The organism is Methanocella arvoryzae MRE50 (assembly GCF_000063445.1).
Taxonomy (GTDB): domain Archaea; phylum Halobacteriota; class Methanocellia; order Methanocellales; family Methanocellaceae; genus Methanocella_A; species Methanocella_A arvoryzae.
The window spans coordinates 170,992-228,662 of sequence record NC_009464.1 but is presented as its reverse complement, the minus strand read 5'-3'; the positions used below and the strand labels follow the sequence as shown (position 1 = coordinate 228,662).

Genomic DNA, 57,671 nt, shown 5'->3' with positions numbered 1-57,671 from the left:
TCCAGCCTGTGCGTCCTGAAGGCAGGCGCTCATAGCGTTCACATCATCAACGGCAACATCGAGCATGCCCTGCTGCTGGAACTGCTGACCGAGAAGGGTGTCGGGACGAGGCTGACTCTAAAATGACTGACGGCTCTGCAACTGACGTGATCTACCGGAGGCTGCTGGTCCCGACCGACGGGTCCGAGTATTCTTTCAATGCAGGCACACATGCGGTCTACCTCGCCAGTAGTCTTGGAGCGGAGCTTATCATACTGAACGTGATCGACGTGGATATGGCGTTCCATGCGGGCATCCACTATGCAGAGAGCGTTAAAACGCTGGAACAGGCCGGTCAGGAGGCGATCTCCAGCATCGAGGCGATGGCCAGGGAGCGCGGAGTAGCCACCAGAAGCCTGCTGGTCCGGGGCGACCCTAAAGATGCGATCCTGAAGCTGGCATGCGAGGAAAAGGTTGACTGTATAGTCATGGGCTCGATAGGCATGTCGGCGATCGAAAGAGTGCTGATCGGCAGCGTGTCGGAAAGCGTGACTCGCCACGCCAGTTGCCCGGTGCTGCTGGTCAGGAGCTGATTTTGCATGGCCGTGCAGCCTGATCAGCAATGGCATACAATGGATGCCGACAGGGTAGTCGAAGCTATCGGCTCGTCTCCTGCCGGCCTGTCCGAGAAAGAGGCTGCCGCCAGGCTGATCCAGTACGGCCCCAACGAATTGAAACAGAAAAAGAAAACTTCGCTCTTCGTGATTTTTCTCAGGCAGTTTAAGAATGTTCTGATCTACGTCCTTATCGTAGCAATGGCCATCTCTTTTCTCCTGGGCGAAGTTCTGGACGCGGAGATCATTGGCGCCATCATCGTTTTGAACGCTCTGCTGGGCACCTACCAGGAAGTACAGGCAGAGCGGTCGATCGATGCTCTCAAAAAATTTCTGGTCCACGAAGCTTTTGTCGTCCGGGACGGGGAGAAGAAGAAAGTGCATGCCTCGTCGCTGGTTCCGGGCGACGTGATCGAAGTCGATGCCGGCGATTATATCCCGGCCGATGCAAGGCTGATCACGATTTCAGGCCTGACCGTGGACGAGTCTGCCCTCACCGGGGAGTCGGAGCCTGCCTTAAAGCACGTGGCTCCGGTGCCTGAAGATACTCCGGTGGGTGACCGGGACTGCATGATCTATGCGGGCACGATTGTAACCGCCGGAAGATGCAGGGCAGTCGTGGTCAGCACGGGGATGAATACTGAGATAGGCAGGATTGCCAGCCTGGTGGAAACTGGCGTCGATCGGCAGACACCAGTGCAGATCAGCATTGATCGTCTCGGCAAGCTGTTCGGCATCGCGGCGCTGATCGTTTGCGTCGTCATCTTCATCGCCGGCATTCTCGAAGGCCAGAAGATGTTCGATATGTTCCTGGTGGCAGTCAGCCTTGCCGTTGCAGCCATACCAGAAGGGCTGCCTGCGACTGTCACGATCATTTTCGCGCTTGGTGTCAGGCGTATGGCTTCCAGAAAAGCGATTGTCCGGACGCTTGCCTCCGTGGAGACTCTTGGCAGTACCAGCGTCATCTGTACGGACAAGACCGGGACGCTGACTCAGAACGCCATCACGGTTCGCCGTATTGCTACTGCTTCAGGCATAGTGGAAGTCACTGGCGAAGGGTACACTGATAAAGGCCAGTTCATGGCTGCAGGGACGGAGCTTGAGCCCGCCAGATCTGGAGAGCTATGGACGCTACTGACTGTCGGCATCCTCTGTAATAACGCAACCTACGAGCGCACTGGCGAGGATTACCGGATGCTTGGCGACTCTACTGAGGTAGCACTACTCATAGCCGGAGCTAAAGCCGGGCTGGTCAAAAAGGCTCTCGAGGAGGACTGCCCCCGGGAACTGGAAGTACCTTTCAGCTCCGACACGATGTTCATGCTGACCGCTAACCGGTGTAAATCCGGATATGTCGCATATATCAAAGGAGCCCCCGAACGCATACTCGACCGGTGCACGCATCTGCTGACTAATGGGGGCGTAGTCCCCCTGACTCCGGAAGCCCGTAAAAGGTTCATCGACGAAAATCAGTATATGGCTTCTCATGGCATGAGAGTTTTAGGACTGGGCTATAAACAGCTTGCCGACCTGCAATCTGAAACTCTCGCCGATGCCGAGACTGGCCTGACCTTCGTCGGCCTGACGGGCATGATCGACCCGCCTCGCCCCGAAGTCCGGCGCTCCATCGAGCTATGCCAGCATTCTGGCATAAAAGTCGTCATGATCACGGGAGATCAGTTGCTTACCGCTGTGAGCATAGCAAGAGAACTAGGCATTTATTCTGAGGGCGACGAAGCTATTACCGGTACCGAGCTTGCCGCCATGTCTGACCAGGAGCTCAGCGAACGGATCATGAAGATTACTGTATACGCCCGGACATCTCCTGAACAGAAGCAGCGGATTGTGAAGGCACTCCAGCAGCATGATCTGGTGGTGTCGATGACGGGGGACGGCGTCAACGACGCTCCCGCGCTGAAAAATGCCGACATAGGAGTTTCAATGGGGATCACCGGCACTGAGGTTGCCAGACAGGCTTCGGATGTCGTACTGGCGGACGATAACTTCACTACGATCGTTAACGCAGTGGAGGAAGGCCGGACGATCTTCAACAACGTGCGGAAGACCGTCATTTTCCTCTTCTCCAGCAACCTTGGCGAAGTGCTGACCATCCTGCTCGGAATATTGCTGGCGCTGCCGCTGCCTTTGCTGGCCATACAGATCCTGTGGGTAAACCTGATCTCAGACAGCCTTCCCGCTATGGCGCTGGGCATGGATAAGCCCGATCGCAGAGTCATGGATCGGCCTCCCCGCCCGAGATCAGAAGGCATCTTAACTAAAGGGCTTGCTATCGACATTGCCCTCATCGGCATTGTACTCGGGATAACCACTCTGGCCATCTTTTACCTCTACCTCGGGTCCGGCGTCGACTACGCCCGCACGATGGCCTTTGCCACCCTGATCGTGCTGGAAATGTGGGTGGTACTTATCTGTAAGATAGGGAGCGATTCGCTATTCAGCAGAAAAACTCTCGATAACCCGTACCTGCTCGGAGCCATCGTCATCGCTCTTGCTTTACTGCTAATCGTGCTCTACGTGCCCTTCCTGCAGGTAGTCTTCAGCACGGTCACTCTAAACCTCAGAGATGTAGGCATTATATTCGGCGTCGTGATGGGAATAGCGGTGGTAGTTGAAGTTATCAAGGCTTTGATGAGGCGGATTAAGGTATAATACTGGCAGAAATGCTCCTGTACAGATTTGACTGTGGCCACTGAAAACGTATAAATATATTTATCTATATTTATATGATGCTGGTTTTACGCCGGTTGACAGTCTTTCAGGGTTCGCCATGATATCCGATACCAATTTCAGGATTTACCGGGAGGCCGCTTCCGTGCTGGAAGCTAACGGCATCCCGTACGTCGTCGGCGGCGGAATCGCCGTCATGAGTTTCGGCAGGCTCAGGGATACCAAGGATATCGACTTTTACATTATGGAAGATCATCAGGACCTGGCTTTGCATCACCTTGCAGAGGCAGGCTACGAGGTCGACCACATGAGTGACGTAGGCTGGCTGGCCAAAGCGTTTAAGGAAGGCCTGACCATAGACTTTATTCTCGAAAATGTGGGGGGCCTGAGGACTGATCAGGAGACGCTCGATCGGGGAGTCCGCCGTATGATTGGCAAATATGAATTCATGATCATGTCGCCGGAAGACCTGATCATACGAAAAATCATGGCGATGCGCAGCGAGCGAAATGACTGGTTCGACTGTATCTCGGTACTCTCGAGTTCCTACCAATCATTCGACTGGGACTACTACATCCGGCTCGCAAACCGGGTGAACCCCGAGCGCGCTTTATCTTTCCTGCTGTACGTCAGGAGCGATCGGGAACACGTCGTGCCTGTGCCTGATCACGTGATCAGCCGGATGATGAAAAATCTTCCGTGTCATAAATGACATATTTTTTATTGTGTACCGGAAGAGCTACATTGCGAACAGGCACTCCGCCAGGCGTCTGTCCTTTTTCGATCCCGTTGTGGGCGTGGCCGTGCAGGACGAGGTTCGCTTTAAAAGTGTCTATAGGGTCGGATAATATGGAGCAGCCCAAAAATGGTATTACTTCCGAATGCTCTCCAATGCATGTATCACGGACAGGGGAGTAGTGATACGCTACCACTTTGAAGTCGGCCTTCATAGACTTCAGGTCGCGGTTAACCCGGTTGGTTTCCCGGTAGGTCTCATTGATAAACATCTTGAGGATGCGTTCTCCGAACGGGGCAATACGACAGTTCAGGAAGCCCCCGCAGAAGCCTTTGGTGCCTGCGAAGCCCACCTTCCCGTCTTCGGTCACGTAAGGGCCTCTTTCCAGCATATGGATGCCTGCGTCTTCCAGTATGTCCATGATCTCCTCCTGGTTGTTCGCCTCGTGATCGTGGTTGCCCAGCACAGCCACTGCCGGCTTATCCAGGCCTGACACGGCATCTGCGATTCCCCTTGCCTCTTCTATCAGCCCGCGGGTAGTCAGGTCGCCGCACATGACTACTAATTCCGCATCCTTGTTGATCGACTTAAACAGCGCCCTGTAGAAAATATGCGAGCCCGTCCCAAAATGTAGATCTCCCATTGCCCCGATCTTTATGGTTATTCCTCCGTAATGCCCGCTGGCCGAGCCATGCTGAGCCGATCTTGCGCCACTTCGATAAGCACACTGTCCATTATGCTCTGAATTCCCCCGGTACTCGCATATCTATCTATATTGATGATATAATATATAATGATGGTACGGCTCTGTGCATAATCTATGATGTTATTTGAATAGTTTTTGTTAGCACTGTCTATTGCACTGAAAAATAATATATAGCCATACCGACAGCTTTGCATGGTTATTATGAAACATTTTTCTAACAGACACATATCGGTTCTGCTCTTCGCAGCCTTCGTATTCATGGCCGGCCGGGGCTCTCTGGCACCTGAGACTGCCAGGGATGGCGGCGCTGACAGGGCGGCGCAGCCCGGCGACCGGGTATGCGTGGACTACATCGGCAAATTCCCTGACGGCACGGTCTTCGACACTTCAGTAGAGCAGGTGGCAAAGGATAGCGGAACTTACAACCCTGAGCGGGGCTACCAGCCGTTATGCTTTACCATTGGCGCCCACCAGGTAGTACCCGGGTTCGAGAATGCAGCGATTGGCATGAAAGTCGGGGAAACCAAAGACGTTTCACTGCCTCCGGAACAGGCATACGGCGAAAGAAAAGATGAACTGGTTGTACCTGTACCTATTGCCACATTTGGCGGGACGCCTCAGATCAACGAGGTCTATGGGTTTTCTGACGGCAGGACAGGCCAGATGCTCCCCGGCAGGGTCGACAGGATCGACGAAGCGGCGGGTCACGTATACGTAGACTTCAACTCGGAGATGGCGGGCAAAACCCTGCTGTTCAACATCACCCTGCGTAACATAGGCTGATGTTTTCTGCCCCAAAAACCGGTCTCCGCTTCGACAGCATTATTAGTCATATATATTTATATTATATATGGTGACTTATGAGGCTTCGCGATGAGGTGACAAAAGCAGGCGAAGAGCTGGCGGAAAAAATCGGGGCGACCGCCATCATCATTATTTCTCCTCAAGCCCGGCAAATCCGGGAAAGCCTGAAGACCAGGCTTCCCGTGATCATCGCCCGGGTGGATGGTGTGGCCGCCAGACCGGGCGATGCCAGCGTAGACCTCTTTACCCGGATGACCCCCGACGTCGATCGCGAGTCTGTTTTCCTGAAAGTCTCCCGTATCGAGCTGATGAGTGAAGCCATAGAGGCTGCCTACATCCAGGGCCTGATTCAGGACCGGATTGTCCTGGGTATCGTAAGTATCGGGGATACCCATTCGGTTATAGTAGTAGATATCACGGACATTCCCTTTATCAAGAAAATTGCGGATCTGACAGCTACTCTGGACTACACGATTATTAAAGCCACGCTGAACCTAGCGATCGAGATCGCCCGGGAAGGCAGAGAAGGCAAATTGATAGGCACCGCTTTCGTCGTCGGCGACACCGATAACGTGCTAAAGAGGTCACACCAGCTAATTCTGAACCCTTACGAGGGACATCCCAAAGACGCCCGGGATATCCGGGACGAGAATAACTGGGAGACAGTAAAAGAGTTTGCCCAGCTTGACGGGATGTTTATCGTGGATGAAAAGGGCTACATCCGGGCGGCGGCAAGGTACATTGACGCCAGCGTCCGGGGCGTGGAAATGCTCCCCGGCAAAGGTGGCAGGCATCTCGCCGCTGCCGCCATCACCCGGTACACGAAGAGTGTGGCCATTACTGTATCGGGGTCCGGAGGCATGATCACCGTTTACCAGGGCGGACACGAAGTCTTGAAGCTCAATCCCCGTATCAGTATAACCTAAATACAATCCTATATTACCTGTAGTAATGGAGAGACCGATAAATATTAATGCTTGCTTGGATAATAAAAGTCTATCCATTGATATGGGGAAATTTATGAGCGTGGAGAAACACCTTTTCACATCCGAGTCGGTCACTGAAGGGCACCCGGATAAGATCGCTGATCAGATATCCGATGCAGTTCTAGATGCTATCCTTACCAAAGACCCCCTCGGCAGAGTCGCTTGCGAAACGCTCGTCACCACTGGTATGGCCATTGTCGCAGGCGAAATCACTACCAGCACTTATGTCGACATACCCCGGCTGGTCCGGGACACCATCCGTGACATCGGATACACACGAGCCAAGTATGGCTTCGACGCCGATAACTGTGCAGTCATCACTTCCATCGACGAGCAGTCGCCCGACATTTCCATTGGCGTGGACAACCTCGGCGCCGGCGACCAGGGCATGATGTTCGGCTTTGCCTGCAACGAGACTCCCGAACTGATGCCTATGCCAATTTCGCTTGCTCACAAGCTGTCCATGCGGCTTGCAGAGGTCCGCAAGTCCGGCGAGCTTACCTGCAAAAGGCCCGATGGCAAGGCAGAAAATTACCTCAGGCCGGACGGTAAGACTCAGGTCACCATAGAGTACGTCAACGGCAAGCCGTCCAAAGTACACACCGTCGTCGTATCGACCCAGCACAGCCCTGACGTCACGAATGAACAGCTCAGGAAAGAGATTATAGAGCATGTGATCAAGCCCGTGATGCCCGAAGGGTTCTTCGATCCGAAGAAGACCAAAGTGCACATCAACCCGACGGGCAGGTTCGTCCTCGGAGGCCCGCATGCCGATACCGGCCTGACCGGCAGGAAGATCATCGTGGACACTTACGGTGGCATGGGCAGGCACGGAGGCGGGGCTTTCTCTGGTAAGGACCCGTCCAAGGTGGACCGCTCCGCATGCTATGCGGCCAGATACGTGGCTAAGAACCTTGTCGCCGCAGGGCTCGCCACGAGATGCGAGATCGAGGTAGCATATGCAATCGGCGTAGCAGAGCCAGTGTCGATCATGATCGACACCTACGGTACCAATACGATCTCCGAGAAGAAGATCCATGAACTTGTAAGAGAGCACTTTGACCTGACTCCGGCCGGAATCATCAAGAGCCTCAAGCTGCGCAGGCCTATATACAAGAAGACTGCGGCATACGGCCACTTCGGCCGGAACGACCCGGACTTCACCTGGGAGCGCACCGATAAGGCCGAGCTACTGAGAAAAGAGGCAGGCCTGTAAACTGAGATCAGGGGATACCGGTACCTGTCATCAAGGCTACGGTTATCCTCCTCTTACTTTTTAAAATTACTGCTTTAAGCGATCTCTAATTACCGAATAGCGATTATATACTTGTTATAAAAGGCTTAAATAGTAACTTCTATAAAATATTCCTGTTATAAGCGGGTGAACCTGTGGCAGGAATGATGTTTGACTCGAGGCAGGCTCTATCACAAACCGGTGATAGCAGACTTGATTGTAACCCTGCTCCGGTTATGGATTATCCAGTCGAAAGCTCCGAAATTGCCGGCACATGGGTTAACAAGGATAACGTAGCCTGTGGCCAGCTTCTCATCAGGACACTCAGGTTTGACGACAAAGAGCGTGAAGTATCGATGGACTGCATTCTCGGCCTGACACATGAGCACTTTTCCGGCTTTTACTATATCTGGCCTGACCACCGGTTTTACCTTGTCCTGCAGAATGCTGAAAATTGTTTGCAGGAGCACTGCATGTTCGTGTCGCTGCGAAAAGATGATCGTGAAGGTCCATATCTGATCGCAGATATGACTGGCTCCGTCCGGTATACCCGGCTATGACTGCTTGCCGCTCTCTTTTCCCTTAATGTAGCCGATCGTCGACTGCAGGTCTCGTCTTATTCTGTACTTTTTCTCGAAGTGTGTCAGCACGTTCCTGACATCCCTCTCTAGCATCTCTTCTGCCGTCTTCGAGCCAACCTTCACATACTGAGGCCAATCGATGATCGTCAGGCCTTCGTCGCTGACCATGATGTTGAACTCAGACAGATCAGAGTGGATAATGCCAAGTTCGTAGGCTTTCTTCACCTGCTCTATTACGCTGTCGAGGTACCATTCGGGATCTACCAGCGTAGCCTTTGCCATCTCGATGCCTTTGACCACGCTCATGACAATAGCGTGGCGATTCTGGTCTATGGGCTCGGGAATGCTTACCGCAGGATAGAGGATTTTCATAGCCTCGAACTCCCGCTTTGCTGCAAGCATCGCGGCGTATAGCCAGGAGAAGTTCACGATCTCTATATCCACGAGGTGCTGCCTGGACCTTTTCACCTGCTTAAAGCTGGTCCTGCCTTCCCTGTGAAACTTGACTGCTACCGGCTTGTGGCTCATGGCGGCCAGAACGACTGACTCCTTGCCCACCCCGATCACTTCTCCCAGAGCGCCAAAGGTCTCCTTTTTGACAAAAGCGTCGATAGCCAGTATATCGTAGCCGTCGAACTTGAGCTGGTAGCCAGCATAAGACTGGATATACCTCTCGACGATTTTCATGTCGACCAGCCGGTTCAGCCGGTATTCGACCTCCTTACGACCAAGGCCAGCGTAAGCCTCGATGTCTTCTACCGGTACCCACTCGTGCCTTTTCATGCCCTCCTCAACTCCCCGGAGGACTTTTTTCTCGTTGGGCACCAGGGCCAGATAAACCGCAGCGTGATCTATCATTGGTTTCGCACCAGGAAATTATGCGCAGGCGTTACTTCTCTTCGCCCGAAACTTCCTTCTTCGCCATTTTCAGGCGCTCTTTCGCTGTGTAGCCTGTGGCTTCTTCCAGAAAGTCCCTGAACTTCTTGTTGGTATCGAGGATGACGTCCTGATCTTTAACGCTCAGGTCCGACCTGGTCTCGACGAAGAGTTTCTTGTTCTCAACCCAGGCCTTCAGCTCTTTTATAGCACCGTACTGGATGACGAGCTTGTCGCCGTCGTTCTGCGGCTCCACCTGGAAGACCTCCTCCAGCACGTTTTTAATCCGCTCTGTCTCAGGCTTGAAGCCTCGCTTGAACTTGTATTCGCTGATACTATCACCGAGGATATGTTTGCAACTGGTGGGGTAAAAGGCTTTCGATACCTTCACCTACAATATATAAATGGACGTCGCCACGGTCTATGGATTAAAAAGTTTTATATTTTTTCATGACAAATTATGGATGATGCCAGAAAGGGCGGAGGAACCGTTTGTTCAGGTCATCGCTGACCACATAGAGAGTAAAAACCCGATCATCCTCGGAGGTTTCCCGGGCATGGGCCTGGTAGGGAACATCGTAGGCCAGTATTTAATAGAGCAGCTTGACATGAAACCCTGCGGCCGGGTGGACTCGAAACTGTTCCCTCCCATCGCGATCCTTTACGGGGGCCTGGTGAAAGGGCCTGTCCGAATCTACGAGAGCGTTGAAAAGAACCTCATCGTCATCTTTTCCGACATACCGATCGATCCGATAATAAGCCGGGAAATCGGCGGTGGAATCGTCCGATGGGCAAAAGAACTTCAGCCGAGGGAGATAATTTCTCTTGCAGGGCTGGCAACTACGGGGGAGGAGCACAAGGTTTTCGGCGCCGCAACCACCCAGGAAGGCCTTGACAGGATCAAAGGCACCCTCGAAATCTTTGAGATGGGCACAATCACCGGGGTGCCCGGGGTAATCATGAATGAGTGCATGAACCACGGCATCGACGGCATATGCATACTTGGCGAAACCCGGGGGCCGAGCCCTGATCCGAGGGCGAGCATCGAAGTGGTCAAAGCCATGAACCGGCTCTACGGGTTCAACGTCGATATCAAGCTTATGGAAGAGCAGGCTGAAGAGATTGAGAAGGTGCTCCACAAGCTATCTGAACAGATCGGCGAAGCAGAAGCCAGGCAGTCCCCCAAAGACCTGCCAATGTACGGGTGAGAAGATGAAGATCGCAGCAATTACTGGTCTTACACAGGAATCTCTTCAGGATCTCAGGCGCAGGCGCATCAGAACCTTCGAGATCCGCAGCGCTCATAATCTCCAGGCATTCTCTGAGATCGGCCCCGGAGATAAAGTATTCCTGACAGATGTGGCGCTGCCCGATCTCGTACCGGGGCTCTGCGGCTGTATCGCTATGGTCAAGGGAGTCGACATTCGCATGCACAGGATGACATATACCACCCAGTCTAACATAGAGGAGCGTGAGACACTGTCAGGCCGTATTCAGCTGATATTGCACTCTACTGGCAAGGTCAGGGATGTCTATCCCGTCGAAGTATATAAGCCCATATATGTAGATGCTATTGAAGTAGCAATGTGCGAAGCCAGATGATCACGTATGTTTAATACAATATTCGTTTACGGGACACTTAGGGACCCTGACGTGCTCAGCAGATTGCTGAGAAGGGTTCCCCCGATGAAGCCTGCCAGAGTCGAAGGCTATCGCAAGTACTTTGACCATGACGCAGGCTATCCTATGGCCATAAAAGAGAAAGGCTCTGTTATAGAGGGCGCTCTGATGACGGGGATCGGCAGCCGGGACCTTAGCACGCTCGACGACTACGAGGGCGTCAGGAAAGGGCTGTACAAGCGTATTACCGTACAGGTGCTGCCAGCGGGCTCAAAAACGCCTGTAGAAGCGTTTATGTACGTTAAAGGCAGCAGCGGAGATCTTTAAAAAAACTAAGGGCTGACGGATGGCTCCTTCAGCCCGATGATTATCTCAATTCTTCCCGTGCCTGAATAAGCATGCGGCCGCCAGCAGGCTGATCACCGACAGGATGAGGAGTACTTCGCCACCCGCAGGGGCTGCTGTGGGTGTAGCCGGCAGGCTTGTAGGGGCTATAGGCGTCGGTGTTACTGTTACTGTCGGCTCCGGGCTGGTTGAGATCAGGTCGACCGCGAAGCTTGTACCCTCTACCGGGCTGGTCACGTTCTTCGATACTAAGCCTGCAGGCGTCTCTGCAGAGATTGTAAGATTAACGCCCGAAGGCACTGTAGCCATGAACTGGCCGGACATGTCCGTCTTCACACGGGTAACCGGGGATATGTTGACAAATACACCCTGAACAGGGCTGCCGTCATGCTTGACAGATCCAACCAGGACGATGGTTTCGGGCACCGTGACTGGGGTTGCAGATACGGAAGGTTCTACTCCAGTGAGGTCAAAATTATAAGTGGTGTTGCTGCCTTCCCCACCTGTTTCCACACTTCTCGTCATGGAAGCGCCTTTATAGCTGACTTTAATAGATACGACCAGGCCTGGATAAGCTGATACTTTATAATAGCCTCCATCACGAGTGGTAAATGAGCTACCTTCCATGGTTCCGCCCGGTACCGTCACTAAAACGCCGTCCTGAGGTTTGCCATTATATGTGACTATGCCTGACACGTATGCCCAGTCACTCGGTATCGGGGCCTGCGCCATCTGAAATGCCTGGGCACAGGGAATTGTCAGAATAAAAATAAAGAGTGTAATAATTATCAACTTGTATTTAGAGCACATTATAATCCAACCGATTAATGTGAGAATGGAACTTACTACAGTTAAATTTTTCGATAGAATGAGGTCAACATTTAGACTATGGTGTTATTACAAAAAAGAAGCCGGAAGGCTTAACCTCCCGGCTAGTGGTCGATATACCTATTTTTATTTACGCCTGAACAGCCCGATGGCAGCGAGGATGCCGATTGCAGCCAGGGCAATGGTTAATTCGCTGCCTGCCGGCGCTGCTGTTGGGGTAGCCGGCACAGCCGTTGCTGTGGGGGCTGGAGTTGCCGTAATCGTTTCAGTCGCAGTGGGTACGGGTGTAGCTGTGGCTTCTGGTGTGGGCGTGGGCTCGGCTGTTGGGGTTGCAGCACCTGTTGCTGAGACATTCAAGTTGACCACCATGGTGCCTGAGGCCGGAGTGACAACCGATTTAGAGTCGGACCCCGCAGCAGTCACCACTGACACGGTCACGTTTAGGTTTCCGGGGACTCCCGCCTGATATTGTCCACTGTTATCGGTTGTAACAACCGTCACCGGTGATACATTAACATCCACGCCGGATAAGGGATTCCCGTCATATTTTACCTGGCCTACAATCGTGACAGTATTCGGGCCGAGTGCCTGGGATATCGGACTGGCAGTCGAAAGCGGTGCGAGGTCGAAGTTCTGAGTTACGGTGCTGCCGGCTTCTCCTGCCATGACCGTTTTGGTCTGGCTGTCGGTGCCATAAGATGCTCTAACTGTAACTGCAATATTCGGAACCACGCTTAACGTGTAGTATCCGCCGTCCTTCGTCGTGTCCGAGCTTCCGCCGACCAGTTCTACTTTTACGCCATCCATGTAGTTGCCCTGGTAGGTTACCCTGCCGGTGATCGTAGAAGTTGACTGGGCAGCAGCAATGGCCGGTACGAGTATGGCAGTCAGTAACAGCGATACGAGCAGGATTACCGTCAATTTTGATTTAAAACGCATAACTTTCAGCCTTCTCTTTCAAGGGTTTGTAGGAATACTATTAATATATCATTTATATTTATTTTAAAAGGTTGCATAGTAATAAAGCTTTGGTTAAAAAGAATCATCGTATACTCTCGTTCGCAGCATTTATATACGAGTACAGACATTTAATCGCAGGGCTGGGCTCGTGGCTTAGTCAGGATATAGCACCGGCCTTCTAAGCCGGGGGTCGTGGGTTCGAATCCCACCGGGCCCGCTAAACGTTTCCTCCACGGAAACGTTTTACATACCATTTCCCGAAAGGAAATGTTTAATATCAAAAAACGCTAATAACAGTTCGCACGCAGGGGTTGTGGCCAAGCCAGGTATGGCGACGGGCTCCAGCGGTGGAAGGGTCTGATAGGCCCTCCAGAAATATGATGAGCAACGGGTCACCTGAAGCTGCCCGACGGGGTAGCTTGTGAGGAACCGTTGGAGCGCTGATTTCAAAGCGTTCCCCGCGCGTCAATCGCGCAGGAGCGCCGCTCTCTGGTGAAATCCCAGACAATCAATCGGAGAGACCCGTCGATCAGGAGTTCAAATCTCTTCAACCCCACCTTCTTTTATTATTTTAGATCGAGTACCTTCGGGTGTCGTCATACTATTCTGCAATCAATAAAGTTTGAATAGTATTGTCCTTCTGGAAGGTTTTGTATGAGTGCCCGTACCATTTACACGAAGTACGCGAAGTACACGAGGTACACAAAGTTCGATAATAATGGCATGCTGTAATATGGTCTTATCGTAAAACTTCGCGTACTTCGTGTACCTTGTGTACTTCGTGTAAACGGTACCTGACTATCCTAAAAGTTTCAAGAATAACTATACTCAACGAAAGTACCCGGGTTTCACATAAAAATCCGACAGATCAGTTCAGATCCTGTTTTACTTTAGCCACAACTTATCATAATCCAAAATGAACTCATCCTGAGGTGGTCATATGGATAAGTTTGATGAGACTGTCCAGAGCCTGAAAGATCTCGGGCCGGAAGATCGGAAATCGAAGCTGCAGACATTCGCGAATGAATGTAAATGTCCTGTCTGTCCTTCGTATACCGAATGCGCAAAGAATGATAATGAAGGCATATTTTGTCTCCAGGGCAATAGTTTCAGGTGCATCGGCCAGATCAACGGGTGTAACTGTCCTGCTTGCGGGGTGAAGCAAGGCCTGGGCATGAAAGATATGATGTACTGTATGAAAGGCTCTGAATTCGAGACCCGGTATCTGGATAACCTGCGGTAAGCCATAAAACAGCTTACCGTAGCCTTTTCTATTTTACTATTACCTTAAAATATACAAAAAAGAAGAGAAAGATGTTTCAGTTCGGAAACATCTTTCTGAAGCCGTCCATGAACTTGCCGTCCGGGCCGGCAAGTATTCTGCTCTTCTGTAGTACATACAACGTTATCAGAGCCGCAACGCCATAAATTGCTCCCGGCACGTTGGGGAAAATGAGCGCCAGGGCTGCTATTATCATCGCTGCCCGCTCGATCTTTGACAGGTTTGCCATCCAGAACCCTGTGAGCGCTATCTGCAGGCAGAGGATACCCATGAACATCGTAGCGATGTCAAAGGCAGCACTTCCTACTGACAGCGGGCTGGCCCAGTCGATGCCGAGGAGCAGGATGGCGGGCGAATACACAAAGGCAAACGGCACCATTGCCTTATTCATAGAAATCTTAAACGCTTCTATGCCTGTCTTGAACTGGTTAGACTTTGCGATGCCCGATGCAGCGTATGCTGCCAGTGCCACCGGCGGAGTCACGTCGGCCAGCACACCGTAGTATAGCACGAACATGTGAATGGCCAGTACGGGAATCAATGCGCCTGACGGCAGGTGCATTGCGGCCAGTGCAGGCGCTGCCATCGTCACCAGCACGATGTACGTAGCAGTCGTCGGCAGGCCCATGCCCAGCACAATACATGCTATCATGGTCACGATCAGAGCTATGAATAGCGAGCCTCCGGAGATCACTGATACCAGCATAGCGATCTTAAGGCCGAGGCCAGTCAGGGTAGCCACACCCGAGATGATACCTGCAGTAGCGCAGGCCAGTGCTACACCCGAAGAGCCTTTGGTACCTTCCTCAAGGGCAAGCCTGAACTTGCCGGCGTCCATCCCCTCCAGCTTTTTGCCAGTGAAGTGGCAGTATGCTACCAGCACGATGACGATTGGCAGCACACTGTAGAAGATCGACATCATAGCCGACAGGTTGAGGACGTACATAGCGATGGCCACAATGGCGACGTAGGCTATACCGATGCCTGCCAGGACCCAGTATTTCTTTTCCCTGTACAATTTTGCCAGATCAGGCACGTAACTGAACGCTATGATTGAAATTATACTAAAGACACCTGCATAGGGAATCGAGACTTTTGCGATCAGGATGAGGTAGAGCAACAGGAATACTGAGATGCTCACGTATCCCTTTTCTTTCAGCAGCTTTTTCCAGTCTGGCAGTTCTGATTTCGGCACCGACTTAAGGCCGACCCTGCTTGCTTCGAGGTGAGCCATGATCCACACTCCCGTGAAGAAGGCGATGGCAGGAATTAATGCCGAAATGATGATATCGCTATACGGGATGCCCGTGAACTCGACCATGATAAAAGCAGCCGCGCCCATGACGGGGGGCATGATCTGGCCACCGGTGGACGATGCAGCTTCGACTGCGCCGGCGAACTCTTTTCTGTAGCCAGCCTTCTTCATCAGCGGGATTGTGAACGAGCCTACAGTGACAGCGTTGGCGATCGAACTGCCCGAGATCATGCCGAAGAAGCCGGATGCGAGTACCGAAGTTTTGGCCGGGCCGCCTTTCCTCCAGCCTGTGAGCGCGTAGGCGAAGTTAATGAAGAAGTCGCCTGCCCCGGAATATTTGAGGAACGATCCGAAGAGGATGAAGACAATAACGTAGATGGCCGACACGTAAAGCGGGACTCCGAAGATGCCCTGGTCAGTATACCATAGCTGAGAGATAATGCGCTCAACTGTGTAGCCCCTGTGGTTCAATATGCCCGGCAGGTATGCACCAACATATGCATATATGATAAATAAGCCGGCCAGAATGCTCAGCGCCGGGCCGACTGTCCTGCGAGTGGCTTCCAGCACCAGCATAATGCCAATTGCGCCCACGAGCAGGTCCAGCTGGGATTCCATGCCCGACCGGTAGATGATATCGTTGTAGAAGAAGACCCAGTACAGGCACACAGCCGAGCTAAGCCCTCCCAGTATCAGATCATAAATTGGCACTTTATCAAGGCCTTTCTTCCCTGAAAGTGCCTTCGACCATACCGGATACATGAAGAACGCCAGCACAATCATGAACATGAGGTGCAGGGACAGGTGTAGCTGGTAGTTCGGCATGTAGACTGATGCGTAGAGGTGGTATAACGAGCTGATGATCGCTATAGCGGATACCAGCAGGATTCCCCAGCGCGTCAGGCTGCGTATATTGGAATATTTGACCTCCAGGTCGTCCAACTCTGATTGATTAAGTTTTATTGTTTTATCTTCAGGCACCTTTCAACCCCCTGACTGGACTTTGTCATGTCTTGGCATAGCATTAATACATCAAGCAATGACCGTTATCGGGACTAAAACTAATAGTAAAGTAAGCAATAGCATATATAACCTTTACGAATCTCAATCGAAGGCTAAATTAAGGTTCGAATTCTGTTAATATGCATTTTAATTGGCGTATCTCGCTCAACGCTCAGTATTAATGGCTTTTCATGAGGAACAACGCCTGCCAGTTGACAGGTTTCTCCTGATACAATGATGTAATATTTGTTAATATCGAGCGTCATAAAACCGATCTGATCGTACGTTATGCCAATGTCCTCGATGGTAAAATTACCATGTCTGTCAGTTGTAATATTATATGACTTATCAGAAGGAAGGCCAGCGCCCATAGAGCCATATGTGGTGTTCTTCAGGTACAGCATGCAGTCCTCCGTGACTACAAACGTATCTACCACCAGCACTTTTTCTACGGAGTGCCTGAAGCCGAGGCTCACGGTATCTCCCGGAGTAACTTCTTTTGTGTAGTACACGTGACCGGCTTTGTCAGTGATTACCAGAGACATGCCGCCCGGCAGGAAAAAAAGTAGGAGGATCATCGCTATCCCGAGGATAGCGGCGATCCCTAGTTTTCTCTTCATATGGCACAAAAATTCTTACGGAAGAATATTCTGCTCATCGAAGTACTTCTTGGCACCGGGGTGGAGCTCAATGGACATGCCCTTCAGCGCGTTCTCCCTGGTGATCTGCTTGGCGACCGCGTGGGGGTAGCTGCTGATCGGGTTGCTGGAGTCGTACATCGCTTTCAGCAGGTTGTATACATCGTCTTCTGGAATGTCCTGGTGAGCGACGAGCATGGCCATGATGGTCACAGTCTCCGTGTCGTGGTCGACACTTCTGTAGGTGCCAGCGGGCAGCGTCTGTGATGCGTAGAACGGCGAGGCTGCCATCAGGGCATCTCTCTCGGGGCCGGAAATAGGCACGATGTAGATGTCGTTGGTCGTAGCCAGTTCGGAGATGGCTGCAGTGGGTGCACCGCCAGTCCAGAAGGCTGCGTCGACCTGGTCGTTCTTCATCATTTCAGCTGCCTGTGCGAGCTTGACCGACGAGGGCTGGACATCGTTCTCAGTGAGGTTGTATGCATTCAGGATCTCCAGCGCATTGAACCAGGAGCCGCTGCCGCGGTCGCCCATGACTACACGCTTGCCCTTCAGGTCACTAACGCTCTTGATACCGGAGCTGTTAAGGGTGATGATCTGGATGGTCTCAGGGTAGAGGCAGGCTACACCCTTAATCATAGTAAGGCTGCCCGAAGCCTCGAAGTCACGTTCGCCACGAACTGCGGCGTATGCCACATCGTTCTGGATGGTGGCGAAGTCTACACTCTGGTTGCTGAGCAGACGGCAGTTCACGACCGAAGCACCGGTGGCCTCAATAGCCATGTTGTACCCGGTGCTGGCGTTGTTCGCCGCCTGGGCGATCCCGCTGCCGATCGGGTAATACGTACCAGCAACGCCGCCGGTAGCGATGGTGTATTGCTTGACTGGCGTGGTGCACCCGAGGGACACCGCTGAGAGCAGCAGTACTGACAGTACTACTAAAACAGAGACTATTTTCTTATAGTTATACATAGTTATCCTCCCATCTTCGAGACCATGCTCGAAATTCGTAAGATATTTTACATCAATAATCGTATTATTAATAAACGTTTGTGTAGCGTGCTTTCATGTAGCATGCAAAATAAAATTTATATAACTTGGGCCTGTCTAAGGATTCTATGCTCGACGTGCTGCTTACCGGCCTGCTCATCGGTGCCACTCACGCTGTTCCCCCGGGGCCTATCACTTTCGAAGTTTTGAAAAGAGGCATAACGGAAGGGTTCTTATCGGCGATCAAAGTGGACGCAGGTGCGGTACTGGCAGACATCATCTTTTTCATCCTTATCATGCTCGGCCTGTTGCAGATTTTGAATAATCCGGCATGGAGGATTGTAGTATGGATAAGCGGGTGTATTCTACTGCTTTTCCTGGGAATCAGGGGGATTATCAGGGCTCTTAAATCCGGTAGCACAAGCCATGGCAGCGCAGCTGAAGATGAACCTAAAAGGGAGAGCTCCGCCTTCCTGACGGGCTTTTTAATATGCATCACAAGCCCGTTTGCCATCATCTGGTGGACCGGAGTCTTCGCAGGGTCTGTAGTTCTCTCAAGCCCGGGAATGGCTTCTATGCTCTGGATGTTCGCAGGTATTGCGATTTCAGTTTTCGGCTGGTATGCCCTGATAGGTGCTTCGGGCACATTGGGTAAAAAAGTACTGCAGGGCAGAATGACGATGATACTCTCATTGATCTGTTCTGTTACGATGATCCTGTTCGCAGCAATATTATTCTACCGCGGGTACGTATCGTATTTTTAGCGACAGATCAATCTGTATCTTTTTCATTAGTTTCAAAATGTATAGATTAAATTAATATGCTATTGCAACTTATGGCATAAGTTGAGGTCTCTACTTTGCAGGAAACTACAACTGCCAGAATGACTGACAAAAAAAGTACGATAACGTCAAAGGTCTTTTGCGTAAATACCGGGCATACCTATGTGTATGAGTTGCAAAATGGTGAGATCATATCTGAAGAGAAGATAATGGTTTAAGTGCAGAATCTTCTTTATACTTTTAAGTCCTATTTATCTTCCTTTTATATCCATCAGAACAATTGATTCTTATAACATCAAAACTTATTTAACACATAGCTACATTCGTATCTCCGAATAGCATGGAACTTAAGCCGTTGCAACTTCTGGTACTCACGTCAGCCGTTTTTATATTCACCTTCGGCTTCGGGATTATTATTCCGATCATACCCTATTATACCAGAAGCGTCAACGCTACCGCATTTGATCTGGGGCTGCTCCTCGCCACATTCTCGTTTCTCCAGTTCTTCTGCGGGCCGATCTGGGGTAAAATATCCGATCACATCGGCCGGAAACCTGTCATCATCTTCAGCCTGCTGGGCTTTACCCTCGCATTCGCAATGGTGGGCTTATCGAGCCAGCTCTGGATGATCTTTATTGCAGTCTCAATAGGAGGTTTCTTCTCTGCCGGCATTTTTCCGGCTGTACTGGCCTTCGTCGCAGATATCACTCAGCCATCCGAACGGGCAAAGCTGATGGGTCTGATGGGTGCAGTTTCTGGCCTGGGCTTAATACTTGGGCCATTCGCTTCGAGCCTTCTCGCTGTATATGGGCTATCTGCACCGTTTTTTGCGGCCGCGCTAATTTCGTTCATCACTATGATTGGCTGTATGGTACTGATACCTGAATCCATCACTTATACTCAGATAGTCAAGATAAGGGATGCAGTCAAGCCACTGTCTATGCTCAACATGATCATAGAAACGTTCAGGCACATGTTTACTGCGTTGAAAACAGGCCTGGGCGTCTTTCTGATGGCCATGCTGGTTATCAGCTTTGCAATTTCCGGATTCGAAGGGACCTTCACTTACTTCCTCATGGACAAGATCGGACTGTCCAGTGTGACCTCCTTCGTCAAAGTCTTCGATAGTGGTATTCACCTGACTGGCCCTGAGGCAATGGGGATTGTCTTCGCAATGATGGGAGCGGTAAGTGTCATTTGTCAGGGCCTGATAGTGGCGAAAGCTATTGAAATGTTCGGGGAAGAGAAAGTCATTATATTTGGTCTTTTAATCGCTTCAGTGGGGATGATCCTCCTTCTGACTTCCACAGACCTGGGTACCGCTCTGATCTATATTTGCATAATCAGCGTGGGCAGCGGCCTCGTATTCCCGTGCTTGAATACTGTGGTCTCCCGACGCACTGACGAGCGAAACCAGGGGGTAGCCATGGGCATACTGAGCTCATACGGAAGCTTCGGGCGGGTGCTGGGCCCAATAGTCGGGGGCTATGTTTACGTGATCAATATAGCCTTTCCCTATGCGCTATCTGCAATAGTTATGGCACTTTCAGCGGCGGGGCTTTTTGCCTATATGCTTATGGGACTCTGGAAGAAAAAGAATTCTGAAGCACTTGATCAGGAAATTTTAGTTAATGTTAATAACTAAAATATAGCTAAATCTTGACTATGTCGAGGACTCTGGCATACTTTAGATCATCTGTATTGAGGTCCGTCTTAGTCTCGAACAGCAGCATCCCGTCGGTTTTGCACGATTCGATTTTTGTCTCATAAATTACTGACTGGTTAAATGAAGCATATTCAAGCGACGAGTCCAGGATCTTGCTGCTCATTATAGACGCCTTGTCAAAGTTGGTATTACGTAACTCTGACGAGTAAATTTCAACTCCTGACATGAATGATGAAGAAAGATCCGTGCCGAGAGCGTTTACTCTGTTTAAAGAGCATCCGGTCCACTTCGAGTTGGACATCTTACAAAGGTGCATGTCTGAGCCTTCGAAACGGGATTTGTAAAAGACTGACTCACCGAAATCTCCCTGAGACATGTCGGCGTTTTCGAAAACACACTTAAAGATCTTAGTCTTGCGCGCGATGACCCTGTTAAGCCTGGCATTTTTAAAGCTGCAGTTGATAAGCTGGCAGTCATACAGGTTCAGGTTTTCTAGCGTTGCACCTTCAAAATTGACGTCGACAAACTGCATGCCATGAAAATCCGCCATGCTAAGGTCCGCGTGACTCAGATCTTTTTCTCTGATCCCCCCGGAAAAATTGGATTCTCTTAGTTCCAGCAGATATTTTGTTTTTTTCATAAGCGCATTGTCTGGCATAGTCAGGTCACGAATAACAAGATCATATCCTTCCTGCTGGTATATAAATCTAAACATTGAACCACAGGTGAAAATATTTTGGGCCTGAGGTTCTGTGTGCTGTAAGTTTCAAGGCTTGAGTTATTTGCAAACAAAAGTAAATTAATTTTCAGTATACAATAAGTTATACATATAATATAATATGTTGTAGTGTAATATCTACAATATATTGTATATGAAAATGTAAATTTATAATTTGAAAGATGAAAAAGTAGTTTTTTTACTATTTATTTTTATTATAATGTTTGTGACTCAGGTAACCTACATTAAATTAAAGACATTATACATATTTCATATACACTATTTTGTATATGTTATAGTGTAATAGGCAATAAAAAATTTCAAGTATTTTACAATTTAATGCAAAATTCTTAAGCCTTGAAATTATGCTCCCGGCCCATTTTGAGTATGATTAGCGTTGTGTCGCAAAATGCTTATTTTGCGACATAAAGGAGCCCAATTTATGGATTACCATATAACTGGTGGTACAGATACTGGGTGACATTATTATATATTTTGAGAATGACTTTAGCATACAATTCATTTGCTATTATCTCCGGCCCCGGGATGTCCACGGGCCTATGCACCTTTTTCATTGAATAACTCATAATACTTTTATCTCTATGCCGCTCGTTCCTCTTTTGGGGTGGTATGCTGGATATGTGTAAATCACTATACAGCCGTGATGATCAAGGTGTCGTTTTACTAAAAGCCATGTTTATACTGGGGATACTGGCAATAGTCACTGTCTTAATCGCCGGAGTCGGATTATACCTGGTCTTTGGATCTGGCATTAAGGGCGATCTAAAGGAAATGCTCGGTCTGGATCATGATAATAAAGTGGCGGTCGTGTATATCGAGGGCAAAATGATCGCCGACAAGTCTAATGATCCAACTGACGATGGGGCAGCCTTTTCCAGTGAAGTCGTCAGGGCAATAAGAAAAGCCACAGCGGACGATAGTATAAAAGCTATCGTGCTCAGGGTTAACTCCCCTGGTGGTACGCCGGTAGCTGCTGAAGAGATCATCGCTCAGATCAACCGGACGAAAGCTAAGAAACCGGTGATCGTATCTATGGGTGATTCAGCTACATCGGCCGCATACTACGTATCGGCTAGTGCAGATAAGATCTTTGCTAACCCAGACACGTTTACGGGTAGCATCGGCGTCATCTGGGTTTTCAAGAACAAGACCCGGTATTATAACGAGGAAGGTATCAATTTCTACATTGCCAAATCCGGGAACTACAAGGATGTTGGAGCAGACTGGCGGGGCCTGTCGGAAAATGAAAAGTCGTATATTCAGAGCATCATAAACGAGAGCTACGAACGGTTTGTCACCGCAGTCGCTACAGGCCGCAATTTGCCTGAGAATCAGATCAGGGCAATCGCAGACGGTCGCGTTATGACTGGCACGAGTGCTAAATCAATGGGTCTTGTTGATGAGATAGGAGGCCTGTATGATGCGATCGAGTATGCTGCAAAACTGGGGGGCATTAAGGGCGAGCCAGTGATCGTACACATGAACGAGCCGGGCTCGAAAGGTACCTAATCCAGGCCTAATCAAGGCCGGGATCAAATCTGTGAGAGCGGATATGCACGAAGTAACGTCTTCATTTGAAGACATACTGGACAGGGTTTCGAGGTCCCGGATTACTCTGGTCGCCGGCATCAGCGATACGGGCAAATCGACGCTTGTACGCAGGCTGGCAGATGAATTACCAGCCATGGTCGTAGATTCGGATATCGGCCAGAGTGATATGGGACCGCCCTCAGTCGTGTCCCTCGGCTATCGCCGGGAAGGCCGCTTCCATATGACTGACGGCTACTTCGTAGGCTCTGTTACTCCAGCCAGACATTTTTTGCAACTGATGGCGGGCGTATCGAGAATGGTACTACAGTGTAATCGTTATCCACTGATAGTCAATACCACGGGTCTTGCAACCGGGGGAATCGGGAGGACGCTGCTTACGGAGAAGATCAACGCGGTCTCGCCGGACTTAATCATCACTATCTCGACTGATAATGAGCTGTCATACCTGAACGCGTTTCGGAAATGCGGGATAGAGATCATGAACATGATGCCCGGCCCGGATGTTCGTGAAAAGAGCCGGGCGGAAAGAAATCTGTTACGAGGCAGGGCTTTTCGAGAGCATTTCGAAGGTGCCAGTGTTCAGAGTATAGCACTTCAGGATACTGGCATAGAGCGATCGCTGCTCAATAACGGAGCTGTCGTTAGCCCCGATACTATTCGGTCAGAGCTGGGCTTTGACGCCGTCCATGTCGAAGTATCCGGGGACGAAGCCATTGCAGTGTTCGAAGACCTGGTGCCCGAACGCGAAACGATCGCCCTGGCATTCGGCACTAAAGTAATCAGTGCATATGCGGCTTCGGATTTTGAGAACGTGCTGGTAGGCATCATTGATCGCGACGGGCATTTATCAGGCCTGGGAATTGTGAAATCGATCGACTTCGATAGAAAAGTCATCAACATACTCACATGTGCGAAAGACTTCTCCGTCATCCAGTTCGGCACAATGAAACTGGATCCCGAAACCTTTGCCAGTGCAGGCCAGTTCCTGCCTTCCTTTTACCGTGCATAACTCTTATGTATGCTCAGAGACAGTTATCATGGACTTGTTATGACAATCAAGGCTGAATCTCGCTTAATCATCGCCATGGACGTTACCGACAGAAAAGAGGCGCTGGCTATTGCCGAAAAGCTCGGCGGCGCCGTCGACGCGATCAAGGTGAACTATCCTATTGTACTCTCCTGCGGGCTCGGTATCATCGGGGAGCTAAAGCAATACACTAATGTTATAGCAGACTTTAAAGTCGCCGACATTCCCAACACTAACAAGCTCATCTGTGAAGAGACTTTCAAGGCAGGTGCCGACGCTATCATCTGTCAGGGCTTCACTGGCAAAGACAGCGTGCAGGCCTGTGTCGACGCAGCTAAACAGTATGGCAAAGAGGTGTTCGTGGTCACAGAAATGAGCCACCCGGGCGCCCTTGACTTCCTGCAAGGCCACGCCCTCGAGCTGGTAGATCTCGCAAGAGCTGCAGGAGCTAACGGTATCATAGCACCGGCCACCAGGCCAGAACGCCTCGCCATGATCCGGCAGCGTGCAGGCGACATGAAGATACTCTCTCCCGGAGTTGGAACTCAGGGTGGCGACGCCGCATCGGCTATCAAGGCAGGCGCCGACTTCGTGATCGTGGGAAGAAGCATTTATAATGCACCTGATCCATATCAGGCTGCAAAAAATTTCATAGAGCAGCTGCGCCGATGATGACAAAAACTGCTGAACTGTGATGAGCCCTATGAGTCCTGAGGCGCACCTCAGCTTTTTATTTTTGTGATCTACCTTTCAATTACATCACGTATTTTATCAGGAGCAATATCCCCATCGCGGCTACTCCAATACATGATAATATTGCATCGATCATCCACCGGTTTTTCTTGGGAATGTTATACTTGGGCTTGGTCAACTCCTGCCGGAAGCACAGTCCAGCGAAGATGATGAGGACCAGCATCGTAGGCATATCTAAAGAATATATGATCGCTTTTGCCGTATCGCTATCAATAATCAGCTTCAAGCCCATATTCTGCACGTAGATCATCGTAGCTACGTACACCACCAGCATAACACCTGTTATGAATTTAGCCAGTTCGATGGTCTTGCGGCTTATAATATAAATGCACCAATATATAATATTCTGATTTGCATAAAAATGTTACCCTGCTGCCGCCTGCAGTGCTTACCTGGTATGTCTATAATTATTGCTCTGGTTGCGGATTGCGGCGAATAAGTATATCGCTTTCAGACATGTATCGTCATCTGATGTCAGTTGTGGGTACCAGGGGAAAAGGATTACTGCTATTACTAATAATTCTTGCCGGTCTGGGTTCTGTAGGTACAGTGACTACTGCAGATGTTCCTGCCGTGGACATTAATACTCTATCACCAGGAAAAGTCGTGTTTCTGGAGCACAGTCTGATTGCTAACGGAACGGTGGTCAGCGGAGAAGTTCCTTTCAGGGCAGTTAACTTTCCCAGCTACTGGTTCAACCAGAATACCCGGCAACTAAATGGCAATATCGACTTCGCCCTGAACGATTCGCTGATCGCTATATTTGGGGATATATTAACTCTCCGGGGCGACTTTGGAGCAGGCACAGGTAACAAGCTCTTCGGTATCTACAGCCTGCCCACGAAAGCTGATCATGCGACCATATATTCTATTGACTCGTATGGCACTGTCTGGCTTTACGTCAATGATCAGTATGTGTCCCTCAGGCCGGGAGAAGAATACAGGTTCAACCAGACTGAAACTATACGGGAAGGTACAGGCACGGTCAACGTAGTCTACCAGCACCTGTACACAAATCACGGCCTTATTAATAAGAACGCTATCAGTACCCGGATGATAGTATGATTTTTTAACTAAATAGCCATCTACTATGAATTACTTCTGCTGTAGCCGGGTCTTCAAATACTGGCCGGTATAGGACTCTTCAACCTCCGCCACTTCTCCAGGAGTGCCTTCTGCTACCAGCCTGCCCCCTTCTGCTCCGCCTTCGGGGCCGAGGTCGATGACCCAGTCAGCTGCTTTCACGAGATCGAGGTTGTGCTCTATGACAATTAGGCTATTCCCCGCGTCGACCAGCCGCTGGAGAACCTGTAGCAGGCGGGCAGTATCTGCAGGGTGAAGGCCGGTCGTAGGCTCGTCAAGCAGGTACAGGGTGCGGCCGGTGGAACTGCGCCCAAGCTCTCTGGCCAGCTTTAACCGCTGGGCTTCGCCGCCCGAAAGGGTGGTGGCTGGCTGGCCTAGCTTTAGGTATCCAAGGCCCACGTCGGACATGAACTGCAGGCGCGATGCAATGGCCGGAACATCTGAAAACAGCTCGAGAGCCTCTTCAACAGTCATCTCCAGCACCTGAGAAATGTCGTAGCCACGATACTTGATTGCCAGTGTCTCCCGCTTGAAGCGGCGCCCTCTACAGGCAGGACACCGCACTTCAACTTCGGGCAGGAAGTGCATTTTTACGGCCAGCGTGCCTGCACCCTGGCACCGTTCGCACCGCCCGCCGGGGACATTAAAGGAGAACTGCCGTGCAGTTGCCTTATTCTTTTTTCCATCCGGGGTAGCAGCAAACGCTTCCCTGATCGGCGTGAAAGCGTCGGAGTAAGTGGCAGCATTCGAGCGGGGTATGCGCAGGATCTGGCTCTGGTCGATAGTGATGACCTTGTCGATGTATTCCCAGCCCGTGATCGAGTCGTGGTCTCCGGGTTTTTCGCTCGTGCCGTTCAGGCGCTGGTGTGCTGCCGTGGCGAGGATCTTAAAGATCAGCGAGGACTTGCCTGAGCCTGACACGCCTGTGACTGCTACCAGCAGCCCTAACGGGATCTCAATGGTCAGGTTATTAAGGTTGAAGTGGCGTGCTCCCTTTATCATCAAGGCACTCTGACCCCGCTTGCGGCGGGTTTCGGGTACCGGCACGGTCATCGTACCAGCAATAAAAGCGCCTGTCAGTGAACCTTCAGTCTGTGCCACTTCTGCCGGCGTGCCTGCAGCAACGATCTGCCCGCCATATTTGCCGGCGCCGGGGCCGATGTCGATCAGGTAGTCGGCTGCTTTTATCAGTTCGAGATCGTGTTCTACAACGAGGACGGTGTTGCCCAGATCTCGCAGCCTTCGAAGAACACTGATGAGACGTCCTGTATCCCGCTGGTGGAGGCCTATCGTCGGCTCGTCGAGGACGTACAGCATACCTGTCAGCCCTGACCCCAGCAATGCAGCCAGCCTCAGGCGCCGGGCTTCGCCAGCAGAGATAGTCGGGGTCGAACGCTCGAGAGTCAGGTAACCCACCCCTACTTCTATAAGTCGTCGGATCCGTTCCTGCAGGTCGTCGAGGATCGGGCGGGCAAACAACATTTCCTGATCGGTTAATTGCTGCGGTAAGCTCTGTAGCCATGCATCCAGATCTTTAAGCGACAGCCTGGAAACTGCGTCGATCGATAAGCCTGCGACTGTAACTGCCCGACTCTCCGGGCGCAGGCGGGTGCCTTCGCAGTCCGTACAGGTCTGAGTGGTGAACAGGTCATCCAGTTTTTCACGATATGCCGCATCGCTGGCATGCTCGTCATATCGGCGCATTAAAGTAGTGATTACGCCCTCAAATCGACCCTTTGCGCTAGTGGAAGGTGGTTTGATGCCCGGGAAGTGTCGCTTGAATTGCGGGCTGTCAGTGCCATAGAGTAAAAGGTCACGTTCCACAGGCGTATAATCTTTGACCGGTTTCGTAATGTCGAAAGTAAAGCCATAATATCTGCCTGCAGCCTGTAGAATCTGGCCGTTGCGATTGTTGTGGAAATCTGTCCAGCCATACACGGCATTTTCTGGTATACTCCTGTTTTCATCGATAAGGCGGCTGACGATGGCCTGCCGCACTACGCTCAGCCCTGTGCAGGTTGTGCATGCCCCCTCAGGCTTGTTGAACGAAAAGTGTGCCATGCTCAGCTCTGGTAGTTCCCTTCCGCAGCCGGGACAGGGGAATGTTTCGTCGGCACTCTCATCAGACTCGTCTTGCCAGTCATACGCCTGAGACTCGAAGCCCATCGGTGGCACCTCCATTCCACAGTGCGGACAGTTGCGGTGGCCAATGCGTGCGTACAGAACCCGTAGATAAGTAAATATATCCGTCACTGTACCTACGGTCGATCTGGGGCTGTGGTTCAGAAGATACTGATCGACGCTGATCGTGGGAGACAAGCCGACGATGGAATCCACAGGCGGCCTGGTCCGCCCGAATGTGATCATGCCCAGTGATTCCATGTACTGGCGCTGGCCTTCCTTTAGAAGAATGTCCATGGCGATGGTGGATTTTCCAGAGCCTGAGAGTCCGGTAATCACCACGATCTTGTTTTTCGGTATGTCCAGATTTACATTCTTGAGGTTATGCAGTCGGGCATTACGGATCTCGATTGTTGAATGCATATATGTCCCCGGGTCAGCGTAGAAAATACGACTAATAGTCCCTGTACGACATGGTCTTGAAAATACTTTATGGCACAAGCTTATAAGAAGTCTGCAGATGAACGCTGCGCTGTGATAGTCCTGATTGCTAACGTGTGGTGAGACAGCAATACGAACGCTGCGCTGTGCCAGGCCTCGCAGATTTCACAGATTGAAACAGATTCCACAGATTACTAATGGATAGCACGGATAACGCAGAATCTGATGATTCTGACCGATTCCACGGATAAACAAAAAATATTCTGATCGACTGTCTTATGGTTGCTATCGGCGTTCGAATAGCAGCGTATTCCATCTGTGATATCGTGTAGTTATCTGTGGATTCAGCAGAGAAATCTGTGTAATCAATCGTAATCTGTGGTATCTGTGAGGATTAGCACAGCGCAGCGTTCGACAACGTTCACCCACATAGAGACAACTGGTTGGAAATATCCCTGTAATACTGACAGCCGGCACAGCGCAGCGTTCGACATGCTATCTCGGGGAGCTTGTGCAATCAGGCAAGGCACACCACAGCATTCTTTATTGTTCATAGGTTTATAAGCAAGGGCAAGGCTCAGTCATTAAAAGTTGAAAAGGCTACCTGAAAGTACGACACAGTAATGATCACATAATATATTTCTATTATGGCACCTCCATAGAACATGATGTCCAGACCTGCCAGAAATCGTTATTTGCCGATGACAAAAGATGAGCTGAAAGCCCTCGGATGGGACCGGTGCGACGTAGTCATCGTCAGCGGGGATGCTTATGTCGATCACCCGTCCTTCGGGGTGGCGATCATTGGCAGGGTGCTGGAAAAAGCCGGCTTCAGAGTCGGGATCATTGCCCAGCCGGACGTAACGGATAAAACGTCATTTTCCCGGCTCGGGGAGCCTCGCCTGTGCTTCTGCGTGACGTCGGGTAACGTGGACTCGATGGTCAACAACTATACGGCTAACAAGCGGCTGAGATCGGATGACGATTACAGCCCCGGCAACAGGCCGCACATGAGGCCGGACCGGGCAGTGACGGTCTACTGCAACAAAATACGGGAGACCTACAAGACCATACCGATCATCACCGGAGGCCTGGAAGCGAGCCTCCGGAGGTTTGCACACTACGATTACTGGGATGATAAAGTGCGTCAGTCCATACTGGCCGACGCGCCAGCCGACATGATCGTCTACGGAATGGGGGAGAAAACGATCGTCGACGTAGTCGGCAGGCTGAAAAACGGAGAGCGCATAGCCGATATTACTGATATACGAGGGACCACCTACAAGACCCGGAAGATCGGCGATCTTTCGGATTTCATTGAACTACCCGACTTTAAGGCTGTATCCACAGACAAACGGGCATTTGCAGAAGCCTTTAAAACGTTCTACGATGAGCAGGACCCGTATTACGGGCATACGCTAGTGCAGAGACACCCAAAGACGATCATAGTCCAGAATCCTCCTGCTCTTCCTCTGACGACTGCCGAGATGGATGCAATCTATGATCTGCCCTATACAAGGTACCCTCACCCGTCTTACAAAGAAGATATTCCTGCGCTCAGGACTGTGAGATTTTCAATAACCAGCCATCGCGGTTGCTTCGGGGGCTGTGCCTTTTGTGCCATTACCGCTCACCAGGGAAGGATGATCCAGAGCAGGAGCCAGGAGTCCATCCTCAGGGAAATAAGAGCTCTGACAAAGCTGCCGGAGTTCAAAGGTACGATCTCCGATATAGGAGGGCCCACGGCGGACATGTACATGCTCGGCTGCTCTAAACGGTCGACCCAGGGCATGTGCAGGGATAAGCTCTGCCTGTACCCTGAGCCCTGCCCGAACCTGAATAAGGATCACTCCCGGCTGATCACTCTGCTTAACGAGGTCCGGAAAGTGCCGGGCGTTAAAAATGTGTTCATAGGCTCTGGTATCAGGTACGATCTGGCCATGCAGGACGAGCAGTATCTCTACCATATATGCAGACAGAACGTCAGCGGTCAACTGAAAGTCGCCCCGGAGCACGTGTCCAGAAACGTCACCGACGCCATGTGTAAGCCTTCTATCGAGGCTTACGATAAGTTCGTGAGCAAGTACCGGGAAATCAACAAAGAGCTGGGCAAAGAACAGTACATTATCCCGTACTTCATCTCCGCTCACCCCGGCTGTACGCTAAAGGACGCCATTCAGCTTGCGGAATACGTCCGGGATATGGGCTATTATGTGGAGCAGGTGCAGGATTTTACCCCGACTCCTTCGACACTGTCGACATGTATGTACTACACTGGATATAATCCGTATACTGGCCAGGAAGTTTACGTGCCGAAAAGTGTGGAAGAGCGCAGGATGTATCGGGCGTTGCTCCAGTACAAGAACCCGGAAAACTATGACCTGGTGAAAAAGGCGCTTATCTCTGCAAATAGAAAAGACTTAATTGGCTATGGACAAAACTGTCTGATCAAGCCTGTCCGTCCTGCAATCTATAAGAAGCCAGGCCGACGAAAGCCGTGATCAATTTGTTACCTGGTGATTATCCACGAGATCATACAGGTTTTTTCGATTTCGGTTGATGAGCAGTATCCTGTAGATGTACGGCTTCGCGCTCTCGTAATCGAACTTACCGTAATTACTGTAGTATATTGACGTCAGTATCATGGAGACCATGTACCGCTCTTTAACCGAATCTGTATCGTTGATCTTCCACCCATTCCTGGCACGCTGCACGTCGCAGCTCGACGGCATTTTAGAGCGCAGGTACTGGCTGCTGCCGAAGATCGTGGAAGGCATGTATTTGCATAGCAGCGGCTTGACAAAGTGGATTGAGCAGAGGTTATCCTTGAGGAACGGGCACCCGTCTTCCCGGGTAAGGTACGCCATCGGGGTGACACTGCCGCCTATGACCATCTCCTTACAATACTCCTGGAAGAACTCATCCGGCCCCATGTCGAGGAAATCAGCTATCCGGTAGATATCGTCCAGAGTCAGCGGTAACATGCTATTCGACCGGCAGCAGTTCCCGCATTGCCGGCATTCGAAGCGATCTTTAATAGTCTCCTGCATAAGGCTACCTTAAATAGCTTTGTTTATATAATTACAATAAGATAACACTTATAGCGTGTAGCACTATATTACGCGGGAAAACCGGGATATATGCGTCAATTATGCAGGTTCGGTCCTTAATCGATTGCTACTTGCACTTGCTACTTGCCAAGCGGGTGCGTCCGCCCGTACATTTCTTTCAGCTCATCGACATTATAGTGGGTGTATATTTGCGTCGTATTGAGCGATGAGTGGCCGAGCAGCTTCTGGATAGCCACGACGTTTCCTCCGTTCTGGAGCATGTGTGTGGCAAAACTATGACGCAACTTATGGGGTGTCACGTTTTTATTGATCTTTGCCCGGCGGGCGAGCTGTTTGATGTCCCGCTGAACCGTACGGGGTGTCAGGTTGAAAAGCCGGTCGTCATTGCTGAGACTGGCAGCGTAGTCATACATTTCTTTGACTACTGTTTCCGGAACAAGAACGATCCGCTCTTTGGCTCCCTTGCCGAATACTTTGATCGTACACCGGTCGAAATCGATGTCTTTTTTCCGGATGTTCACCAGCTCTGAAACCCGCACGCCGGTTGCGTATAACAGTCTTACGATAATTCTGTCACGAGTGTCGATCGCCGTATCGAGCAGATCGTTCATCTCAGAGACTGTCAGGTATACCGGCGCCTTCTTATCCAGCTTGATATTGTTGATGCCTCTCGTGGGGTTCGAGGAAACATAGCCATTGTCGAGCATGAATGAATAAAAGGATTTCAGGACGCTCAACACGTTAGCAACCGTCGTTTTCGACAGGTGTTTTTCGAACATGAGGTAGTTCAGGTACCGCACAATCTCCGGCCGGACGACCATTTCAGGCTGTTTACCCGTATACTTATAAAACCGGTTGAGGATCATGCCATACTGCCGGATAGTGCCAGGGCTGGACGATAGCCTTTTTTCATCGATAAACACAGCTACGTAATCCATCCCAATCCCCATACACACATGGGCTTAAGATAAGAAAAATTTATTGCTGCCACACTGCGATATATCAGTTTGCCGTCTTCAAAAAATTCTTATAGTATGATATCGATGTAGATGAGAGAAATACTTATTTCGGGAGAATGAAATAAGTATTAAAGTACTTTGTTTACAACCTGCAGGGATGGCAGAGCGGCTAATGCGGCAGACTGCAGATCTGTTTTGTGGGTGTTCAACTCACCCTCCCTGCATTACCAGATTTTTTAAAGAGTCCAAAAAGACCTGAACAACCTCGTCCCCGGCATCGTCTCCTGGAACGCGAACTTCATGATTGTACTAGGGCTATGCATTTCCATCAGGCTATACGGATTCCTGTAAGGCATGATCCAGGTCGGATATGCTGTATCGCCCTCATATGCATTGTCGAGTATAGCGCCAAGGTGAGAGTTCCGCCACAGCCTTTCTATAATCGTAGTATTGTTTATGTGAGCGGGAGTGGCGTCAAAGTCCAGCGTCTGACTTGACAGGACTACCGGCATATCTGAAGCTCTGGCGTTAAAGCCGCTGTTATTGATGCCTTGCATCGAATAAAGTCCCCGTAACTCGCTCGTGGCAGATGTGGCTGCAAATGGGGGCAAGGTTATTCTTGTCTGGTTCATATCCCGCAACTCGCTATTATTAAACAGGTTACCCTGGTTCACCATCTCGGGGAAGAACAGGGTATTACCGGAAAATTTAGCCGTAGTCACAGGATATGCTGCTACAGATACTCCTATGCCTACCGGTGGAGCCCCGTAGTTCAGGCAGGGATAAAACGGCATGTTTGCTGCAAAATAGCCTGTGCTGGTAGCAAGTATGGACTCGTCACTCGTCTGGGTGATGGCTACGCCATTATTCTCCGGGAAGGAGATCCCGAGCGTTTCGGTATCCGCGGTTGACAGGCTCTGACTGTGAAACAGCTCCTGAAACATGCCGCTATTTATCTCGTCGAGCCCCATGACTATGTTGCCTGTCCGCAGCTCATACTTGCGCTCGTTTGAAGCGCTTGCGTCCATGGATACCGAGGTTAATACCATGCACAGGACGATTAGCAGTGCGGCAGCCGGGCTCACCGGCCTTATACCATGTACCCTCACAAACCCACCTTGATGTCTTTTTTATCTTGATATGATACCCGTATTCCCTTGTACTATCGGGCAATAATTATACGTTGACACCATTAGTTTCGGCATGCGGACGAAAAACGCAGAAAAGTATCATTTTTAGCGTTCACATAACCAGGGGCCTGAGTTATCAGCTCATCGATGAGGGTTATCCGGAGCTGTGGATATGGTGTTAACACAATTTTGGTTAATGTTCACCGATGGGGGTATTTGCAGCAAGCTCCGGACGCTTAATATATAAGCATCTTCCCCTTAATATCTTTTTTGCAATTTTCAAAAGAAAATTACACAATTGGAAGTTAGTTTAATAAATTTATATGTCAAAATAAGTACTAAACGGGGGCTATGCCCCCGCATTTATATGGCTTAACACACGGAAGCTTTAGCGTTCCTGAGACTTGCCCCTTTCAATTAACTCGCGGACTTTCTGGCCTCCCTTGTGGCCGATCTCGCGGTAGAAATCGGGGCCGTGCCTCTCCTTGGTGGTGTTTCCGCCTCGTCTTCCAGCTTCCCTTACACTGATTTCACCTTTCGATTCTTTTCTAGCCATAACTATCACTAGAACCAAATCTACCAGCGTGTTTATAATAATATGCCAAAAAAATTATAGAATAAGTAAAAAGTACAAAAGAAATTGGTGCTTTTCGGTTTATTTCTTGGAAGGCACTTTGAACAGTGACTTGGGGTTCCTTTCGAGCTCACTGTACTCCAGGGTGGCTGTGCCGACTTTTTCGACGTTAGCCTTGTAGATCTTGCCTTTATTTTCGGCTGCAGCCTTCTTGATCCACTCCGGAGCATTGGCCGGTGCCGGAACTAGTTCACGCCTGCCATTGAAGTAATGGAGCTTCTTAGTTCCCTTTTCCCGAAGTACGATGTTAGTAATGCCACGGTTTGCCGCCTTTAAGGCCGCATCCCTCGGCTGTGCTCCACTGTAGGTTCCCACTTCTTCACCTTTCTCGTTTATCAGACCAAAGTTCTTCTTTTCTCTGGACGAAGTGCTCTGTGTTTCCTTCTTTGCCGTAGTGATCGGCCTCCTTCAAGCTTATCTATAAAGCAGGAATAATATTTAACAGTTGTTGTCGCCTTCTCACCCTTTATCTGATGATCACGCGGCAAACAGCGGTCAGATTCTCTGGCCGGAGAATTTTTGGATGTGTGAAATAAATTGTTATATCGTGTATAAGTATAAAAGAATTATAAATTGGTGATATAATTATCAGCATATGCCGATCGTATCTCATCAGGAAAATTCGGTACGCCGCACGCTATAAGTTGGGACGGGGGACCGGAGGTAATGGCCATAATATTATTACTAACTACTCCAGCTACTCATCGGAAGAGTCGCTCCGGGCCCCTTTTTCCTGGCCTGGAAACTCTCCCGTCACCCAGCATGCGTTGTTTTTCCTGAAATTGATCTCTTCCCGGTGGAGCATCCTGGCCAGCGTTTCTGCATCGAAGCCGAGACTGCCGTAATCCCGGATAAGCTGTGCTTTTCGTCTCTCCCAGCGGCGGCTGATGTTCTGCAGGTCCTCGAGGCCCCTGGCACAGAATTCAGGCGTATTACACCCGTCAGCATCCCTGAGATTGAGGCGTACAAAGACGTCACTGCCCTTGATGATGCCTGGCTTGCTATTAACTGATGATGCAGCGGGCTGAGGCAGTACCTTCTGCTGTTGAGGTGCAGCAACTTCCGGTGTCACGTCCTTTATGAATTCACCGCCGATGGCTTTGCACTTCGCTTCCATCTCGGCCAGGAAGTCGGCATTGTCGGACTCTATGAACATAGTCATGGGCATGTCGCCGGAAAAAGAGTCGCTCAGGATCATGTCCATGATTGCCCGGTCGATGTACACGCCGTCACCGGTTGCCGCGCTGACCCAGCCATTCTTGCCGCTATCCCAGGACATACCGTACTTCTTGATGATGTTCTTGATTTTTATTTTGTTTTCTGAGTAGATCTTATGCGGGATGGCGACCTTTATCATGTGTACCTACTTTAACTGGTACCGCTATATATTTTTTCAGGCTTTACCATCATGCTTCGCTCATTGCCGTGTCCAGACAGCCCTTGATATGTATAACCCTGACTTCCGGAGTTCGTTGAGACTGCTTATGAACGTGATCTACCCATTGATCGTAGAACTGGGCGAAGGGAACTCCCGTACTTTTGTAAAATGCGTCCCCGAACCGGGGATAGGGGCTTTTCACTATATCGATAAGCACGTCGGTACCAAAAGTCCGGGCTATGAACTTGCAGAGGCTGAACGACTGCAGGTATCCATTCTTGGTTACCGAATAATTCTTGCTGTCCACTGCTTCGCCGATCTGCTTTATATTCATGCAGCCCTGGCTGACTATGTATTTACTAACCTTCACATCGTCCAGCGGTTCGTCAGAAAGCACCATACACACTCCTTCTTCCAGCCACCTGAACTCAGCTTCATCCTTATCGTCGAGCAGTTCGTTCAAACCAAGGTGGCATATCTCGTGCTTTGCTACGACAGACAGCGAAGAAGGATTTTTAAGAGTATCACCCCTGATGACGATGGTACTGGACTGGGGATTCCATGCAGAGAAAGCTTCTACATGTTTACCCACTTCATCCATCTGGCCGTCGTCCACGACTATAACTTTAATCGAGTCTGGCAGATTGCCAAGATAGCCGTCGATCGTCCTGTATGCGTTTTCCAGAATCTTACCAGTACCAGGTGTCAGGTACTCCATATCTGTGTACCTGATGGTAAAATGGTCAGTCCGTTCTCCGATACTCACCGACAGGAGAAGAAAAATGCACACCAGAGCCATCCATCTCATGCTTGGGCTATTATCGCGCCAATTATAAAGCAAATACCGAAAAACAACGCGACGCACAGGCTTATTACCTTATCACAGAGTGTGCGGGACGATGAGTATATAGTGACTATAATTGTATTCCAGGCAATCCGGCCACAAGGGAGTGTGGCAACAGGCACAACGTAGTGTTCATTTACAATTCCCGGATCAAATTGCTAACACATCTTGTTAGCAGATGTTGCCCTACCCATAAACTGCATCATAAGACTGGTAGAGAACGTAGACTACGGTAGGCAGCTTTGCCTGCTCGATGCTGCCATTGTGGATGAGCCTTGCCCGTACGCCGTTCTCGTACAGGGGTAAAAAGTTGCGGGACATGACGAGGTCTAAATATCCGTCCCATATCTCTATAGCGTCTTCTTTGTCTTTGCAGAGGCGCCTGAACTCGAGGTAGGTCGTCACAAGCATAAAGTTCAGCTTTTCGTGAATCTCCTGCTGCTCGTCCTGTCCTATCACGTGCACTACATCGTCCGACAGGACTGTGACACAGCCATAGCTTTCTCCGTGGACGTCGTACACTTTACCTACGGTATAGCAGGCAGTGTCATTGTTTTTCTCTACGCCAAATATAGCGCAGGCGTCCTTTATCAGGTCCATATTATTGACCAGGCCAGTAATGTCTTCCCGGGCTTTCTCGTCCCCGATACGCCCGTCCTTGGCCTCGCAAAAGTACTCCTGAAGCGGATGTGTCACTTGAACCTCCAAGGATAATATGCTCCAAGGACTAAATAGTTTCCACTTACCAGACGAAAACAAACGTTATAAGTTATCGGGGCGATATGGAACTCGTGGATGTACGGCATCTTATAAACGTTAGAGTAGCCGCTGTGATCCTGTGGGCAGGCTTGATCATCGCAGCAATAGCGATCGTCGGGCCGGAAAACCTGGCAGACAGCTACGGGAAGCTCACTCCTGAAGGAATCAAAAGCTTCGTGCTCTCCTTCGGGGCGCTGGCAGTTATCGCCTATATTGCACTCAGCCTGCTACGCCCGTTCTTTTTCCTGCCCCTGACACCGTTCACTATCGCATGCGGGTTCTTGTTCGGCATAGCGGGAGGGCTTACGATGGCGATGATCGGGTCGACTCTGAGTGCACTACTGGTGTTCGGCATTTCCCGGTACCTGTTCCAGGATTATGTAAAGAGAAAAATTTTGGTTAAGTATCCTGCGGTGGATGAACGTATCCAGGAGAACGGCTGGCGGTACGTCCTGTTCCTGCGACTGCTGCCCATAATACACTACGATGTAGTCGGCTATCTCGCCGGTGCGTCCCGGGTAAAAGTCAAGGATTACCTGTTCGCTACGATAGCTGGCGAGCTTCCGGGAGCTACCATCATGGTGATCTTTGGCTCCTCTTTAGACCAGCCGGGCTCAGTTATGTTCTACATCAGCCTGGCCCTCGCCCTCAGCCTTCTCGTGCTGCCTGAAATAGCCCGGCGGCTGATGCGCAAGAGCACATAATCGCATTGTCACTTCCAAAGAATTTAATATATCTAACATGCAACTTACTTTGAGTCGCCATTTCAAAGGATGATCGAGAAATATGCGATTCACCATATTCTTAAGAGGTGAGCCTAACGTCCCTCAGGTTTTATAATACACTGACACAGACAGTCGAGGATTTCCAGCCGCTGGATGACAGGAAAGTAAAAATGTACGTCTGCGGCCCGACCGTCTACGACTACTGCCACATGGGACACGCCCGGTCGTACATTGTCTTCGACGTCATCAGAAGGCACCTGTTATACAGGGGCTACGATGTGACTTACGTCCAGAATTTCACCGACGTGGACGATAAGATCCTCAAGCGGGCAAAGGAGCTGAATGTAGACCCGACTGAGCTGTCGAGAAAATTCATCGCCGCCTACTTCGAGGACATTGATCGCCTCAATGTTATGCGGGCCGATCATTATCCAAGAGTCACGGAGTTTATGGACCCCATCATAGGGATTATTAAGGCTCTCGTGGATAAGGGCTATGCGTATGAGTCTATGGGGAGCGTGTACTTCAGCATCGACCGGATGGTGAGCGAAGTGGGCGTCCTGTCTCACCAGACCTATGATTCCCTGAAGGTCGGCGCACGCATCGAAGTAGACGAGCGCAAGCGCAATCCCATGGACTTCGTGCTATGGAAGGCAGCAAAGCCCGGAGAAAGCCTGTCATGGGACAGCCCGTGGGGGAAAGGCCGCCCCGGCTGGCACATCGAATGCACGGCCATGTCAGTAAAGCTGCTGGGCGAGCAGATCGACATCCATGGCGGAGGCATGGACCTCATCTTCCCCCATCACGAATCTGAAATTCTGCAGTCGGAAGCCTACACCGGAAAGGTTCCGTTCGCAAAATACTGGATCCACAACGGTTTCTTACTGGTGAATAAAGAAAAGATGTCCAAGTCGCTGGGAAACTTCTTCCTCATCCGGGACATCCTCCAGAAATACTCCCCGGAGACAGTCAGGTTTTTCATCCTGAATACCAACTACCAGGGCCCGCTCGACTTCAGCGACGCCGGCCTGGAAGAAGCCAAAAAGAGCCTCGCCCGCATCCAGAATACTGTATCGGATATAACCGACAGAGCAGGCAAGACCGATCAAAAGGGCAGTGATCAAGACATATCCGCATTAATTGCAGAAAGCAAAGCCAGATTCGACGAGCACATGGACAACAATTTCAGCACCAGAGAGGCCATTGCAGAGATCTTTGAGTTCACCCGTACAGTAAACCGGCTCCTCAGGGGCAGCTTTTCCGCCGACGAGGCAAAGCAGATCGCAGGCCTCTACGATCACTTCTCGAACATCCTCGGCATCCGTTGGGAAACAGAGCAGAAGGAAGACATGCTCGCCGACGAGCTTATGAAGCTTATTATAGACATCCGGGCAGCCGTCCGCAAAAAGAAAGACTACGAAACCTCCGACCTCATCCGCAGCCGGCTCAAAGATCTGGGTATTACCCTCGAAGACACCAAAGAAGGGGTAAAAGTCAAGCGACAATAAGTAGGAAAAATTACTATTTTTTAACCGTAATAGACGACGCCAGTGACTATCTTAAAAGACAAGCTTACGTATTCCTCATGAGCCCCGGGCTGCTAATCGCTTTCTGGTAACCATATTTGGAGTAATCGCTTATTGATTAATTATTTATAATTAGGCTATCAAATACAGAATTATCGCTACCAATGCTAGCTGTAGCACATATTCGGAATTCTGTTTAGACAGATATAGCAAGTGTTACAATTGGGGGAAGGGAGAGTGCTGAGGGTTCGGGTCTTATTGAAGGCGTTCATTGTCTTATTGTTGTTTTCCATGATTATATCTCAGGCTCATGCTGCCGGTATGGTAACCGGTTCAGTGACAGTCGCTCCTGCCGTTACTAAGAGTGGCGCCGTCACTGAGGTTACATATAGCCTGGCGAACGTGAGCGGCCAGGAGTACATGGTGTATGTCGAGAACGACGGCAGAGTGATAAACATACTAAATCAGGGCATAGCCGCTGATGGAACATACTACACGTCATGGAATGGCAAATACACGAACGGCACAAACGTGCCAGATGGCACATACACAATAAAACTAAACACCACACCTTACTGGACAACAATGGGCAGCTAGGGCAGCGGATCAGGAGAATTCTTCAATCCGTATGGCATTGCGGTGGATAGCACGGGCAACATATACGTAGCCGACACAATTAATCAGAGGATTCAGGTATGGGACAAAGCCAGTGATACCTGGACACCAATGGGCAGCCCTGGCACCGAAACAGGACAATTCAAAGAGCCGTATGGTATTGCAGTTGATGATACGGGCAACATATACGTAGCCGACACCTTTAATCAGAGGATTCAGGTATGGAACAAAGCCACAAACACCTGGACAACAATGGGCAGCCATGGCGACGAACCCGGACAATTCGATCAAACGTCTGGTATTGCAGTTGATGATACGGGCAACATATACGTAACCGACACCTTTAATCATAGGATTCAGGTATGGAACAAAGCCACAAACACCTGGACAACAATGGGCAGCCATGGCGACGAACCCGGACAATTCGATCAAACGTCTGGTATTGCAGTTGATGATACGGGCAACATATACGTAACCGATACAATTAATCACAGGATTCAGGTATGGAATAAAGCCACAAACACCTGGACACCAATAGGCAGCCTTGGTGATGAACCAGGACAATTCAAAGAGCCGTATGGTATTGCGGTGGATGGCACGGGCAACATATACGTAACCGACAGAGTTAATCACAGGATTCAGGTATGGAATAAAGCTACAAACACCTGGACAATAATGGGCAGCTATGGCATCGATCCAGGACAATTCGGCATGCCTCATGGTATTGCGGTGGATGACGCGGGCAACATATACGTAGCCGACACCAGGATTGACAGAATTCAGGTGTGGAATGTGGTTGATGCTGTTGCGGGTTCGGATGTGTTCGTTGATAATACAGTGCCCATTGTTATGTGTACTCCTGGAGGTATTCCGGTCAACGGATGGTATACTGCTGATATACCGGTCACCTTGTCTGCGGTAGATGAGGGCTCAGGGATCGGCTCGATCCTGTATAGCCTGGATAATGTGAACTGGAACTCCTACACAGCACCTTTCACGGTATCTATGGAAGGCATGAATACTGTGTACTGGAACGTTACAGATAACGCCGGGAATTCTGCACTGGGTAACATAGAATTACCCCTCGACAAAGTTGCCCCGACAACCACAGCCAGTCTCACCGGAACCAAAGTACAGGATACATATTATTCAGATGTAACAGTCACATTGACTGCTACAGACACCGTTTCAGGGGTGAACTACACGGAGTATAGAGTGAATAATGGGTCCTGGATCAGGTATACGGGGCCGTTTACCCTGAATATTTCCAGTAATGTGAGTTATCGCTCTGTAGATAATGCGGAGAACATGGAGTCAGTGCAGACTATCTCGTTCAACCGGTTTATCAGTCCAGAGAGAATTATTGGAGGCGGCACGATCTCGATGGATACGATGTATGGCAGACAACCGACACCGACAGCAACACCGGTTGCTACTCCGGTTACGGGTGGAACGATAGAGGTGACGGTAACGCCGACTCCAACTGTATCGTCCTCACCGACACCCGCAACTTCACCTTCCCAAAGTGCAAGCCCCACGGCACCAGAACAGGATCAGTCAGGATTTCCTGTATGGATTCTTCTGCTCGCACTCTCTGTAATAGTAGTGGCAGCGGGCACATATTTCCTGTTCTTCAGGAAATAACCGGGCGGGGAGCAATACCCTCCCCGCTATATTCCATTATAGTCTTATAAAAAAATGATATCGTCAGCGCCGGGCCGCCTTCTACTTAATTCGCAAAGGCACAAGGGCGCAACGACGCAAAGTCTAATCTGAAAACCTTTGCGTCTTCGTGCCTTTGCGCCTGACAGACAGGTAATGTTTACACAATCAACAATCTCATAGTGATAGAGCGAAGTCTCTGACAGCGGCAGGCATGTACAGCGAGGCGCTCTATGAGCCCCGAACCTGATCACTTTCCGGGCAATCCATATTTTGAGCAATAGCTTGCTGGTAAATTATTTATAATCCGGCTACCACATACCGAAATAATTCTGCAATGATTGATATATTATATATCTAGAATGCTGTTTAGACAGGCATTGCTAGTGTTAAAAATTGGAGGTAGGAAGAGTGCCAGGAGTCAGGGTCCTTTCTAAGGTGTTCATTATATTATTGTTACTGTCCATGATTATATCTCAGGCTCATGCTGCCGGTATGGTTACCGGTTCAGTGACGGCTGATCCTGCCACTATCAAGAGTGGTTCAGTTACTGAGGTTACGTATAGCCTGGTGAACACGAATGGCCAGGAGTACATGGTGTATGTCGAGAACAGCGGCAGTCTGATAAACATACTGGATCAGGGCACAGCCACTGACGGAACATTCCAGACGTCATGGAACGGTAAATACACGAACGGCACTAATGTGCCGAACGGCATATACACAATAAAGCTAAACACCACACCTTACTGGACAACAATAGGCAGCCGTGGCGACGGACCGGGAGAATTCTACAGGCCGCACGCTATTGCGGTTGATGGCGCTGGCAACATATACGTAGCCGACACCTTTAATGACAGGATTCAGGTATGGAACAAAGCCACAAACACCTGGACAACAACAGGCAGCCCTGACGACGATCCGGGACAATTCAGCTCTCCGCGGGGTATTGCGGTTGATGGCGCTGGCAACATATACGTAGCCGACACCTACAATTACAGGATTCAGGTATGGAACAAAACCACAAACACCTGGACAATAATAGGAAGCGATGGAACCGAGCCAGGACAATTCGATCGACCGTTTGGTATTGCGGTTGATGACACTGGCAACATATACGTACTCGATACCTTTAATGACAGGATTCAGGTATGGAACAAAACCGATAATACCTGGATATCAATGGGAAGCAATGGAACCGAACCGGGACAATTTTACGAGCCTAAAGGTATTGCTGTTGATGGCGCTGGCAACATATACGTAGCCGACACCCTTAATTATAGAATTCAGGTATGGAACAAAGCCACAAACACCTGGACAACAATGGGAAGCAATGGCATCCAGCCAGGAGAATTCTACGAGCCTAAGGATATAGCGGTGGATGACGCTGGCAACATATATGTAGCCGACGACTATAATCACAGGATTCAGGTATGGAACAAAACCACAAACACCTGGACAACAATGGGAAGCAATGGCATCCAGCCAGGAGAATTCGATCGACCTCGTGGTATAGCGGTTGATGGCAGGGGCAACATATACGTATCCGACAGCTATAATCATAGGATTCAGGTGTGGAATGTGGCTCATGTCGCCGGTTCGGATGTGTTTGTTTATAACACTCCAGATAGAATCATCGGAAGCGGCACGATCTCGATGGATATGCTGTACGGCAGACAACCGACACCGACACCAACCCCGACACCAACCCCGACAGTGACACCGGTTGCCACGCCGGTTACGGGTGGAACGACAGCTATGACGGTAACGCCGACAGCAACGGTATCGTCCTCCCCGACACTCGCAGCCCCACCCTCTCAGACGGCAGGCCCGACTGAAACGGGAGGATCTCAGTCAGGATTCGCTATATGGATTCTCCTGATCTCGCTCGTCGTAATCGTAATTGCCGTAGGCACATATTTCCTGTTCTTAAGGAAATAAAAGAGCGGGGATTACCATCCCCGCCTTATTCTTATTTATCCGGCTTTCGATGACTTTTAATACTTTTTAAGGTTACATTTGTTAGATGGCCGCTCGAAAAAAGCTGACCCGGCTGGCAAGGATCGGGATGTCTCACCGCGATAAGGCGAAGTCGCTGGCCGCGGCGGGCATGTATAGCGAAGCCCTGTCTGAGCTCAGGGTGGCACTTTTTTCGTTGCGCAACGAGAATACCGACGGCCGGCTGAACGAGGATATTGCCGGCGTGCTTCACAGCATCGGCATGACGAACCTGCTTCTCAATAAGTACCAGGATGCCCGGACGGCCTTTGCGGACGCGGTAGCTATCCGGCGGCCGATGACGAATAACCCGGAGATCGCCGGCTCGCTGATCGGGCTGGCAGAGGCCTGCCGGGGCATGTGCGAATTCGAACAGGCAGAAGATACACTTCAAGAAGCGTTGCACATTTCCCTCTCTCAGAAGAACGATGCTCTTGCGTCCAGAGTAATCTCGATGCTGGAGATGCTTGAGCGGACCAAAGATGAACTGCCCGCCGGAGAAACGGCAGATTCCACTTCTGCCGACTACTATACTCCCCGTGCATATTCCGGTGTCCACGCCATACTCAGGAATATCGAACTTAACATAGCTCCTGACAAAGTAACGCTCGGGCTGGTACTGGGCTTCCCGGGCGTCGATTCCAGTTTACTGTCCAGGAACCAGGATGGCGCTCCGGGCATAGGTCTCTTTTTCCCCGAAAAGCCTGGCATGGTCAGATCGATCTCGGTCACTGACGAGGAGGAAGAAAAGGTCAATGCCGAAGCGATCCCTTTTAAGGGCAACTTTTTCGCTCCCGGCTCATATCATAAAAACGGCCCGCTGCCAGTACCCGTCTGTAAAAAGTTTACTTTTACCACCGGGACCGGATATATACTCAAGTGGGAGATTACTTCCAACGGGTGGTACAGGGCAGACATGGAACTCGATTTTAAGACAGTGGAGGAGGGATTCAGGTTTATACTGGCACTCCCCTTTTACCTCAGCCTCCGCAATGTGACAGTGAACGTGAAAAAGCCTCTCGAATACCGGCTTCTCTCGATCGATGAAGGCACCTTCCACGTAACCCGTAATCCAGACAGGGTCAGGCCTGGTAACCATCTGCCATACGCTTTCAAAAGACGCCTTTTCAACGGCAGCGCCTTCGGACTGATTGATCTCCAGTCTGACGCTTCTCTGAAATATGGCATCGTCTCTTTCGATCTCTCTCAAGAATAACAATAATCCACATCTTTTAATCACAGCATCTTTTAATCACAGAACTCAAGCCGCCATATTCCCGCCCATCGTTGATAAGGTCGTAAATCTAACACAGTATATACGCGGGCATTATTATGGCAGAGCAGCAAAAAAGAAGGAAACAGCCACCTGGAAAACCGCCTGACGAAGGCCGGGATCCCTATGTAGCACCTCGTGATGAGGAGGGGGCCTCGGAAGAGGTCGTACGTAAGGGCAAGCTTTACTACGCGACAGAGAACGTGCCCAGATGGCCTACGGCAAGCGCAAACAGACAGTATATTGCCACGCCTGAAGAAATGCAGGAGATCCAGCATGGCGCGGTAACCTGGATAGACGCGGCCAGTTCGGACAAGGACGATAATGATAATATAGACCGGGAACACCGGCACGGGCACCGGAGCAGGGACTCCAGACCGGCTAACTATGAGTTGTAAGCTGAAGGCCGGCGGACTATTTTTATCTGACATCTGACGGATGGTGACACTGATGAAGGAAGAACCAGAACGCGGACACGTAGAACCCCGTAAGCGGCGGGAAGAGGAAGAGCTACGCAAGAAGAAAAAGATCAAGGGTAATGTCGAGCCGGTAGAAGAGATGGTCAAGGGCCAGTCAGGCAAAGAAACCTTTGAGTTCAAGTAACATGCAATCTTGCCGGCTCATTACCGGACTATTTTTGGCTTTTCTCGTGAGGCCTGACGGCCTCACAAGGTTTAAGTAATTACACCGTCCTAGCTGTCTTTACATTAACAGAGGGTGTTCTGGTGAAGATATCCGCTTTTACCGTCGAGGACGTGCCGATGATCCAGAAGGGCGATGATCTGGCGAAAATTGTCGCTGACAGGGCATGTCTCGAGAATGACGACATCGTTGTGTTCGCTTCGACCATCGTGTCCAAGGCTGAGGGCCGCAGATTTTTACTCGATGCCATCGAGCCGACCGCAGAGGCCCGGGAACTGGCCCTGCTTAACAAGGAAGACCCGAAATTCATCCAGTACGTGCTGGATAACAGCACCAGAGTGCTCCTTAAGCACCCGCTTCTAGTGCAGACGATCTACGGTAACGTGTGTATCAACGCAGGCATCGACCGCTCAAATACTGAATCCGGCTACATTTTGCTGTTACCGGAGGACTCGGACAGGAGCGCCCGGGAGATACGGGACCGGCTCAAAGAGCTTACCGGAAAGACTGTGGCCGTCGTAATCACCGATACCAACGGCAGATCGTTCAGGGAAGGCCAGATCGGCGTCGCAGTAGGCTGCGCCGGCATCGCAGCGGTGCACGACCGCAGAGGAGATGTAGACCTTTTCGGCCACGAGCTCAAAATCACCATACAGGGCATCACCGACGAGGTGGCCTCCTGTGCCAACATGATCATGGGCGAGGCAAACGAAGGCACCCCCATAGCAATCATCCGGGGCTACCGGTACGTCAAAGACGACCGGGGAATCAAAGTATGCTACCGCTCCGACGAGACAGACCTCGTCAAACAGGCGCTGTACGAAAAATTAGATAGGGAAGCTTCCAGCGTGCACAGAGAAAATTCTAAGAAGATCAAGTCTGAAGGCTGAAGAAGTCGTCCAGACTGTTGCGCGGGATGCCGCGCTCTATCTTCTTTCTCTCAATTTTTATTTCGTGGCTTAAGCTGGCACACTTTGCCGGAATCTTAGCGGATGCATACTCCCGGTTTCGCCTGCTCTCTATTGCCTGGGAATCATAGAACGCTTCCCATACTGAAATGTCGGCGTCGGGCACATTTCCGAGAATGCGAGAAGCCTCCTCCGGCGATATCTCCTTGTACTGGCCGTCGTACCCGAGGAAATGGGCGTTGACCAGGTAGTAGTCCCTGTGACACTTTACTACTGAGGCCCGATCTGTAACACGCTTTCCCAGCCATTCCAGGTAGAGATCGATCACGTAGTGCTCGGGAGCGATCTCGACGTACATCAGGTTGCCGGCAGGCCGGGGCCGGGTCATCGCGCGCAGCCGCTCGATCTCCCGCATCACGTCCATCTCGAGGCTGTAATATTTCTTCGACAGCTCATCCTTATGCCCCAGCGCCTGCCCTATGTCAGGATAATACCCGGCCAGCATCCGCACCAGCTCGTTAGGCACGCATTTCCTGTGCTTGAGCGAGTAGGTGATATACGTATGAAGAGATGGCTGGCACCGGCTGCCAGTGCACGGAAGGCGTTCCCGGAGCTTGAGCTTGACCGATACAGGGACTTGAGGTACCATGACTTCGACTTTTTCGATGATTTCCCCGTGGTACTGGGCCAGTTTTTGATCAAGGTCTCGCTGGTCTTTGCCGCAGACGAATGTAGCCCCCGGCTCCCTGTTCATGGCGATGGCCGCCCTCAGTACGTCCCAGACGTTCTTTTTGTAGCCGATGATCATGTGAAAGCCTCCAGACTTGCCTGTACTTTATTCCCCACCTTGATGAACGGCCTGGCCCGCTTGAGCACGACGCCCATATTGCTCAGCTGCACGTAATTCAGGATCGGGCGGCAGCGGAGTATCTGATTTGCGGTCCTGGGCCCTATCCCCGGCACCTTGATCAGGTCCTCGTAGGACGCATTGTTCACGTCCACCGGAAACAGATCTTTGTTAAGCCGGGCCATCACCATCTTGGGATCCTCGTCCGGCAGGAATCCTCCATCCGTCAGAACCGGCTCCAGGTCTTTACACTTGAGGCCGTAGTCCTTCATCAGGTAAGAGGTCTGGTACAGCCGGACTTCTCTCCAGAGCGGGGACGGCTTACCGGATGACAGAGGAGTATCAGGCACCGGATCGAAGCTCATGAAGAACGGGCGCCGCAGGCCATACTCACCCATGAAATGCTCGATGGTGGAGATGATCTCGAGGTCAGGCTCTCCTGACGCCCCGACGACAAACTGAGTATCGTTTGAACCGACGATCCCTTCTCCGTACCTCACTTCACTACGCCGCCTCTTTACGTTCTCGTAGGTCCACGACATCCTGCGCAGAATATCGATGTCGTAGTCGAAGTTAGGGCATATTTCCTCGTACCGGGACCGGCAGGTAGTCTCAGCGTTGATCCCGAACTTGTTAGCGTAGAGAGATACTTCCCGGATGATGTCCCGGGGAGTGCCCGGCATCAGGCGTACGTGAATATAACCAGGGAAACCGCTGTCACGCAGCCCTTTGATCACGTCCAGCTGCTTCTGGGCCGTGTGCTCAGGGTCGCCTACGATGCCAGACGATAGAAAGAGACCTTCGATAGCATTTCTACGGTAGAAGTCCCAGGTGATCTTAGCGATTTCCTCCGCAGAAAGAGAAGCCCTCGTAGCGTCTCTGCCGCACCGGTTGGGGCAGTAGAGGCACTCGCCGCTGCAGCGGTTTGTCATCAGTGTCTTATACAGCTGAATGCACCGCCCGTCAGGAGTGAATGTGTGGCAGGTGGTAGTACTGTTGCAGCTGTCGTACTTAGTGCCTGCCGACAGGATACGCATTCGCTCTTCCAGTGAAAAGTACTTCTCGCCCATCGATTACTTGATTGGCAGAAAAGGATATAATCCGAAGCCGAGAGCGTGTTGAAAGTATCGAAAAATGGAAAATTTTTATGTGTCCGGCAGAAACTATTAAACTGTAACCCCCTGCGCTTTCAGCTTTAGCAATGCCAGCGGATCATGCATGCCGAACCCTCCGAAGCCCAGCCCGTTTCCATAGCCCGGCCCATGCGGCCCGAATAGCCCGTGCGCCCCGAACAACCCGTACTGATCGTATAGCCCGAACGGCCCGAAAATGCTATACCCGCCCCAGCTCCCTATACCTGGTGTGAGGCCTGCGTTTATCAGCGAATAGTACGTCTCAGGAAAAGGCCCATAAGGCCCAAAGGTCACTTCCGCCATCTGGGCAGTCGCCGGCATGGTGAAAGCGAGGACAGCCAGTACGGCCAGACTGGTGAAAATGAGCTTATGCTCGATCATTGAATACCCCCATCGATAAATATGCTGCAGCTATCGATAAAAATGTAGATAATTCTAATTAGCGAAAATGTGCTGATGGGGCGTGAATTTTTCAAATACAGTATAGTTTGGTACACCTGCCAGTATACAGGAGTCCTACGCCCTATTGTCTAGAAAAAGCTCTCCAGCGTGCCCTGGACACTCCGGCCTTTCAGCGCATCTTCCGTATACCCGAAGTAGCCGAGTATCCTCAAGGCAGTAGGTATCAGCTGTTTATCGACGTAGTAATCGGCATCGATCTCGTATGTCTTATCCTTCGCGTAGAGTTTGCTGTCCTTGAACTTGTGGAACATGTCCACCGGATAGGCGCGGTCGCTTAACGTGCCCGTGCCCTTGACGATCACGTAGCTGATCTTGTTGCCGATTTCGGCGGCCATGTCCCTTTCCATGGCTCTTTCGGCCGCTTTTACGTGGGCCTGGGCGCTCTCGTACCTGGTGACGCTCTTGGTGAGAGTTTTGTGGATGACAAGAGCGTCGAGGGGCACCTTGCCGGACTTGACTTTCTGAACTGTGTCCTTGACGAACTTCGCAGCCTTGTCCGGATTCTCCTCTTCCAGGATGATCCTGATGACTTCCGACTGAAGCTCCTTTGCGATCTCGCACCAGTCGCCCCTGCGCACTTCGAGGCCCCTGACGACAATTTCTCCTCGATCAGTAAGGCCGGCGTAACGTTTCTTGGACTCGGTGAAGAAGATAATTCTGTAAACGTTATCTATGTCCATGTCCAGCGGCAGCTCTGCTTTCACCCGCTGGATGTACTGGCGCACCACGTCCATGAGCCGTTTATTGTCTTCCATCTCTACAAACAGAGAATCCGTATCGCCGTATAGCACCTGCAAGCCCATCTCGATCGCAATATCGTTGGCTTTTTTGATGAAATACCGGCCCCAGGCAGAGGTGGCTTCTGCACATTCCCTGCGATACCATTTGGCCTGCGCCCACCCGGTATACCCGTAGAAAGCGTTGGTCAGGATCTTGATCGACTTCTGTCTGAGATCGAGCATACGGTATTCGTTGCTCTTCCTGTCGAGCTGCGCGAGCCTTTTTTTCAGGGTACTGCGATGGGTGACGAGGTTCTTCAGAATGGTGGTGAAGAACCCTTCAGGCTGCTTCTTGAACCTGTAGCCCACTTCCGGTGCCGGTTCTGAACAGTCCTGATCGCCTGCCTCGCATACTGTATCGGGCGAGATGTTGTAAGCGATCATGATCGACGGGTACATCGCTGAAAAGTCAAGCGCCGCTACGTTCTTGTGCAGGCCTTTCACTGGCTCGAAGACGAAGCCTCCTGCGTAAGTCTCTACCTCTCCTGCTCTCGACGGGATTAGCTCGCCATGCTCATACGCGATATAGGCGAGGTACGCTTCGACCTGCCGGCCTCTGCCCATCTTGGATACGTTATCCAGAGGCTCGTGGATCATACGGGTAAACTCGTACTGTAAAGGCAGCAGCTCTTTTGCCAGGCCATAGGTGCTTACTACGTCATCCCTGCTGTAGGCGATCAAATCTTTCCTGCGCTCGGGGTCGAGCCAGTACTGGTAAATCTCAACGCCGGACAAATTGACTCGCTCGTCCTTCTTCATCACGCCGACATAGTCGGCTATGTTATCCAGCGTCTTGATCTTGACGCCGTCGACGTCCCTGGCGGCTACCTGGTAAAGGTCCACGTTAAGCCGCCCGATCAGCTTGACCTTCTTTTGCAGTCCGCCTCTGCCATGCAGTGGAGTTGAGCCGTCTCTTGAAACGTTCAGCTTGATCTTGTGGCGTTTGGCTCTCTCAATAATATAAGGCCAGTCGAACGAGTCCTGGTTGTATCCCACTATGATGTCTGGGTCGTATTCATCGATAAAAGCGATGAAGTCTTTGATGATCTGCTTATCATTCTGGTTCGAAGCCTCAAGTATCCTGACCTGATTTCCCGTGCATATCGAGATCAGGACGATCGGATCTTCTTTTGCGTTGGGCATGCCGCGAGGGTTGAACATCTCGCAGTCGAAAGCCATGATCTTTACCGGCGGCTCGCCATCCCGGGGCATACCTTTGGGCTGTTCGCAGTTCAGGGCTATGTCGACGTAGTCTACCTCTACTGGCTCGCCTTCCGCCTCTATGCCGCCCATGGGGATCAATCGTTTATCAATGATGTAGCGGACGCCGAACAGGATATCTGCTTCTCTTACGTCGCCGTACCGTTTGGCGATCTCTCTGAGATAGGGTACGTCTCGGGGGAGCCGGGTGAACAGCCGGTACGCCTTGACTGGCACGCCAAAATTTTTGCGATCTACAACGTCTACCCGCACAGGCCGGATTATCTCCCCACCGACTTCATCAGCGATATTCTCCAGTGTATTGATCGGCACATCCCCATAAGGTACAACGTAAAAATAGGGCTCGAAGGTCCTGTCAAAAAGGACGGCACTGCGCCCCTCGTCGTCTATACACCACATACGAATAACAGGCCTGTCATTTTCGACCACATAATCAACGTCAAGGAGCCAGCCGTGAAATTTCATTAATATATAGTCTGACCGAAAACGTTTAAAAGCTTCTGCGGGCAATGAAAGTATTCTTACAGCGGCTATTTATAAGTCGCAGGACATACTCCTGTAAAATAATGGAAAACAACGGTGAGGCTGTGTACAAAAAAATTCTGATCCCAGTATCTCGAACCACTAACATGAAATACATCATGGAGTTCGTCAACCACTTTTTACATGAGGGAGGCAAGATCACTTTTCTTCACGTCACCGTCTCGAATACGATACCAATCTCCCCCGGAGAATGGCGACGCGCCCTGAACGCGATATCTACCACGCACATGCTCAAGGGCGAAGGTAGCATGCAAGTATATTATGCAGTCAAAAACTCGTCTTCCATCGTGACCGGCATACTTGACGAGGCCTGGTCCGAGGGCTATGACCTGATCCTCTTCGCAAACTCCACATACAGGCGACACTTAAACCACCTGTTCGGCAACAAGATCGATGAAGTGATATGTAATTCGCCGATCGAGACTGCCGTGATCAGCTACCGGGACGACATGCCCCTGAAATACGGGCGCATCCTGATCCCAATATCCGGCTATAAACACGCGCTGCGGGCGATAAAAATGGCTGAACTCCTCGCAAAGAAATATGGCAGCGAGATTACCGTCATGTACGTAGGGACCGAGAAAGATGATCCCCGGCAGGTCATCACCCCGGTCACCAGCGACCTCAAGGGCAATGGCCTGAAGCACCGCGCCATCTTCCGCACCGGCCCCGTCGTCGAAACTATCCTTGCCGAAGCTGAGAAGAACTACGACTTGATTGCGATCGGAGCTACAGAACGACAGCAGCCGTATAATTTCGTTACAGGGTCTACTGCAGACAGACTGATCAAAAAGTCATCCTGCCCGGTCCTGATGATAAAGACTACCAGCTCCGCTCAGTGAATGCTTATACGAACAACAGGACGACTATCAGCGATCCCAGAAAGAGTACAGTCGATATGACGACTGCTCCGGAAGCCAGTGTTTTATCAGCCCTGTACTGCTCAGCGATCACCGCGTTTGTCACACCCACAGGCGTAGCTGCTTCGAGCAGCGAGGTCCGGTAAACCGTCCCGCTCATACCCATTACGGCCCCCATAACGATGACGATGGCTGGCATGACCGCCAGCTTAAGGATACTGATAACACCCAGGGCTTTCAGGTTTTCCCTGAACCCGCTGCCGGAGATCATGGCACCAGTTGCGAGCAGAGCCAGAGGCGAAGTGCTGGCACTGATCCATTCCATGGGAATCCGGAGAAGGTCGGGCAGAACCACGGGTGACAGCGCCAGGCCCAGTATTGTCGCCCATACGATTGGGAGCTTAAGCAGGCCTGTTATCATCGTTTTTAGATCATTTCCTGCATCCCGATGCTCCTGTTCTCCGGGTTCCGGCCGGGAATAGTACCTGAACAGGTACACGCCAAACGTGAAGACGATTATTGTATAAAACGTGGAGATGAATGCGGTCAGCCCGAGGGAGTCTGTCCCCTGGACGCTGGCATTGAGCGGAAAGCCGATATAGCCGGTATTACCGAAAAACGCGCATGTGATCAGGACCGGTATCGCGAGCCGGTCAAGCTTCAACAGGTGGGCTGCTGCCAGCGCCAGGACGACGATCAGGATTATCGGCAGCAGGTTCAGCAGGTATATTGATGGGTCTAACAGCAGCCTCTTATCCGTATCATGCAGGCTCAGGAACGTAATGACTGTAATGCCTATATAATAAACGTAGTCGTTGACAAGCTTTACCAGCCATTCGGGAAAAATCCCGGTAGCTTTCAGCAGCCACCCGATAAGCATCAGCCCGAAGATGGGGACGACCACGCCGATAAAGCTCATCGAGACTAAATGTTCAAAGTAGTTATAAAAAGGTTGTCAGCAGATTCAGGCGCTGACAAATATTATATAAATGTAAAGATTACTGATGATCGTGCGTCAGTCAGCCAGTAAAATTACCGTTACCACCTTGTTATTAGTCCTTATCCTGCTATCCGGACTTGCTGTCAGCGGCTGTCTGAGCAGCAGCCCCAACACTCCAGAGCATTCGACTCCGGCAGTACAGCCGACCGGTGATGCCAGCCCTGTGACAGGCCAGGTACTATCTTCGGACCCCGGGATGACTGAGACCCCGACGCCAGCTCCGGCCATCCCCGGGCCTGCGGTTATCAGGACTGACACCGGCTACATTCTTACGGATGCTCCCGGCACCAGTGATGTAGTGCAGGTACAGCTTAAGGCAGGCAAAGCAAACTTCCATATCCGGCTGCCCGACTATACGATCGGGGAGAGCTACACCCTTACGCTGACTAACGCTGACGGGCCGTTCTCCTATCGCTCCACGCACGAGTTCAGCGGAGTCAGCGGAGCCGGGGACATCAGTATTGTTAAAACCATTCCCCGGGACGGGGCTTACGAGATCAGCTTAGACTATGGCTCCGGCTGGGAAATTGAAATCACCCAGTAATTGTGTTCCCATTAAACTTTTATCTTTTCAAAGCCTGTTACTCAAGTGATGTCATTCAATGTCATACCGGCGATCGACCTGAAGGGCGGCAAGTGTGTGCAGCTTGTCCAGGGTGTCCCGGGCACGGAAATGGTTTCTATAGACGACGCTGTCGAGGTGGCGGCTGGCTGGGTGGGCCAGGGGGCGAAGACCCTGCACATCATCGACCTGGACGGGGCGTTCAGCGGCAGCCGGAAAAACGCGTACATCATGGAAGACATAGTATCTAAATTTGACGTCGACGTGCAGGTCGGCGGGGGTATCAGAGACTACGAGACGGCGAAATACCTGCTGAGCCTGGGTATCGACAGGGTGATCCTGGGCACTGCTGCGATTAAGAACCCGGACTTAGTCAGGCAACTGGCAGACGAGTTCGGGAGCGAAACTGTCATGGTATCCCTGGACTCGAAGCAGGGCGAAGTCGTGATCGAAGGCTGGACGGAATCTTCAGGCAAAACCACGAATGAAATGGGTAAATTTTTCTCTGAGATCGGGGCAGGCAGCATACTTTACACTAACGTCGACGTAGAAGGCCTGCTGAAAGGCGTCAACGAGGACCCGGTTAGATCACTGGTCAACAGTGTAACAATACCGGTCATAGCCTCAGGCGGAGTCGCCAAAATCGATGACCTCGTCAAGATCAAAAACACCGGTGCGGCAGGCGTAGTTGTCGGTTCTGCGCTATACAAAGGTTTATTTACGTTAAGAGAAGCAATAGATAAGGTATCATGAGATCGGCCACCGTGCACCGGCAGACCAGAGAGACGGACATCACCGTAGAGATCAGCCTCGACGGAAAAGGTAATTCGACTATCGATACCGGCATCGGCTTTTTAGATCACATGCTCACCTCGTTCGCCAAGCACGGTCTGGTAGACCTGATGATCAAGGCCAGAGGCGACTTACAGGTCGACGATCACCATACCGTCGAAGACATCGGCATCTCGCTCGGCGAAGCCTACAGGGACGCGCTAAAAGAAAAGACCGGCATCGAGCGTTTCGGCCACGCGCTGGTCCCTATGGACGAGGCGCTGGCAGTCGTGGCAGTCGACATTAGCGGCAGAGGCTACTCAGTATTCAAAGCCGATTTCAGGCAGCCTAAGATTGGAGACTATTCGACAGCAATGACAAGGCATTTCATAGACTCCTTCGCCAGGTCTGCAGGCATAACCATTAATGTAAAGATAGAAGGTGAAGACGACCACCACATGGTGGAAGCCATGTTCAAGGCTCTCGGCCTCGCCCTGTCTATGGCCGCGGCCAAAAACGAGCGGCGGGGAATCCCGAGCACTAAAGGTGTACTGTAATCCTTAGATCACAAAAACACTAAGTTTTTATAACGCTGAAGCTATAGCCGTTTAGAAGTTATGCGACGAGCCTGCCCCCAATTGTGCGACTCGGGGCAGCCGTTTCAACGAGTCGGATGATGATACGGCCACAAGATGGGGTCTATGAGGATGATGAAAGAGCTGCTTGAAAGCATATGGGCTAACGCGGGTACTCTGTTTGTCATAACATTGATATTGGCAGCCGCTTTTCTGGCATCGAATCTCCTCGGCCGTTTTCTGAGCTGGTATCAGATGAGGGCTGAAGCAGCGGGCAGCCGTACTTTAACGCTCTCCATAACGTCATTTGCCAGTAAATCGCTGAACCTCGTTATATTTAGTATCGCCTTCATCACAATTCTGGCCTACCTGAATATTTCTATCACACCACTTCTCGCAGGTCTGGGAATTGCGGGGATCGCTGTGGCACTGGCATCCCAGGACCTCTTCTCCAACTTTTTCGGCGCCATAGCCATTTTTATCGATCGCCCGTTTAAGCTTGGCGACAGAGTCAAGCTATCGAGTGGCGAGTACGGGGATATTGTGGAGATAGGTATCAGGAGTACGAGACTTAAGACGCTGGATAACCGGGTGGTCGTCTTACCGAACGCCAGCATCGCCAGCGCAAACATCAACAATTATTCTTTACCGGACTCCCGGATACGGCATACCCTTCGCTTTAGCATAGAATACGGTTCTGACGTTGAAAAGGCAACGAAGATTCTGACTGACGTTGCCTCCGGAATGTATGGGGTACTCAAAGAACCTGCTCCGGCAGTCTATGTAGAAGAGCTGGGTAAATACGGCATCAATCTGGTACTGCTGGTATGGGTGGAGAACTTGAGGAGAGATTCGGATGTGCCCGGCTGGATTTACGAGCAGGCCGTAAAAAGTTTCGCATCTGAAGGTATCAATATGCCTTATCCTACAAAGGATATAAGATACCAGACAATATCCGACTAAAGTACGATAAAGTATTTAGAGACTGAATCAAAAGCTTTTCTAGTAACCCTCTGAAACGAAATCGAAGAAGGGATGCTACTTTGCGAAAAACGATCATTGAACACATCGACGTCGTCGAATCTCCTGCAGGATGATGGCATGTCTGACACACTCACCCATATCGGAGATACTCTCGTACAGCAAGGCAGGTTTAATGAGAGGTTATCAGTCCTCAGGCTGGCAAGACAGGACGTGCCATGGATTATCGACAGGCTGAAAGAGATCGCAGAGGATAACGGCTACTCCAAGATTTTGGTAAGAGCACCTGAATCGCGGCTCTCCCATTTCAAGAGCAAAGGGTATATGATCGAAGCGATGATCCCCGGATTTTTCCATGGTAGCGAAGATGGCTACTTCCTTGCCCGGTATCTGAAACACAGCCGAAAACAAGAGTATAAAAAGATCCAGGCCCGGCAAGTCATGCGAAAGGCTATGACAATGGCATGCTTAAGAAAAGCTGCCCTGCCAGAGGCCGGCCTGAGATTTTATCTGGCGGACAGAAATGATGCGGGCGAACTGGCAGTGCTGTATAAAACAGCACTTGACATTAAACCTTTTCAGGATTATAACGAAGCATATCTAAAGAAAACTATGGAAAATGGCGTCAGGTACTATTATGTCCGGCATAAGGGTGAAATTATCGCCTCATTGTCTGCACGCATAGATACTGACGTACAAAACGTGGAGCTGGCCGACCTGGTAACTCATCCTGACTTCAGTATGAACGGTGTATCCGGATTTTTACTCTGCCGGATGGATGAGGAGATGCGGGCAGAGTGCATGAAGGTATCGTACACCACGGTCAGGGCATTAGCATACCCGGTTAACGCCGTATTCGCCCGGGAAGGCTATTTCTATTGTGGCACACTGGTGAATAATACCCGTGATTCAGAATGCTTCGAGAGCGCAAACGTCTGGTATAAGCCACTGGTAAAGAAGAGTCTGTGAGCAGAACTGTGGGCATGTCTGAACTTATTTTCTCACTCAGACCAACATCTTAATCTAACTAAAGAGCCACTGGTTAGTGTACGGCATGTCTACAGGTTACTGTAAATCTCGCTGCCGTGCCGGATAAAAATGTTCAACCCGTCTTTCCTTCCGAAAATCATCAGCCGCGTGAGAAAAGCACCGCCGGCGAGCCAGTCCACAGCCAAGATACTTCTCGTGCTGGTCATGATTGTATGGGGCGGCTCGTTCATAGCGTCAAAAGTCGGCCTGGACGGGATGTATCCCATTGAGCTGGCCACGCTTCGCTTTGCCATCGCGACACCTGTTTTACTGGCCTTCACGCTACTTTTCTACGGTTGGAGATCGCTGATTATAGAAAAGAAAGACCTGTGGGTACTGGTAGGCATGGCCATGACTGGCATCACCCTTCAATACATTACTCAGCTAATCGCCATGACCTATACGACCGTGACCAACACTGCCCTGCTTATCAATATGGGCACCTTCTTTGTCGTTATCCCCTCTATTATCTTCCTCAAGGAAAAGTTCAACGTCGA

59 protein-coding genes and 3 tRNA genes (2 of these 62 only partly in view) are annotated in these 57,671 nt (G+C 50.7%); 38 read left to right on the top strand and 24 right to left on the bottom strand.

Going from position 1 to position 57,671, the window contains the following annotated elements; all coding sequences use genetic code 11:
• From argB to RCI_RS01125, 4 genes are all read left to right on the top strand, one after another.
• A protein-coding gene (gene argB, locus RCI_RS01140; RefSeq protein ID WP_048197789.1) for an acetylglutamate kinase crosses the window boundary here: on the top strand, positions 1 to 126 show its final stretch. Its footprint begins 747 nt before the window's first position; only the last 126 of its 873 coding nucleotides appear in the window; its start codon lies beyond the left edge, outside the window; the stop codon is at positions 124 to 126.
• A complete protein-coding gene (locus tag RCI_RS01135) occupies positions 123 to 572 on the top strand; it encodes a universal stress protein (protein WP_012034546.1) in 450 nt (149 codons plus the stop codon). Before argB ends, RCI_RS01135 begins: the two co-directional genes overlap by 4 nt.
• Positions 573 to 611: 39 nt before the next feature.
• Entirely contained in the window at positions 612 to 3,263 is a 2,652-nt protein-coding gene (locus RCI_RS01130; protein WP_158308840.1) for a calcium-translocating P-type ATPase, SERCA-type, read from the top strand.
• Positions 3,264 to 3,381: 118 nt separating this feature from the next.
• Positions 3,382 to 3,993: a nucleotidyltransferase gene (locus RCI_RS01125; protein WP_012034544.1), complete on the top strand. Its 612-nt coding sequence runs from the start codon at positions 3,382 to 3,384 to the stop codon at positions 3,991 to 3,993.
• Here the strand turns inward: RCI_RS01125 and RCI_RS01120 are convergent.
• Positions 3,956 to 4,675 (bottom strand): metallophosphoesterase family protein, encoded by a 720-nt coding sequence (locus RCI_RS01120; RefSeq protein WP_331436981.1) that lies wholly within the window; start codon positions 4,673 to 4,675, stop codon positions 3,956 to 3,958. The genes RCI_RS01125 and RCI_RS01120 overlap by 38 nt on opposite strands.
• A 249-nt stretch (positions 4,676 to 4,924) precedes the next feature.
• Between RCI_RS01120 and RCI_RS01110 the strand changes: the two genes are divergently transcribed.
• From RCI_RS01110 to RCI_RS01095, 4 genes are all read left to right on the top strand, one after another.
• Positions 4,925 to 5,506, top strand: a complete 582-nt coding sequence (locus RCI_RS01110) for an FKBP-type peptidyl-prolyl cis-trans isomerase (protein ID WP_048198863.1) — start codon at positions 4,925 to 4,927, stop codon at positions 5,504 to 5,506.
• 77 nt (positions 5,507 to 5,583) lie between these two features.
• The gene (locus tag RCI_RS01105; RefSeq protein WP_012034541.1) at positions 5,584 to 6,453 is read left to right on the top strand and encodes a DNA integrity scanning protein DisA nucleotide-binding domain protein; all 870 of its coding nucleotides are present in this window, start codon (positions 5,584 to 5,586) and stop codon (positions 6,451 to 6,453) included.
• A 94-nt stretch (positions 6,454 to 6,547) separates the two neighbouring features.
• On the top strand, positions 6,548 to 7,729 hold the full coding sequence (gene metK / locus RCI_RS01100) for a methionine adenosyltransferase (protein WP_012034540.1): 1,182 nt from the start codon (positions 6,548 to 6,550) through the stop codon (positions 7,727 to 7,729).
• A 254-nt stretch (positions 7,730 to 7,983) separates the two neighbouring features.
• Positions 7,984 to 8,307, top strand: coding sequence for a hypothetical protein (locus tag RCI_RS01095; RefSeq protein WP_048197785.1), 324 nt, complete (start codon positions 7,984 to 7,986; stop codon positions 8,305 to 8,307).
• Here RCI_RS01095 and RCI_RS01090 read toward each other — a convergent pair.
• Together RCI_RS01090 and RCI_RS01085 are read right to left on the bottom strand one after the other, a co-directional pair.
• Positions 8,302 to 9,186: an RIO1 family regulatory kinase/ATPase domain-containing protein gene (locus RCI_RS01090; protein ID WP_012034538.1), complete on the bottom strand. Its 885-nt coding sequence runs from the start codon at positions 9,184 to 9,186 to the stop codon at positions 8,302 to 8,304. The genes RCI_RS01095 and RCI_RS01090 overlap by 6 nt on opposite strands.
• A gap of 31 nt (positions 9,187 to 9,217) precedes the next feature.
• Positions 9,218 to 9,538, bottom strand: a complete 321-nt coding sequence (locus tag RCI_RS01085; protein ID WP_048198861.1) for a DUF5611 family protein — start codon at positions 9,536 to 9,538, stop codon at positions 9,218 to 9,220.
• Positions 9,539 to 9,668: 130 nt separating this feature from the next.
• Here RCI_RS01085 and RCI_RS01080 point away from each other — a divergent pair, with 130 nt between their 5' ends.
• The 3 genes from RCI_RS01080 to RCI_RS01070 are packed head-to-tail and all read left to right on the top strand — an operon-like array spanning position 9,669 to position 11,151.
• On the top strand, positions 9,669 to 10,412 hold the full coding sequence (locus tag RCI_RS01080) for a proteasome assembly chaperone family protein (protein ID WP_012034536.1): 744 nt from the start codon (positions 9,669 to 9,671) through the stop codon (positions 10,410 to 10,412).
• A gap of 4 nt (positions 10,413 to 10,416) precedes the next feature.
• Positions 10,417 to 10,806 (top strand): DUF473 domain-containing protein, encoded by a 390-nt coding sequence (locus RCI_RS01075; RefSeq protein ID WP_012034535.1) that lies wholly within the window; start codon positions 10,417 to 10,419, stop codon positions 10,804 to 10,806.
• Between the two features lie 6 nt (positions 10,807 to 10,812).
• Positions 10,813 to 11,151, top strand: a complete 339-nt coding sequence (locus RCI_RS01070) for a gamma-glutamylcyclotransferase family protein (RefSeq protein WP_012034534.1) — start codon at positions 10,813 to 10,815, stop codon at positions 11,149 to 11,151.
• Between the two features lie 45 nt (positions 11,152 to 11,196).
• On the opposite strand, the gene RCI_RS01065 is transcribed toward RCI_RS01070, so the two are convergent.
• Entirely contained in the window at positions 11,197 to 11,865 is a 669-nt protein-coding gene (locus tag RCI_RS01065; RefSeq protein ID WP_148266471.1) for a hypothetical protein, read from the bottom strand.
• Positions 11,866 to 12,123: 258 nt separating this feature from the next.
• Positions 12,124 to 12,936 carry a carboxypeptidase-like regulatory domain-containing protein gene (locus RCI_RS17220; RefSeq protein WP_012034532.1) on the bottom strand — a complete coding sequence of 271 codons (813 nt, stop codon included), beginning with the start codon at positions 12,934 to 12,936 and terminating at the stop codon, positions 12,124 to 12,126.
• A gap of 163 nt (positions 12,937 to 13,099) precedes the next feature.
• On the opposite strand from RCI_RS17220, the gene RCI_RS01055 reads away from it, so the two are divergent.
• The 3 genes from RCI_RS01055 (at position 13,100) to RCI_RS01050 (ending at position 14,200) form a co-directional block, all read left to right on the top strand.
• Positions 13,100 to 13,174 (top strand) — tRNA-Arg (locus RCI_RS01055).
• A 90-nt stretch (positions 13,175 to 13,264) separates the two neighbouring features.
• A tRNA-Trp gene (locus tag RCI_RS16510) sits at positions 13,265 to 13,513 on the top strand.
• Between the two features lie 384 nt (positions 13,514 to 13,897).
• On the top strand, positions 13,898 to 14,200 hold the full coding sequence (locus RCI_RS01050; protein ID WP_012034531.1) for a DUF2769 domain-containing protein: 303 nt from the start codon (positions 13,898 to 13,900) through the stop codon (positions 14,198 to 14,200).
• Positions 14,201 to 14,276: 76 nt separating this feature from the next.
• Here RCI_RS01050 and RCI_RS01045 read toward each other — a convergent pair whose 3' ends face one another.
• From RCI_RS01045 to RCI_RS01035, 3 genes are all read right to left on the bottom strand, one after another.
• Complete coding sequence (locus RCI_RS01045) at positions 14,277 to 16,436, bottom strand: TRAP transporter permease (RefSeq protein WP_158308838.1); 2,160 nt, start codon at positions 16,434 to 16,436, stop codon at positions 14,277 to 14,279.
• A gap of 173 nt (positions 16,437 to 16,609) precedes the next feature.
• Positions 16,610 to 17,116, bottom strand: coding sequence for a DUF1850 domain-containing protein (locus RCI_RS01040; RefSeq protein ID WP_012034529.1), 507 nt, complete (start codon positions 17,114 to 17,116; stop codon positions 16,610 to 16,612).
• Positions 17,117 to 17,131: 15 nt separating this feature from the next.
• Positions 17,132 to 18,106: a TAXI family TRAP transporter solute-binding subunit gene (locus RCI_RS01035; RefSeq protein ID WP_012034528.1), complete on the bottom strand. Its 975-nt coding sequence runs from the start codon at positions 18,104 to 18,106 to the stop codon at positions 17,132 to 17,134.
• Positions 18,107 to 18,252: 146 nt separating this feature from the next.
• Between RCI_RS01035 and RCI_RS01030 the strand changes: the two genes are divergently transcribed.
• Positions 18,253 to 18,888, top strand: a complete 636-nt coding sequence (locus RCI_RS01030) for a LysE family translocator (RefSeq protein WP_012034527.1) — start codon at positions 18,253 to 18,255, stop codon at positions 18,886 to 18,888.
• Positions 18,889 to 19,246: 358 nt separating this feature from the next.
• Positions 19,247 to 20,551, top strand: a complete 1,305-nt coding sequence (locus RCI_RS01025) for an MFS transporter (RefSeq protein ID WP_012034526.1) — start codon at positions 19,247 to 19,249, stop codon at positions 20,549 to 20,551.
• A 7-nt stretch (positions 20,552 to 20,558) separates the two neighbouring features.
• Here the strand turns inward: RCI_RS01025 and RCI_RS01020 are convergent, their stop codons facing one another.
• Positions 20,559 to 21,230 carry a pentapeptide repeat-containing protein gene (locus tag RCI_RS01020; protein WP_048198859.1) on the bottom strand — a complete coding sequence of 224 codons (672 nt, stop codon included), beginning with the start codon at positions 21,228 to 21,230 and terminating at the stop codon, positions 20,559 to 20,561.
• Between the two features lie 699 nt (positions 21,231 to 21,929).
• Between RCI_RS01020 and sppA the strand changes: the two genes are divergently transcribed.
• Genes sppA through pyrF form a run of 3 tightly spaced genes read left to right on the top strand, consistent with a single transcriptional unit; the run spans position 21,930 to position 24,561 of the window.
• Positions 21,930 to 22,820, top strand: a complete 891-nt coding sequence (gene sppA / locus RCI_RS01015; protein ID WP_231844892.1) for a signal peptide peptidase SppA — start codon at positions 21,930 to 21,932, stop codon at positions 22,818 to 22,820.
• A gap of 43 nt (positions 22,821 to 22,863) precedes the next feature.
• On the top strand, positions 22,864 to 23,871 hold the full coding sequence (locus RCI_RS01010) for a Clp1/GlmU family protein (RefSeq protein WP_048197781.1): 1,008 nt from the start codon (positions 22,864 to 22,866) through the stop codon (positions 23,869 to 23,871).
• A gap of 45 nt (positions 23,872 to 23,916) precedes the next feature.
• The gene (pyrF, locus tag RCI_RS01005) at positions 23,917 to 24,561 is read left to right on the top strand and encodes an orotidine-5'-phosphate decarboxylase (RefSeq protein ID WP_048198856.1); all 645 of its coding nucleotides are present in this window, start codon (positions 23,917 to 23,919) and stop codon (positions 24,559 to 24,561) included.
• Positions 24,562 to 24,643: 82 nt separating this feature from the next.
• Here the strand turns inward: pyrF and RCI_RS01000 are convergent, their stop codons facing one another.
• Positions 24,644 to 24,910, bottom strand: coding sequence for a hypothetical protein (locus RCI_RS01000; protein ID WP_148266470.1), 267 nt, complete (start codon positions 24,908 to 24,910; stop codon positions 24,644 to 24,646).
• Positions 24,911 to 25,113: 203 nt separating this feature from the next.
• Here RCI_RS01000 and RCI_RS00995 point away from each other — a divergent pair, with 203 nt between their 5' ends.
• Complete coding sequence (locus tag RCI_RS00995) at positions 25,114 to 25,707, top strand: hypothetical protein (RefSeq protein WP_148266469.1); 594 nt, start codon at positions 25,114 to 25,116, stop codon at positions 25,705 to 25,707.
• A gap of 30 nt (positions 25,708 to 25,737) precedes the next feature.
• Here the strand turns inward: RCI_RS00995 and uvrA are convergent, their stop codons facing one another.
• Entirely contained in the window at positions 25,738 to 28,269 is a 2,532-nt protein-coding gene (gene uvrA, locus RCI_RS00990; protein ID WP_012034519.1) for an excinuclease ABC subunit UvrA, read from the bottom strand.
• 686 nt (positions 28,270 to 28,955) lie between these two features.
• Between uvrA and RCI_RS00985 the strand changes: the two genes are divergently transcribed.
• Positions 28,956 to 30,788, top strand: coding sequence for a YgiQ family radical SAM protein (locus tag RCI_RS00985; RefSeq protein WP_048198854.1), 1,833 nt, complete (start codon positions 28,956 to 28,958; stop codon positions 30,786 to 30,788).
• On the opposite strand, the gene RCI_RS00980 is transcribed toward RCI_RS00985, so the two are convergent.
• Together RCI_RS00980 and xerA are read right to left on the bottom strand one after the other, a co-directional pair.
• Positions 30,789 to 31,337 carry a YkgJ family cysteine cluster protein gene (locus RCI_RS00980; protein WP_012034517.1) on the bottom strand — a complete coding sequence of 183 codons (549 nt, stop codon included), beginning with the start codon at positions 31,335 to 31,337 and terminating at the stop codon, positions 30,789 to 30,791. It lies immediately after the preceding gene.
• Between the two features lie 140 nt (positions 31,338 to 31,477).
• Complete coding sequence (xerA, locus tag RCI_RS00975) at positions 31,478 to 32,296, bottom strand: site-specific tyrosine recombinase/integron integrase (protein ID WP_048197777.1); 819 nt, start codon at positions 32,294 to 32,296, stop codon at positions 31,478 to 31,480.
• Positions 32,297 to 32,468: 172 nt separating this feature from the next.
• Between xerA and RCI_RS00970 the strand changes: the two genes are divergently transcribed.
• Positions 32,469 to 32,541 (top strand) — tRNA-Cys (locus RCI_RS00970).
• A gap of 12 nt (positions 32,542 to 32,553) precedes the next feature.
• On the opposite strand, the gene RCI_RS00965 is transcribed toward RCI_RS00970, so the two are convergent.
• The 6 genes from RCI_RS00965 to RCI_RS00940 form a co-directional block, all read right to left on the bottom strand.
• Positions 32,554 to 33,426, bottom strand: coding sequence for a hypothetical protein (locus tag RCI_RS00965; RefSeq protein WP_012034515.1), 873 nt, complete (start codon positions 33,424 to 33,426; stop codon positions 32,554 to 32,556).
• A gap of 409 nt (positions 33,427 to 33,835) precedes the next feature.
• Complete coding sequence (locus RCI_RS00960; RefSeq protein ID WP_048197773.1) at positions 33,836 to 34,003, bottom strand: KGG domain-containing protein; 168 nt, start codon at positions 34,001 to 34,003, stop codon at positions 33,836 to 33,838.
• A gap of 99 nt (positions 34,004 to 34,102) precedes the next feature.
• Positions 34,103 to 34,480 carry a non-histone chromosomal MC1 family protein gene (locus RCI_RS00955; protein WP_048197771.1) on the bottom strand — a complete coding sequence of 126 codons (378 nt, stop codon included), beginning with the start codon at positions 34,478 to 34,480 and terminating at the stop codon, positions 34,103 to 34,105.
• A gap of 298 nt (positions 34,481 to 34,778) precedes the next feature.
• Positions 34,779 to 35,438, bottom strand: coding sequence for a hypothetical protein (locus RCI_RS00950; protein WP_012034513.1), 660 nt, complete (start codon positions 35,436 to 35,438; stop codon positions 34,779 to 34,781).
• A 49-nt stretch (positions 35,439 to 35,487) separates the two neighbouring features.
• Positions 35,488 to 36,267 carry a hypothetical protein gene (locus RCI_RS00945; protein ID WP_148266468.1) on the bottom strand — a complete coding sequence of 260 codons (780 nt, stop codon included), beginning with the start codon at positions 36,265 to 36,267 and terminating at the stop codon, positions 35,488 to 35,490.
• A gap of 222 nt (positions 36,268 to 36,489) precedes the next feature.
• On the bottom strand, positions 36,490 to 36,999 hold the full coding sequence (locus RCI_RS00940) for a hypothetical protein (RefSeq protein ID WP_148266467.1): 510 nt from the start codon (positions 36,997 to 36,999) through the stop codon (positions 36,490 to 36,492).
• 86 nt (positions 37,000 to 37,085) lie between these two features.
• On the opposite strand from RCI_RS00940, the gene RCI_RS00935 reads away from it, so the two are divergent.
• The 9 genes from RCI_RS00935 to RCI_RS00905 all read left to right on the top strand — a co-directional run bounded on the left by RCI_RS00935 (position 37,086) and on the right by RCI_RS00905 (position 46,393).
• Entirely contained in the window at positions 37,086 to 37,766 is a 681-nt protein-coding gene (locus RCI_RS00935; RefSeq protein WP_012034510.1) for a TVP38/TMEM64 family protein, read from the top strand.
• Positions 37,767 to 37,873: 107 nt separating this feature from the next.
• A complete protein-coding gene (cysS, locus tag RCI_RS00930) occupies positions 37,874 to 39,295 on the top strand; it encodes a cysteine--tRNA ligase (RefSeq protein WP_012034509.1) in 1,422 nt (473 codons plus the stop codon).
• A 339-nt stretch (positions 39,296 to 39,634) separates the two neighbouring features.
• Positions 39,635 to 39,910: a FlgD immunoglobulin-like domain containing protein gene (locus RCI_RS15605; RefSeq protein ID WP_158308837.1), complete on the top strand. Its 276-nt coding sequence runs from the start codon at positions 39,635 to 39,637 to the stop codon at positions 39,908 to 39,910.
• A 36-nt stretch (positions 39,911 to 39,946) separates the two neighbouring features.
• On the top strand, positions 39,947 to 41,572 hold the full coding sequence (locus RCI_RS15600; RefSeq protein ID WP_394296438.1) for an OmpL47-type beta-barrel domain-containing protein: 1,626 nt from the start codon (positions 39,947 to 39,949) through the stop codon (positions 41,570 to 41,572).
• Positions 41,573 to 42,001: 429 nt separating this feature from the next.
• Complete coding sequence (locus RCI_RS15595) at positions 42,002 to 43,531, top strand: FlgD immunoglobulin-like domain containing protein (protein WP_148266465.1); 1,530 nt, start codon at positions 42,002 to 42,004, stop codon at positions 43,529 to 43,531.
• Positions 43,532 to 43,616: 85 nt separating this feature from the next.
• Positions 43,617 to 44,804, top strand: a complete 1,188-nt coding sequence (locus RCI_RS00915; RefSeq protein WP_012034505.1) for a tetratricopeptide repeat protein — start codon at positions 43,617 to 43,619, stop codon at positions 44,802 to 44,804.
• Between the two features lie 116 nt (positions 44,805 to 44,920).
• Entirely contained in the window at positions 44,921 to 45,259 is a 339-nt protein-coding gene (locus RCI_RS00910) for a hypothetical protein (protein WP_012034500.1), read from the top strand.
• Positions 45,260 to 45,311: 52 nt separating this feature from the next.
• On the top strand, positions 45,312 to 45,464 hold the full coding sequence (locus RCI_RS16830) for a hypothetical protein (RefSeq protein ID WP_158308836.1): 153 nt from the start codon (positions 45,312 to 45,314) through the stop codon (positions 45,462 to 45,464).
• A 122-nt stretch (positions 45,465 to 45,586) separates the two neighbouring features.
• A complete protein-coding gene (locus RCI_RS00905) occupies positions 45,587 to 46,393 on the top strand; it encodes a coenzyme F420-0:L-glutamate ligase (RefSeq protein WP_012034499.1) in 807 nt (268 codons plus the stop codon).
• Here the strand turns inward: RCI_RS00905 and RCI_RS00900 are convergent.
• The 4 genes from RCI_RS00900 to RCI_RS00885 form a co-directional block, all read right to left on the bottom strand.
• Complete coding sequence (locus tag RCI_RS00900; RefSeq protein ID WP_012034498.1) at positions 46,377 to 47,219, bottom strand: DUF4130 domain-containing protein; 843 nt, start codon at positions 47,217 to 47,219, stop codon at positions 46,377 to 46,379. The genes RCI_RS00905 and RCI_RS00900 overlap by 17 nt on opposite strands.
• Positions 47,216 to 48,328 carry a helix-hairpin-helix domain-containing protein gene (locus RCI_RS00895; RefSeq protein ID WP_012034497.1) on the bottom strand — a complete coding sequence of 371 codons (1,113 nt, stop codon included), beginning with the start codon at positions 48,326 to 48,328 and terminating at the stop codon, positions 47,216 to 47,218. Before RCI_RS00895 ends, RCI_RS00900 begins: the two co-directional genes overlap by 4 nt.
• A gap of 96 nt (positions 48,329 to 48,424) precedes the next feature.
• Complete coding sequence (locus tag RCI_RS00890; protein ID WP_012034496.1) at positions 48,425 to 48,772, bottom strand: hypothetical protein; 348 nt, start codon at positions 48,770 to 48,772, stop codon at positions 48,425 to 48,427.
• 149 nt (positions 48,773 to 48,921) lie between these two features.
• Positions 48,922 to 51,318 (bottom strand): DNA-directed DNA polymerase, encoded by a 2,397-nt coding sequence (locus tag RCI_RS00885; RefSeq protein ID WP_012034495.1) that lies wholly within the window; start codon positions 51,316 to 51,318, stop codon positions 48,922 to 48,924.
• Between the two features lie 164 nt (positions 51,319 to 51,482).
• On the opposite strand from RCI_RS00885, the gene RCI_RS00880 reads away from it, so the two are divergent.
• Positions 51,483 to 52,238 (top strand): universal stress protein, encoded by a 756-nt coding sequence (locus RCI_RS00880; protein ID WP_231844890.1) that lies wholly within the window; start codon positions 51,483 to 51,485, stop codon positions 52,236 to 52,238.
• 4 nt (positions 52,239 to 52,242) lie between these two features.
• Here RCI_RS00880 and RCI_RS00875 read toward each other — a convergent pair whose 3' ends face one another.
• Positions 52,243 to 53,175: an AEC family transporter gene (locus RCI_RS00875; protein ID WP_012034493.1), complete on the bottom strand. Its 933-nt coding sequence runs from the start codon at positions 53,173 to 53,175 to the stop codon at positions 52,243 to 52,245.
• A 91-nt stretch (positions 53,176 to 53,266) separates the two neighbouring features.
• On the opposite strand from RCI_RS00875, the gene RCI_RS00870 reads away from it, so the two are divergent.
• The 6 genes from RCI_RS00870 to RCI_RS00845 form a co-directional block, all read left to right on the top strand.
• Complete coding sequence (locus RCI_RS00870) at positions 53,267 to 53,800, top strand: hypothetical protein (RefSeq protein WP_148266463.1); 534 nt, start codon at positions 53,267 to 53,269, stop codon at positions 53,798 to 53,800.
• 48 nt (positions 53,801 to 53,848) lie between these two features.
• Entirely contained in the window at positions 53,849 to 54,571 is a 723-nt protein-coding gene (hisA, locus tag RCI_RS00865; RefSeq protein ID WP_012034491.1) for a 1-(5-phosphoribosyl)-5-[(5-phosphoribosylamino)methylideneamino]imidazole-4-carboxamide isomerase, read from the top strand.
• A complete protein-coding gene (hisB, locus tag RCI_RS00860; RefSeq protein ID WP_012034490.1) occupies positions 54,568 to 55,146 on the top strand; it encodes an imidazoleglycerol-phosphate dehydratase HisB in 579 nt (192 codons plus the stop codon). The genes hisA and hisB overlap by 4 nt, the downstream gene beginning before the upstream one ends.
• Positions 55,147 to 55,290: 144 nt before the next feature.
• The gene (locus RCI_RS00855) at positions 55,291 to 56,127 is read left to right on the top strand and encodes a mechanosensitive ion channel family protein (RefSeq protein WP_158308835.1); all 837 of its coding nucleotides are present in this window, start codon (positions 55,291 to 55,293) and stop codon (positions 56,125 to 56,127) included.
• Positions 56,128 to 56,265: 138 nt separating this feature from the next.
• Positions 56,266 to 57,114, top strand: coding sequence for a putative beta-lysine N-acetyltransferase (gene ablB, locus RCI_RS00850; RefSeq protein WP_012034488.1), 849 nt, complete (start codon positions 56,266 to 56,268; stop codon positions 57,112 to 57,114).
• A gap of 129 nt (positions 57,115 to 57,243) precedes the next feature.
• Positions 57,244 to 57,671: the 5' end (the start) of a DMT family transporter gene (locus RCI_RS00845; protein ID WP_148266462.1), read on the top strand. 571 nt of this gene lie beyond the right edge of the window; only the first 428 of its 999 coding nucleotides appear in the window; it begins with the start codon at positions 57,244 to 57,246; its stop codon lies beyond the right edge, outside the window.

Coding starts and splice junctions, on each gene's coding strand:
- RCI_RS00910 (WP_012034500.1), top strand. CDS start 44,921: ATGGCAGAGCAGCAAAAAAGAAGGAAACAGCCACCTGGAAAACCGCCT.
- RCI_RS16830 (WP_158308836.1), top strand. CDS start 45,312: ATGAAGGAAGAACCAGAACGCGGACACGTAGAACCCCGTAAGCGGCGG.
- RCI_RS01090 (WP_012034538.1), bottom strand. CDS start 9,186: ATGATAGATCACGCTGCGGTTTATCTGGCCCTGGTGCCCAACGAGAAA.
- RCI_RS01125 (WP_012034544.1), top strand. CDS start 3,382: ATGATATCCGATACCAATTTCAGGATTTACCGGGAGGCCGCTTCCGTG.
- hisA (WP_012034491.1), top strand. CDS start 53,849: ATGTCATTCAATGTCATACCGGCGATCGACCTGAAGGGCGGCAAGTGT.
- uvrA (WP_012034519.1), bottom strand. CDS start 28,269: ATGCATTCAACAATCGAGATCCGTAATGCCCGACTGCATAACCTCAAG.
- ablB (WP_012034488.1), top strand. CDS start 56,266: ATGTCTGACACACTCACCCATATCGGAGATACTCTCGTACAGCAAGGC.
- RCI_RS00890 (WP_012034496.1), bottom strand. CDS start 48,772: ATGATCGAGCATAAGCTCATTTTCACCAGTCTGGCCGTACTGGCTGTC.
- RCI_RS00985 (WP_048198854.1), top strand. CDS start 28,956: ATGTCCAGACCTGCCAGAAATCGTTATTTGCCGATGACAAAAGATGAG.
- RCI_RS17220 (WP_012034532.1), bottom strand. CDS start 12,936: ATGCGTTTTAAATCAAAATTGACGGTAATCCTGCTCGTATCGCTGTTA.
- RCI_RS00945 (WP_148266468.1), bottom strand. CDS start 36,267: ATGAGATGGATGGCTCTGGTGTGCATTTTTCTTCTCCTGTCGGTGAGT.
- RCI_RS01040 (WP_012034529.1), bottom strand. CDS start 17,116: ATGAAGAGAAAACTAGGGATCGCCGCTATCCTCGGGATAGCGATGATC.
- RCI_RS01110 (WP_048198863.1), top strand. CDS start 4,925: ATGAAACATTTTTCTAACAGACACATATCGGTTCTGCTCTTCGCAGCC.
- RCI_RS00995 (WP_148266469.1), top strand. CDS start 25,114: ATGTCAGTTGTGGGTACCAGGGGAAAAGGATTACTGCTATTACTAATA.
- RCI_RS00895 (WP_012034497.1), bottom strand. CDS start 48,328: ATGGGCGAGAAGTACTTTTCACTGGAAGAGCGAATGCGTATCCTGTCG.
- RCI_RS00960 (WP_048197773.1), bottom strand. CDS start 34,003: ATGGCTAGAAAAGAATCGAAAGGTGAAATCAGTGTAAGGGAAGCTGGA.
- xerA (WP_048197777.1), bottom strand. CDS start 32,296: ATGGATTACGTAGCTGTGTTTATCGATGAAAAAAGGCTATCGTCCAGC.
- RCI_RS01130 (WP_158308840.1), top strand. CDS start 612: ATGGATGCCGACAGGGTAGTCGAAGCTATCGGCTCGTCTCCTGCCGGC.
- RCI_RS00900 (WP_012034498.1), bottom strand. CDS start 47,219: ATGATCATCGGCTACAAAAAGAACGTCTGGGACGTACTGAGGGCGGCC.
- RCI_RS00935 (WP_012034510.1), top strand. CDS start 37,086: ATGGAACTCGTGGATGTACGGCATCTTATAAACGTTAGAGTAGCCGCT.
- RCI_RS01035 (WP_012034528.1), bottom strand. CDS start 18,106: ATGTATAACTATAAGAAAATAGTCTCTGTTTTAGTAGTACTGTCAGTA.
- hisB (WP_012034490.1), top strand. CDS start 54,568: ATGAGATCGGCCACCGTGCACCGGCAGACCAGAGAGACGGACATCACC.
- RCI_RS01105 (WP_012034541.1), top strand. CDS start 5,584: ATGAGGCTTCGCGATGAGGTGACAAAAGCAGGCGAAGAGCTGGCGGAA.
- RCI_RS01095 (WP_048197785.1), top strand. CDS start 7,984: ATGGATTATCCAGTCGAAAGCTCCGAAATTGCCGGCACATGGGTTAAC.
- RCI_RS00855 (WP_158308835.1), top strand. CDS start 55,291: ATGAGGATGATGAAAGAGCTGCTTGAAAGCATATGGGCTAACGCGGGT.
- RCI_RS01030 (WP_012034527.1), top strand. CDS start 18,253: ATGCTCGACGTGCTGCTTACCGGCCTGCTCATCGGTGCCACTCACGCT.
- metK (WP_012034540.1), top strand. CDS start 6,548: ATGAGCGTGGAGAAACACCTTTTCACATCCGAGTCGGTCACTGAAGGG.
- RCI_RS00950 (WP_012034513.1), bottom strand. CDS start 35,438: ATGATAAAGGTCGCCATCCCGCATAAGATCTACTCAGAAAACAAAATA.
- RCI_RS01050 (WP_012034531.1), top strand. CDS start 13,898: ATGGATAAGTTTGATGAGACTGTCCAGAGCCTGAAAGATCTCGGGCCG.
- RCI_RS01080 (WP_012034536.1), top strand. CDS start 9,669: ATGATGCCAGAAAGGGCGGAGGAACCGTTTGTTCAGGTCATCGCTGAC.
- RCI_RS00915 (WP_012034505.1), top strand. CDS start 43,617: ATGGCCGCTCGAAAAAAGCTGACCCGGCTGGCAAGGATCGGGATGTCT.
- RCI_RS00875 (WP_012034493.1), bottom strand. CDS start 53,175: ATGAGCTTTATCGGCGTGGTCGTCCCCATCTTCGGGCTGATGCTTATC.
- RCI_RS01010 (WP_048197781.1), top strand. CDS start 22,864: ATGCACGAAGTAACGTCTTCATTTGAAGACATACTGGACAGGGTTTCG.
- RCI_RS15605 (WP_158308837.1), top strand. CDS start 39,635: ATGGTAACCGGTTCAGTGACAGTCGCTCCTGCCGTTACTAAGAGTGGC.
- RCI_RS01020 (WP_048198859.1), bottom strand. CDS start 21,230: ATGCCAGACAATGCGCTTATGAAAAAAACAAAATATCTGCTGGAACTA.
- RCI_RS00885 (WP_012034495.1), bottom strand. CDS start 51,318: ATGAAATTTCACGGCTGGCTCCTTGACGTTGATTATGTGGTCGAAAAT.
- sppA (WP_231844892.1), top strand. CDS start 21,930: ATGTGTAAATCACTATACAGCCGTGATGATCAAGGTGTCGTTTTACTA.
- RCI_RS01075 (WP_012034535.1), top strand. CDS start 10,417: ATGAAGATCGCAGCAATTACTGGTCTTACACAGGAATCTCTTCAGGAT.
- RCI_RS01070 (WP_012034534.1), top strand. CDS start 10,813: ATGTTTAATACAATATTCGTTTACGGGACACTTAGGGACCCTGACGTG.
- RCI_RS01025 (WP_012034526.1), top strand. CDS start 19,247: ATGGAACTTAAGCCGTTGCAACTTCTGGTACTCACGTCAGCCGTTTTT.
- RCI_RS00980 (WP_012034517.1), bottom strand. CDS start 31,337: ATGCAGGAGACTATTAAAGATCGCTTCGAATGCCGGCAATGCGGGAAC.
- RCI_RS00880 (WP_231844890.1), top strand. CDS start 51,483: ATGAAATACATCATGGAGTTCGTCAACCACTTTTTACATGAGGGAGGC.
- RCI_RS01135 (WP_012034546.1), top strand. CDS start 123: ATGACTGACGGCTCTGCAACTGACGTGATCTACCGGAGGCTGCTGGTC.